The 55,486-nt window shown below is 63.3% G+C and carries 57 protein-coding genes (1 of these 57 cut by a window edge); 30 read left to right on the forward strand and 27 right to left on the reverse strand.

Annotated elements, in window-relative coordinates:
• Positions 1-381 precede the first annotated feature (381 nt).
• Positions 382-1,506, reverse strand: coding sequence for an IS110 family RNA-guided transposase (locus UP10_RS07330; RefSeq protein ID WP_044586661.1), 1,125 nt, complete (start codon positions 1,504-1,506; stop codon positions 382-384).
• Positions 1,507-1,670: 164 nt separating this feature from the next.
• Here UP10_RS07330 and UP10_RS07335 point away from each other — a divergent pair, with 164 nt between their 5' ends.
• Positions 1,671-2,642 carry a helix-turn-helix domain-containing protein gene (locus UP10_RS07335; RefSeq protein WP_050043582.1) on the forward strand — a complete coding sequence of 324 codons (972 nt, stop codon included), beginning with the start codon at positions 1,671-1,673 and terminating at the stop codon, positions 2,640-2,642.
• Between the two features lie 258 nt (positions 2,643-2,900).
• On the opposite strand, the gene mtaB is transcribed toward UP10_RS07335, so the two are convergent.
• Together mtaB and dapF are read right to left on the reverse strand one after the other, a co-directional pair.
• Positions 2,901-4,184 carry a tRNA (N(6)-L-threonylcarbamoyladenosine(37)-C(2))-methylthiotransferase MtaB gene (mtaB, locus tag UP10_RS07340; RefSeq protein ID WP_044586711.1) on the reverse strand — a complete coding sequence of 428 codons (1,284 nt, stop codon included), beginning with the start codon at positions 4,182-4,184 and terminating at the stop codon, positions 2,901-2,903.
• 17 nt (positions 4,185-4,201) lie between these two features.
• On the reverse strand, positions 4,202-5,074 hold the full coding sequence (gene dapF / locus UP10_RS07345; protein ID WP_044586712.1) for a diaminopimelate epimerase: 873 nt from the start codon (positions 5,072-5,074) through the stop codon (positions 4,202-4,204).
• A gap of 183 nt (positions 5,075-5,257) precedes the next feature.
• On the opposite strand from dapF, the gene UP10_RS07350 reads away from it, so the two are divergent.
• Both UP10_RS07350 and UP10_RS07355 read left to right on the forward strand, forming a co-directional pair.
• Positions 5,258-5,956 (forward strand): GyrI-like domain-containing protein, encoded by a 699-nt coding sequence (locus UP10_RS07350; protein ID WP_044586713.1) that lies wholly within the window; start codon positions 5,258-5,260, stop codon positions 5,954-5,956.
• A gap of 5 nt (positions 5,957-5,961) precedes the next feature.
• Positions 5,962-6,678: an SIMPL domain-containing protein gene (locus UP10_RS07355; protein WP_044586800.1), complete on the forward strand. Its 717-nt coding sequence runs from the start codon at positions 5,962-5,964 to the stop codon at positions 6,676-6,678.
• A 126-nt stretch (positions 6,679-6,804) separates the two neighbouring features.
• On the opposite strand, the gene UP10_RS07360 is transcribed toward UP10_RS07355, so the two are convergent.
• Complete coding sequence (locus UP10_RS07360) at positions 6,805-7,869, reverse strand: MBL fold metallo-hydrolase (protein ID WP_044586714.1); 1,065 nt, start codon at positions 7,867-7,869, stop codon at positions 6,805-6,807.
• A gap of 456 nt (positions 7,870-8,325) precedes the next feature.
• On the opposite strand from UP10_RS07360, the gene ffh reads away from it, so the two are divergent.
• The 3 genes from ffh to rimM all read left to right on the forward strand — a co-directional run bounded on the left by ffh (position 8,326) and on the right by rimM (position 10,827).
• Positions 8,326-9,870 carry a signal recognition particle protein gene (gene ffh / locus UP10_RS07365; protein ID WP_044586715.1) on the forward strand — a complete coding sequence of 515 codons (1,545 nt, stop codon included), beginning with the start codon at positions 8,326-8,328 and terminating at the stop codon, positions 9,868-9,870.
• 85 nt (positions 9,871-9,955) lie between these two features.
• Positions 9,956-10,288 (forward strand): 30S ribosomal protein S16, encoded by a 333-nt coding sequence (gene rpsP / locus UP10_RS07370; protein WP_044586716.1) that lies wholly within the window; start codon positions 9,956-9,958, stop codon positions 10,286-10,288.
• 17 nt (positions 10,289-10,305) lie between these two features.
• Complete coding sequence (gene rimM / locus UP10_RS07375; RefSeq protein WP_044586717.1) at positions 10,306-10,827, forward strand: ribosome maturation factor RimM; 522 nt, start codon at positions 10,306-10,308, stop codon at positions 10,825-10,827.
• Between the two features lie 15 nt (positions 10,828-10,842).
• Here the strand turns inward: rimM and UP10_RS07380 are convergent, their stop codons facing one another.
• Complete coding sequence (locus UP10_RS07380; protein ID WP_044586718.1) at positions 10,843-11,754, reverse strand: LysR substrate-binding domain-containing protein; 912 nt, start codon at positions 11,752-11,754, stop codon at positions 10,843-10,845.
• Between the two features lie 169 nt (positions 11,755-11,923).
• Between UP10_RS07380 and UP10_RS07385 the strand changes: the two genes are divergently transcribed.
• The 4 genes from UP10_RS07385 (at position 11,924) to rplS (ending at position 15,583) form a co-directional block, all read left to right on the forward strand.
• The gene (locus tag UP10_RS07385; RefSeq protein WP_044586719.1) at positions 11,924-13,138 is read left to right on the forward strand and encodes an MFS transporter; all 1,215 of its coding nucleotides are present in this window, start codon (positions 11,924-11,926) and stop codon (positions 13,136-13,138) included.
• Between the two features lie 124 nt (positions 13,139-13,262).
• Entirely contained in the window at positions 13,263-14,345 is a 1,083-nt protein-coding gene (locus UP10_RS07390) for a zinc-binding dehydrogenase (protein WP_044586720.1), read from the forward strand.
• Positions 14,346-14,354: 9 nt separating this feature from the next.
• Entirely contained in the window at positions 14,355-15,089 is a 735-nt protein-coding gene (trmD, locus tag UP10_RS07395) for a tRNA (guanosine(37)-N1)-methyltransferase TrmD (protein WP_044586721.1), read from the forward strand.
• Positions 15,090-15,199: 110 nt separating this feature from the next.
• Positions 15,200-15,583, forward strand: coding sequence for a 50S ribosomal protein L19 (gene rplS, locus UP10_RS07400; protein WP_044539666.1), 384 nt, complete (start codon positions 15,200-15,202; stop codon positions 15,581-15,583).
• A 142-nt stretch (positions 15,584-15,725) separates the two neighbouring features.
• Here the strand turns inward: rplS and UP10_RS45155 are convergent, their stop codons facing one another.
• Complete coding sequence (locus tag UP10_RS45155; protein WP_197082692.1) at positions 15,726-15,890, reverse strand: hypothetical protein; 165 nt, start codon at positions 15,888-15,890, stop codon at positions 15,726-15,728.
• Positions 15,891-15,922: 32 nt separating this feature from the next.
• Here UP10_RS45155 and leuC point away from each other — a divergent pair, with 32 nt between their 5' ends.
• From leuC to UP10_RS07415, 3 genes are all read left to right on the forward strand, one after another.
• Positions 15,923-17,329: a 3-isopropylmalate dehydratase large subunit gene (leuC, locus tag UP10_RS07405; RefSeq protein WP_044586722.1), complete on the forward strand. Its 1,407-nt coding sequence runs from the start codon at positions 15,923-15,925 to the stop codon at positions 17,327-17,329.
• Positions 17,330-17,433: 104 nt separating this feature from the next.
• Entirely contained in the window at positions 17,434-17,643 is a 210-nt protein-coding gene (locus UP10_RS07410; RefSeq protein ID WP_044539636.1) for a hypothetical protein, read from the forward strand.
• 274 nt (positions 17,644-17,917) lie between these two features.
• Positions 17,918-19,615 carry a methyl-accepting chemotaxis protein gene (locus UP10_RS07415; RefSeq protein WP_044586723.1) on the forward strand — a complete coding sequence of 566 codons (1,698 nt, stop codon included), beginning with the start codon at positions 17,918-17,920 and terminating at the stop codon, positions 19,613-19,615.
• A 109-nt stretch (positions 19,616-19,724) separates the two neighbouring features.
• Here the strand turns inward: UP10_RS07415 and UP10_RS07420 are convergent, their stop codons facing one another.
• Both UP10_RS07420 and UP10_RS07425 read right to left on the reverse strand, forming a co-directional pair.
• On the reverse strand, positions 19,725-20,057 hold the full coding sequence (locus tag UP10_RS07420) for a hypothetical protein (RefSeq protein WP_044586801.1): 333 nt from the start codon (positions 20,055-20,057) through the stop codon (positions 19,725-19,727).
• A 231-nt stretch (positions 20,058-20,288) separates the two neighbouring features.
• Positions 20,289-20,498, reverse strand: coding sequence for a hypothetical protein (locus tag UP10_RS07425; protein ID WP_044586724.1), 210 nt, complete (start codon positions 20,496-20,498; stop codon positions 20,289-20,291).
• A gap of 254 nt (positions 20,499-20,752) precedes the next feature.
• Between UP10_RS07425 and UP10_RS07430 the strand changes: the two genes are divergently transcribed.
• Positions 20,753-20,965: a hypothetical protein gene (locus UP10_RS07430; RefSeq protein WP_044586802.1), complete on the forward strand. Its 213-nt coding sequence runs from the start codon at positions 20,753-20,755 to the stop codon at positions 20,963-20,965.
• A 115-nt stretch (positions 20,966-21,080) separates the two neighbouring features.
• Here UP10_RS07430 and UP10_RS07435 read toward each other — a convergent pair whose 3' ends face one another.
• Positions 21,081-21,410 carry a hypothetical protein gene (locus tag UP10_RS07435; RefSeq protein ID WP_044586725.1) on the reverse strand — a complete coding sequence of 110 codons (330 nt, stop codon included), beginning with the start codon at positions 21,408-21,410 and terminating at the stop codon, positions 21,081-21,083.
• 101 nt (positions 21,411-21,511) lie between these two features.
• Between UP10_RS07435 and UP10_RS07440 the strand changes: the two genes are divergently transcribed.
• The 3 genes from UP10_RS07440 to UP10_RS07450 all read left to right on the forward strand — a co-directional run bounded on the left by UP10_RS07440 (position 21,512) and on the right by UP10_RS07450 (position 23,519).
• Complete coding sequence (locus tag UP10_RS07440; protein ID WP_044586726.1) at positions 21,512-21,913, forward strand: metallopeptidase family protein; 402 nt, start codon at positions 21,512-21,514, stop codon at positions 21,911-21,913.
• Between the two features lie 106 nt (positions 21,914-22,019).
• Positions 22,020-22,622: a 3-isopropylmalate dehydratase small subunit gene (gene leuD, locus UP10_RS07445; RefSeq protein ID WP_044539642.1), complete on the forward strand. Its 603-nt coding sequence runs from the start codon at positions 22,020-22,022 to the stop codon at positions 22,620-22,622.
• A gap of 93 nt (positions 22,623-22,715) precedes the next feature.
• Positions 22,716-23,519: a hypothetical protein gene (locus tag UP10_RS07450; RefSeq protein ID WP_044586727.1), complete on the forward strand. Its 804-nt coding sequence runs from the start codon at positions 22,716-22,718 to the stop codon at positions 23,517-23,519.
• A 166-nt stretch (positions 23,520-23,685) separates the two neighbouring features.
• Here UP10_RS07450 and UP10_RS07455 read toward each other — a convergent pair whose 3' ends face one another.
• On the reverse strand, positions 23,686-24,564 hold the full coding sequence (locus UP10_RS07455; protein WP_044586803.1) for an HpcH/HpaI aldolase/citrate lyase family protein: 879 nt from the start codon (positions 24,562-24,564) through the stop codon (positions 23,686-23,688).
• Positions 24,565-24,708: 144 nt separating this feature from the next.
• Here UP10_RS07455 and UP10_RS07460 point away from each other — a divergent pair, with 144 nt between their 5' ends.
• On the forward strand, positions 24,709-25,353 hold the full coding sequence (locus UP10_RS07460) for a carbonic anhydrase (RefSeq protein WP_044539644.1): 645 nt from the start codon (positions 24,709-24,711) through the stop codon (positions 25,351-25,353).
• Between the two features lie 12 nt (positions 25,354-25,365).
• Here UP10_RS07460 and UP10_RS07465 read toward each other — a convergent pair whose 3' ends face one another.
• A complete protein-coding gene (locus UP10_RS07465; protein ID WP_044586728.1) occupies positions 25,366-25,917 on the reverse strand; it encodes a TIGR00645 family protein in 552 nt (183 codons plus the stop codon).
• 37 nt (positions 25,918-25,954) lie between these two features.
• On the reverse strand, positions 25,955-26,989 hold the full coding sequence (locus UP10_RS07470) for an aspartate-semialdehyde dehydrogenase (protein ID WP_044586729.1): 1,035 nt from the start codon (positions 26,987-26,989) through the stop codon (positions 25,955-25,957).
• A gap of 117 nt (positions 26,990-27,106) precedes the next feature.
• On the opposite strand from UP10_RS07470, the gene UP10_RS07475 reads away from it, so the two are divergent.
• Together UP10_RS07475 and UP10_RS07480 are read left to right on the forward strand one after the other, a co-directional pair.
• Positions 27,107-27,898, forward strand: a complete 792-nt coding sequence (locus UP10_RS07475; RefSeq protein WP_044586730.1) for a hypothetical protein — start codon at positions 27,107-27,109, stop codon at positions 27,896-27,898.
• A 172-nt stretch (positions 27,899-28,070) separates the two neighbouring features.
• A complete protein-coding gene (locus tag UP10_RS07480; protein ID WP_044540746.1) occupies positions 28,071-28,472 on the forward strand; it encodes a hypothetical protein in 402 nt (133 codons plus the stop codon).
• 151 nt (positions 28,473-28,623) lie between these two features.
• On the opposite strand, the gene leuB is transcribed toward UP10_RS07480, so the two are convergent.
• A complete protein-coding gene (gene leuB / locus UP10_RS07485; RefSeq protein ID WP_044586731.1) occupies positions 28,624-29,736 on the reverse strand; it encodes a 3-isopropylmalate dehydrogenase in 1,113 nt (370 codons plus the stop codon).
• A 327-nt stretch (positions 29,737-30,063) separates the two neighbouring features.
• Here leuB and UP10_RS07490 point away from each other — a divergent pair, with 327 nt between their 5' ends.
• Positions 30,064-31,242, forward strand: a complete 1,179-nt coding sequence (locus UP10_RS07490; protein ID WP_044586732.1) for a YbfB/YjiJ family MFS transporter — start codon at positions 30,064-30,066, stop codon at positions 31,240-31,242.
• 98 nt (positions 31,243-31,340) lie between these two features.
• Here UP10_RS07490 and UP10_RS07495 read toward each other — a convergent pair whose 3' ends face one another.
• From UP10_RS07495 to UP10_RS07505, 3 genes are all read right to left on the reverse strand, one after another.
• A complete protein-coding gene (locus UP10_RS07495; RefSeq protein ID WP_044586733.1) occupies positions 31,341-32,126 on the reverse strand; it encodes a molybdopterin-dependent oxidoreductase in 786 nt (261 codons plus the stop codon).
• A 9-nt stretch (positions 32,127-32,135) separates the two neighbouring features.
• A complete protein-coding gene (locus UP10_RS07500; RefSeq protein WP_044586734.1) occupies positions 32,136-32,768 on the reverse strand; it encodes a cytochrome b/b6 domain-containing protein in 633 nt (210 codons plus the stop codon).
• A gap of 192 nt (positions 32,769-32,960) precedes the next feature.
• Complete coding sequence (locus UP10_RS07505; protein ID WP_044586735.1) at positions 32,961-33,515, reverse strand: fasciclin domain-containing protein; 555 nt, start codon at positions 33,513-33,515, stop codon at positions 32,961-32,963.
• A 307-nt stretch (positions 33,516-33,822) separates the two neighbouring features.
• On the opposite strand from UP10_RS07505, the gene UP10_RS07510 reads away from it, so the two are divergent.
• Positions 33,823-35,223 carry an MFS transporter gene (locus UP10_RS07510; RefSeq protein WP_044586736.1) on the forward strand — a complete coding sequence of 467 codons (1,401 nt, stop codon included), beginning with the start codon at positions 33,823-33,825 and terminating at the stop codon, positions 35,221-35,223.
• A 107-nt stretch (positions 35,224-35,330) separates the two neighbouring features.
• Here the strand turns inward: UP10_RS07510 and UP10_RS07515 are convergent, their stop codons facing one another.
• Positions 35,331-36,092: an SDR family oxidoreductase gene (locus UP10_RS07515; RefSeq protein WP_044586737.1), complete on the reverse strand. Its 762-nt coding sequence runs from the start codon at positions 36,090-36,092 to the stop codon at positions 35,331-35,333.
• An 86-nt stretch (positions 36,093-36,178) separates the two neighbouring features.
• Between UP10_RS07515 and UP10_RS07520 the strand changes: the two genes are divergently transcribed.
• Together UP10_RS07520 and UP10_RS07525 are read left to right on the forward strand one after the other, a co-directional pair.
• A complete protein-coding gene (locus UP10_RS07520) occupies positions 36,179-37,708 on the forward strand; it encodes a malonate--CoA ligase (protein WP_044586738.1) in 1,530 nt (509 codons plus the stop codon).
• 24 nt (positions 37,709-37,732) lie between these two features.
• The gene (locus UP10_RS07525; RefSeq protein ID WP_044586739.1) at positions 37,733-38,230 is read left to right on the forward strand and encodes a hypothetical protein; all 498 of its coding nucleotides are present in this window, start codon (positions 37,733-37,735) and stop codon (positions 38,228-38,230) included.
• Positions 38,231-38,234: 4 nt separating this feature from the next.
• Here UP10_RS07525 and UP10_RS07530 read toward each other — a convergent pair whose 3' ends face one another.
• Positions 38,235-39,095: a sulfite exporter TauE/SafE family protein gene (locus UP10_RS07530; RefSeq protein WP_044586740.1), complete on the reverse strand. Its 861-nt coding sequence runs from the start codon at positions 39,093-39,095 to the stop codon at positions 38,235-38,237.
• Between the two features lie 103 nt (positions 39,096-39,198).
• On the opposite strand from UP10_RS07530, the gene UP10_RS07535 reads away from it, so the two are divergent.
• The 5 genes from UP10_RS07535 to UP10_RS07555 all read left to right on the forward strand — a co-directional run bounded on the left by UP10_RS07535 (position 39,199) and on the right by UP10_RS07555 (position 43,144).
• A complete protein-coding gene (locus tag UP10_RS07535; RefSeq protein WP_283807643.1) occupies positions 39,199-39,435 on the forward strand; it encodes a LysR substrate-binding domain-containing protein in 237 nt (78 codons plus the stop codon).
• A 259-nt stretch (positions 39,436-39,694) separates the two neighbouring features.
• The gene (gene sdhC / locus UP10_RS07540; RefSeq protein WP_044586742.1) at positions 39,695-40,093 is read left to right on the forward strand and encodes a succinate dehydrogenase, cytochrome b556 subunit; all 399 of its coding nucleotides are present in this window, start codon (positions 39,695-39,697) and stop codon (positions 40,091-40,093) included.
• 14 nt (positions 40,094-40,107) lie between these two features.
• Positions 40,108-40,482, forward strand: coding sequence for a succinate dehydrogenase, hydrophobic membrane anchor protein (sdhD, locus tag UP10_RS07545; protein ID WP_082077015.1), 375 nt, complete (start codon positions 40,108-40,110; stop codon positions 40,480-40,482).
• A 3-nt stretch (positions 40,483-40,485) separates the two neighbouring features.
• Complete coding sequence (gene sdhA, locus UP10_RS07550; protein ID WP_044540761.1) at positions 40,486-42,327, forward strand: succinate dehydrogenase flavoprotein subunit; 1,842 nt, start codon at positions 40,486-40,488, stop codon at positions 42,325-42,327.
• A gap of 31 nt (positions 42,328-42,358) precedes the next feature.
• Positions 42,359-43,144: a succinate dehydrogenase iron-sulfur subunit gene (locus UP10_RS07555; RefSeq protein ID WP_044586744.1), complete on the forward strand. Its 786-nt coding sequence runs from the start codon at positions 42,359-42,361 to the stop codon at positions 43,142-43,144.
• Positions 43,145-43,366: 222 nt separating this feature from the next.
• Here the strand turns inward: UP10_RS07555 and UP10_RS43985 are convergent, their stop codons facing one another.
• The 9 genes from UP10_RS43985 to UP10_RS07600 form a co-directional block, all read right to left on the reverse strand.
• Positions 43,367-44,164 carry a coniferyl-alcohol dehydrogenase gene (locus tag UP10_RS43985; protein ID WP_044586745.1) on the reverse strand — a complete coding sequence of 266 codons (798 nt, stop codon included), beginning with the start codon at positions 44,162-44,164 and terminating at the stop codon, positions 43,367-43,369.
• Between the two features lie 21 nt (positions 44,165-44,185).
• The gene (locus tag UP10_RS43990; RefSeq protein WP_044586746.1) at positions 44,186-45,682 is read right to left on the reverse strand and encodes an aldehyde dehydrogenase family protein; all 1,497 of its coding nucleotides are present in this window, start codon (positions 45,680-45,682) and stop codon (positions 44,186-44,188) included.
• A 62-nt stretch (positions 45,683-45,744) separates the two neighbouring features.
• On the reverse strand, positions 45,745-46,740 hold the full coding sequence (locus tag UP10_RS07570; RefSeq protein WP_156179694.1) for an ABC transporter permease: 996 nt from the start codon (positions 46,738-46,740) through the stop codon (positions 45,745-45,747).
• Positions 46,737-47,732, reverse strand: coding sequence for an ABC transporter permease (locus UP10_RS07575; RefSeq protein ID WP_044586747.1), 996 nt, complete (start codon positions 47,730-47,732; stop codon positions 46,737-46,739). Before UP10_RS07575 ends, UP10_RS07570 begins: the two co-directional genes overlap by 4 nt.
• The gene (locus UP10_RS07580; protein ID WP_044586748.1) at positions 47,729-49,285 is read right to left on the reverse strand and encodes a sugar ABC transporter ATP-binding protein; all 1,557 of its coding nucleotides are present in this window, start codon (positions 49,283-49,285) and stop codon (positions 47,729-47,731) included. The genes UP10_RS07575 and UP10_RS07580 overlap by 4 nt, the downstream gene beginning before the upstream one ends.
• 55 nt (positions 49,286-49,340) lie before the next feature.
• Entirely contained in the window at positions 49,341-50,405 is a 1,065-nt protein-coding gene (gene torT, locus UP10_RS07585; protein WP_044586749.1) for a TMAO reductase system periplasmic protein TorT, read from the reverse strand.
• Positions 50,406-50,632: 227 nt separating this feature from the next.
• Positions 50,633-51,619: a helix-turn-helix domain-containing protein gene (locus UP10_RS07590; RefSeq protein WP_044586750.1), complete on the reverse strand. Its 987-nt coding sequence runs from the start codon at positions 51,617-51,619 to the stop codon at positions 50,633-50,635.
• A 292-nt stretch (positions 51,620-51,911) separates the two neighbouring features.
• On the reverse strand, positions 51,912-53,789 hold the full coding sequence (feoB, locus tag UP10_RS07595) for a ferrous iron transporter B (RefSeq protein ID WP_044586751.1): 1,878 nt from the start codon (positions 53,787-53,789) through the stop codon (positions 51,912-51,914).
• Positions 53,790-53,802: 13 nt separating this feature from the next.
• Positions 53,803-54,078, reverse strand: coding sequence for a FeoA family protein (locus UP10_RS07600; protein ID WP_044586752.1), 276 nt, complete (start codon positions 54,076-54,078; stop codon positions 53,803-53,805).
• Positions 54,079-54,304: 226 nt separating this feature from the next.
• On the opposite strand from UP10_RS07600, the gene UP10_RS07605 reads away from it, so the two are divergent.
• Positions 54,305-55,486 carry the 5' portion of a hybrid sensor histidine kinase/response regulator family protein gene (locus UP10_RS07605; protein ID WP_044586753.1) on the forward strand. 963 nt of this gene lie beyond the right edge of the window, so only the first 1,182 of its 2,145 coding nucleotides appear in the window; it begins with the start codon at positions 54,305-54,307; its stop codon lies off the right edge, out of view.

Raw genomic sequence — 55,486 nt, forward strand, 5'->3', positions numbered from 1 at the left:
GGACTCTGATGTCCCTAGTCAAGCGCTGAGGGCGCAATTGGTCGCCCTCTTGCTGCCATTCTGGCTTGAGGGTCTGGGCGATAGATCGTGCAGGGGTGAGGGCGGGGACCTGAAGACGTCGGTGATCAAACTCTGATTCGCGGGTTGGGTACCGCATTTCCGTTTGTTCGTCCGGGGCTGTCCCTGTCTAAACGCGGGCATCGATCTTGCGATCGGCCACATAGTCCAAGCGGGAGTTCCCCTGCCGTGGCCCCGCCCTCGCTGCTGCACGATTGATGTTCGATGATGCTCCGCTGTTATTGGGCCGTTGCTACGTGTCAGGGCGGAGGGGTTGTGGGCCGGTCGAGCCCTCATAGCTCGAGCGGTCCATGACCCTGGTCTTTAGTTCGCCGTTGCATGAGATCCCGCGACTTCGCGGTTGATCGCCCAGATGAAGGCCGACAGCTCGCGGGCGATCGCAGTTACCACGATCGTCGGCCGCTTGCCCTTCCGCGTCATTGTCCGGAAGCGGCCACAAAGCCGTATCTGCGCCTTCCAGGCAATCTCGCGGGCCGTTCGTGGTGCGGCCCCGATCCTGGTCTGCATGTCCTTGCTGACGCGGGGTGGGAAACGGTAACTCCACGCAGCCTCGATGAGCAGCCGTCGTGCTCGCGCGTTGCCGGCCTTGGTGATGCCACCCCGCTTGACGTTCTCTCCGGTAGATCTCTCTGACGGGGTAAGGCCAAGATAGGCCATCAACTGGCGGGGGTTCTCGAAGCGCGACAGATCGCCAAGCTCGGCCAGGAACGCGACCGCACCGACCATGTCGACGCCACGCATGGCCTGCACTGCCTCGATGACCGGCGCCAGAGTCCAGTCCGCGACGGCCTCGCGCATGGCCTGCTCCAACCGCTCGATCCGTTCCCGGACCTGTCGTACAGCCAACAACATTTCCTCGAAGGCGATGCGCTGCTCGCGATGCTCAAGCTTGAGGCCGGTGAGCCAGTTGAGGTGCGTCCGCCCCCAGGTTTTCTTGCCCGGATAGTGACGGCCGAGACGCAGCAGTAGCGAGGAGACGTTCTGGCGCTTGACTCTGTAGTCCTTGACCGCGGCGTCGCGAGCCCGCACGAGGTCCCGCATCGCCTCGTGACGCTCATCAGGCACCCAGACCGCCGTCAGCTCACCGGCCCTGAGCAGCTTCACGAGATTGACGGCATCGCGCCGATTGGTTTTGACCCGATCACCTGGCTTGGATGGGATCAGCGACGGTGCCACCACAATGCAGTCATGGCCGATGCTCTTGATCAAGCGGTAGAGACCGTAACCTGTCGGGCCAGCCTCGTAGCAGAACGTCAATCGAGCATGTTTGCTCGCAAGTTTTGCGACGAGCTTGCGTGTCTCGGCTTCAGTATTGTCGATCTCGCCGAGATATCGAATCTCACCGGCTCGACCGGCATCGGCAATCGCCACCGCATTGCGCAATTTCGCAGTGTCCAACGCCACGAATGCTTCGCTATGATGCTCCATGACTCGCCCCTTTGTGTGAGGCTCTACCCGGCCTATCCGGGCAGCCCTCGTCATCACATCGAGGGTGAGTCGCCTTCACATGGAAAGGGACATACGGTCTAAACTGCCCAAGGCTTCGACGAATTGGATTGAAGGGTCCGCGTCGTCCCGTTGGGAAATGTTGAATGATGGTGACGCCCGGCTATACGGTCGCTCGCTTTTCCAGTCGCGATTTGCCGAAGGACGGGCGCGGCAGGGCGATCGAAGAGCTGCATGAACGCGGTCTTCTGGGTTTCAGGTTTTCGCCCTATGGCGAGGCCCTCTCGACGGTTGATTTCGCCAACCGCAGCATGCCCGGGCTTCGTATTGTTACGGGCGCCTACGCTGGCGTCAGCCGCGCGCCCGTGCCGGACCAAGAAAGCCATCTCTACCTTACCCTGACTGTCAGCGGAACGAGCCTGGTTCGTCGGCGCGACCGGGAGGTCGTCCTCAGCGGCGGCGATGCGGTGCTGATGAGCGCTCGGGATGCGCCCTTCACACTCACCTCGCGCGACCGCGTCCGAATCGCGGGAATACGCGTGCCGCGCTCCGCGCTGGCGTCGCTTTTGCCCGGCATCGATGACGCCGTGATGCGCCGGATACCTGGGGACGCAACGGCGCTTAGATTGCTGCGGAAGTATCTCGGAGTTGTAGTCGATGACGACATCTTATCGGACCCCGTCTCGCAGCGCGTCGTCGCCGGTCACCTGTACGATCTGATCGCGATGGCGCTTGGAAGCGAGGACGCAAGCCGGAAGCTTGCCGAAACGACGACCGTCCGCGCGGTCAGGCTGGCAGCGGTCAAGGCCTACGTGCTTGCCAATCTTCACGATGCCGAACTCGGCGTCGCCAAGGTCGCGGCATGCAATTCGATGTCCGAGCGCTATTTGCACAAGCTGTTCCAGAGTGAGCACCTCACCTACTCGGAATTCGTGCTCGGCCAGCGCCTGGCGCGCGCCCACGGCATTTTGAGAAGCCCGCTCTATGATCACTGCAAGATCAGCGTGATCGCGTTCGAACTCGGCTTCAATGACCTGTCCTATTTCAACAGGACATTTCGCCGGCGTTACGGCGCAACCCCGTCCGACGTGAGGGCGAGAGGATACGCCAGCCATTAGCCTGATTATCGGCCGGACCCGACTCCCATAGCTTGGCGGACGTAGAGGCGGCCTTAGTCGTGGCTGCCGATCCGAAGCCGACCAGGAAGAAACGAAGGTGCCGTCCGCGAGGGCTGTGTCCCTTGGGGAAGTGGCGAGAATGCGTCAATGGTCAATGGTTTTCGTGAGTGCGATAAAATCGCGAATCATTTCAATGGAAATTCCGAACGAGGCGTCCGCCTGGGCCGTTCAAGGGCAGAGGGAGCCCGAGAGGGGTGCTCACCTCACTTCGTCGACCGATCCGACGAGACGCGCACCGTCATGACCGGTCACGGTCAGCCACCGTACCATGCCCGGCAGATCATCCGCGATCGCGACGGGCAGGAAATGCTCGGTACGGCCCTGCCTGTTGCTCTCGATCAGCACCTCTCTGACGGCGCCGACCTCCGCCGCAAGCCGCCGCAGCAGCGCGGCTTCGCCTGCCGTGCGCAGACGCTTCGCCCGTTCCTTGATCGCACCGCCCGCAATCTGCGGCATCCGCGCGGCCGGCGTTCCCGGCCGCTTCGAATAGGGAAACACATGCAGGAACGTCAGATCGCATTCCTCAACCAGATCGAGCGAGCGCGAGAACATCTCTTCCGTCTCGGTCGGAAAGCCCGCGATGATGTCGGCGCCGAAGGCGATGTCCGGCCGCAGCCGCCGTAGCTGCGCGCAGAAATCGATCGAATCCTTACGCGAATGCCGGCGTTTCATCCGCTTGAGGATCATGTCGTCGCCGGACTGCAGCGACAGATGCAAATGCGGCATCAGCCGCGAGTCATCGGCGATGACATCGAGCAGATCGCGGTCGGCCTCGATCGAATCGATCGATGAGATGCGCAGTCGCTTCAGCTCGGGCACGTGCCGCAGGATCTGCCTGGTCAACTGGCCGAGCTTCGGCGCACCGGGCAGGTCGGCGCCGTAGCTCGTGAGATCGACGCCGGTCAACACGATCTCGGCATGGCCGCGTTCGACCAGCGTACGGATCTGATCGACCACCGCCCCCATCGGCACCGAGCGCGAATTGCCGCGGCCATACGGGATGATGCAGAAGGTGCAGCGATGATCGCAACCGTTCTGCACCTGCACGAACACCCGCGGCAGGCCGCGCGCGAATCCGTCGAGCAGATGCGGCGCCATCTCGGTCACCGCCATGATGTCGGCGACCGCGACTTTCTCGCTGTTGCCGATGCCGAAGGGTACATCAAACGCAGCACGCGTTGCGCGCCAGGCGTCGCCGCGCATTTTTTCATCGTTGCCGAGAACGCGATCGATCTCGGGCATCCCGGCGAACATCCCGGTCTGCGTCTGCGCCGCACAGCCGGTGACGACGATGCGCGCGGCGGGACGCTCGCGCTTCAGCTGGCGGATCGACTGCCGGGCCTGCGCCACCGCCTCGTTGGTGACGGCGCAACTGTTGATGACGATGGTGTCCACAAGGCCGGCCTGCTCGGCCTCGCGGCGAATCACCTCGGATTCGAATGCGTTGAGGCGGCAGCCAAAGGTCACGATGTCGACAGCCATAACCGATCCCGCGCCCGTTAGGCGACGCTGGCGAACAGCGCCGGGTCGAAGCGGCCTTCATATTCGAATTCGGCGGTGCCGGTCATCAGCACGTGATCGTCGCGCTCGCGCCATTCGAGGTCGAGCTTGCCGCCGGGCAGCGTGATCTCGACGATGCGGTTGGTGCGCTTCAGCCGTGCGGCGGCGACCGCGGTCGCACAGGCCGCCGATCCGCAGGCCCTGGTCAGCCCAGCGCCGCGCTCCCAGGTGCGCATCGTGATGTGGTCGCGATCGACGATATGGGCGAGCGTGATGTTGGCACGTTCCGGGAAGATCGGATGATTTTCCAGAAGCGGCCCGAAGCGCTCGAGGTCGTAGGCATTGATGTCGTCGACCCAGAAGATCGCGTGCGGATTGCCCATGCTGACCACCGACGGCGAGTGTAGCACCGGGTTGTCGATCGGCCCGACCTGCAGCTCAATATAGCGGGTATCGCGAAATTCCTCGGCCAGCGGGATGTCCTGCCAGCCGAACTTCGGCGCCCCCATGTCGACCGTGTAGAGACCCGGCGCCGGCCCCTGCCAGCAATTGAGCAGGCCGGCGCGGGTCTCGAAGGTCGCCGTGGTCTGGCCGGTGCGCTCGAACAGGCGCCGCACCACGCAGCGCATACCGTTGCCGCAGGCGCCAGCTTCCGAGCCGTCATTGTTGTAGATCTTGATGAAGGCCTCGGTGCCCTCGAGCCGCGGCGGCTGCAGCACCATGAGCTGGTCGTAGGGCACGCCGGCGGGCGAGGCCACCGCGCGCGCCTCCTCCGCCGAAACCTGCGCTTTGGAATCGCGCAGATCGACAACGACGATCTCGTTGCCGATGCCGTTCATCTTGGCAAAGGCGTGATTGGCGAGCGTGCTCATGGAATTTCCCAATTTCCGCCCGGTTATATGGCGAGTGATGTCTAATTGGCCAGCCTGCAGGTCGCCATGACGCATCTGTCATGGGACGAAAGCGGAACTTGCGTGTTAGGAATATCGCACCTTGCGGACCGTATGCCGGGACAGATCAAGCGGCCGCACGGCGATGGGGATGGAGAATACCGAATGAACCGAATCAGCACGTTCCGCGCGGCCATGGTCGCGCTGCTCCCTTTGGCCGCGATCGCGCTGACCAGCCCGGCCGCCGCCCAGTCGCCGACCGCCTCGCCGGCGCCCGCAGCTAGCCCGGCGCCGACCCCTGTGCCATCGGCAACCCCGGTCCCGCCGCCGGCCGAGACCAAGTCACCGGCCGACAGCCCCGCCGCGTCGCAGACCCCACCGCCGGCCGCGCCGGTGCAGACCGCTGACCCCTTCGGCGAGCCCATCACGCTGGAGCCGAAAAAGGTCGTCATGCTGAAGGGCAATGCCAATTGGGATGCGGCGTTCGATGCCCTGATCGAGGCGTTCAAGCAACTCACCGCGCAGCTCGGCAAGGAGAGCGTCAAGCCATCAGGCAATCCGATGATCGTCTATACTTCGACCGACGACACCGGCTTCACCTTCATTGCCGAATATCCGGTCGACCAGGACGTGAAGAACCTGGGCAAGGGCATGAGCATGGGTAACTCGCCGGATGGCAAGGCGTTGAAGTTCGTCCATCGCGGCTCCTACGACAACATGGACAACACCTATGAGGCGATCACCAATCACCTCGACGACAAGAAGCTCGAAGCCAAGGACACCTTCATCGAGGAATACATCACCGACCCCCTGAAGACTGCCGAGGACAAGCTTGTGATCAACGTCTACGTCCCCTTGAAGTGAGCCAGATGACCTATCGCGTCCCCTTCGCCGCCGCCCTCATTGTAACCACCCTGCTGGGCGCGCCCGCGCTCGCCGAAAGCGACTTTCCCCCGGCGATTTCGGTCACCGGCGAAGCCAGCGTCTCTGCGCCGCCCGACGAGGCGCAGCTCGATGCTGGCGTCACCACGGACGCCAAGACCGCGCGCGAAGCAGCCGACGCCAACAATGTGACGATGGGCAAGGTGCTGGCCGCGCTGAAGGGCGCGGGGCTCGCGGAGAAGGACTATCAGACCTCGCGGCTGTCATTGCAGCCGCAATTCGCCAACCGCCTCCCATCGTCCCCGAATGCACCGCCCAGCATTGTCGGCTATCACGCGAGCAACCGCGTCACGATCAAGCTGCACGACGTTACCAAGGTTGGGGCTGTTATCGATGTGCTGGTCGGCGCCGGCGCCAATGATATCGGCGGGATCAATTTCTTGGTGTCGCAGGCCTCGAAGCTGCTCGACGACGCACGTGAGAAGGCGATCGCCGACGCCCGCCGCAAGGCTGAGATCTATGCCAAGGCCGCGGGCGTCACGCTCGGAGCGCCCTTGAGCATTTCGGAGGTCGGTTCGGCCCCGATGCCGATGTTCCGCGCCAAGATGGCCACGGCCACATTTGCCGCGCCGACGCCGGTCGCGCAGGGCGAAGAGACGCTCTCGGTGACGGTGAACGTGTCCTGGGCGATCAAGGAGAAATAGCAATCGTCGTCCCGGCGAAGGCCGGGACCCATTACCACCGCTGTCAATTGTTTTGAGGAGCTGAGGCCACAGCGAATTCGAACGTCGCAATCCTGTGGTTGGGTCCCGGCCTTCGCCGGGACGACGCTAAATCTCGAACACCTGGCCCGGCTTCAACGTCGCAAATCTTTCGCGTGGCAGTTTTGCCGCGTCCAGCGCTTCGCCAAGTGCAATCACCGGCGCGTCGATCGCCTCATCGGTCAGTTGAAACGTGCCGTGATGATGCGCCAGCGCCTGCTGCGCCCCGCAATCAGCGAGCGCCTTCACGGCGTCCTCCGGATCCATGTGCTGGTCGCGCATGAACCAGCGCGGCTCGTAGGCACCGATCGGCAGGATCGCGAGCCGCAGCGGGCCGTGCGCGTCGGCGACGCGGCGAAAATGCCCGCCGTCGCCATAGCCGGAATCGCAGACGATGTAGAGCTTGCCGGCCGGCGTCTCGAGCACGAAGCTCGCCCACAGCGCCTTGTTGCGGTCGTACAGGCCGCGCGCCGACCAGTGCCGCGTCGGCACCAGCGTCACCGCAAGCGCGTTGCCGAGCTCGACGCGCTGATGCCAGTCGAACGCCTCGGCTTTGATCGCGGCATCCGCCGCGCTCATCGTGATGTCGTTGCCGAGTGGCGTAATCACACGCGGCGCGAACGCGGCGGTGAGCTTCGAGAGCGTCGCGACGTCGAGATGGTCGTAATGGCCGTGCGACACCAGCACGACATCGATCTTGGGCAATTCCTCAAAGGCAATGCCGGGATCGTTGTGCCGCTTCGGCCCGGCAAAGCTGAACGGCGAGGCGCGCATCGACCACACGGGATCGACCAGGATATTGAGGCCGGCGGTTTGAATCAGCCAGCTGGCGTGCCCGACGAAGGAAAACCGTACCTTGGCGCCGTCGACGCGCGGCGGTGGCGTGTCGGCATAGGGGCTCGGCACCCAATCTGGCCAGGTCGCGCGCTTGCGGCCGCCGCCGAACTGCCAGCGCAGCACCTCGCCGAGCGACTTCGGCGGCGCACCGTCGGGATCGAAGAAGCGCAGGCCATCGAAATGGTCGGAGACGGGGCCGTCATAGGTTTTCATTGATGACATCCAGATCGACGGAACGCCGATCGCCGCGGCGGCTCCGGTTAGCAAAGCGAGAATGTGGCGGCGGGTGATCGGCAAGCGGGTTCCGAGATGACGAGCGGAAGGCCTCGTCTATATGGGTGGCTAGGGTGAATTCGGAACCTGCGCAAGGAAACGCTGTATTTTCAGTGCTTTACCGCCCGATACGAACCGGGCGTGGCCAAACTTTCCTTGACTTTGCCCGCTCGGCGGCGTTTAACCCCGCCACTTCCTCGGAAAGATCCGTCTTTTCGACCCGCCGCCCGGTCCTGGAGACCGGAGGCCAACGCCCGACAGCGCGATGCGCCCTCGGGCGCGAAAGTGTTTGGACCATCGTCTTGGCACAGCGCTGAGGCAACTTATCTGGTCATCACCCGCGAATGCGGGTGATCCAGCATTCCAGAGGCAGCTCGGTTTGAACCGAGGAGCCGCGGCGTACTGGATACCCCGCTTTCGCGGGGTATGACGACAAGTGACTGAAGCGAGCGCTTACGGGCGCAACGAAGGACAACGGCATTGTTCGACAATCTGTCGGAACGGCTTGGTGGCATTCTCGATCGTCTGACGGGGCGCGGTGCGCTGACCGAAAAGGACGTCGATGCCGCGATGCGCGAGGTGCGCCGCGCGCTGCTCGAAGCCGACGTTGCGCTCGAGGTGGTCCAGAGTTTCATCGACCGGGTCCGCGAGCAGGCGATCGGCGCCACCGTCGTCAAGTCGGTCACGCCGGGCCAGATGGTGGTCAAGATCGTCCATGACGAGCTTGTCGCCACGCTCGGCTCGGACGGCCAGACCATCGATATCAATTCGGTGCCGCCGGTTCCGATCATGATGGTCGGTCTGCAAGGCTCCGGCAAAACCACCACCACCGCGAAGCTCGCCCGGCGCATGGTCCAGCGTGACAAGCGCAAGGTGCTGATGGCCTCGCTCGACGTCTATCGCCCGGCGGCGATGGAACAGCTCGCAGTCCTTGGCCGCGACCTCGGCATTCCGACGCTGCCGATCGTTGCCGGCCAGATGCCGCCGCAGATCGCCCGGCGGGCGATCGAGGCCGGCAAGCTCGGCGGCTACGACGTCGTGCTGCTCGACACCGCCGGCCGCACCACGCTCGACGAAGAGATGATGAAGGAGGCGGCCGAGATCAAAGCCGCCGCCAATCCATACGAAGTGCTGCTGGTCGCAGACTCCCTCACCGGCCAGGACGCGGTCAATCTCGCGCGCGCGTTCGATGAGCGCGTCGGACTGACCGGCATCGTGCTGACACGCGTGGACGGCGACGGCCGCGGCGGCGCCGCACTGTCGATGCGCGCAGTCACCGGCAAGCCGATCAAGCTGCTCGGCACCGGCGAAAAGACCGATGCGCTGGAAGATTTCCATCCGAGTCGCATCGCCGGCCGCATCCTCGGCATGGGCGACGTCGTGTCGCTGGTCGAACGCGCGGCAGCGAACATCGACGCCGAAAAGGCCGCGCGCACCGCCGAGCGGATGCGCAAGGGTCAGTTCGACCTCAACGACATGCGCGAACAGCTGCAGCAGATGGCCAATATGGGCGGCATCGGCGGGCTGATGGGCATGATGCCCGGCATCGCCAAGATGAAGAACCAGATCGCGGCGGCCGGCATCGACGACAAGATCATCAAGCGCCAGGTCGCGGTCATTGATTCGATGACGCGACAGGAGCGCAAGAATCCTGACGTCCTGAAGGCCAGCCGCAAGAAGCGCATCGCGGCGGGTGCCGGCCAGAGCGTCGAGCAGGTCAACAAACTCCTGAAGATGCACCGGAACATGGCCGACATGATGAAAGCCATGGGCTCCGGCAAGCGCGGCCCGCTCGCCGGCATCGCGCAGGCGATGGGCTTTGGCGGCGGCATGAAGCCGCCCTCGGCCGACGAGATGAAAGCTCTCGCCGACAAGATGCAGGGTGGCGGCGGCGGATTGCCGAACCTGCCGAAGGATCTTCCCGCCGGCCTGCGCGGCGGCTTGCCGAACGTGCCGGGGCTCACAGGCCTCAGCGGCAAGCCGATGCTGCCGGGCCTCGGTGGCTTCCCGGGCAAGAAGAAATGAGGAATTCGCCGCAACGGATCACAAGCATTCCGCGCGGCGCGGAATACCAGTCAACCGAACAAACCGTACTTTGAAGGAGAACTCAATGTCAGTCGTTATCCGCCTCGCGCGCGCAGGCACCAAGAAGCGTCCGGTCTATCACGTCGTCGTCGCCGACTCGCGTTTTCCGCGCGATGGCCGCTTCATCGAGCGTCTCGGCCACTTCAATCCGCTGTTGCCGAAGGACAATGACGCGCGCCTGAAGCTCGACATGGACAAGGTGAAGGCCTGGCTCGCCAAGGGCGCGCAGCCGTCGGATCGCGTGACCCGTTTCCTCGACGCCGCCGGTGTCGTGAAGCGCCCCGCGCGTAACAACCCGGAAAAGGCCGTGCCGCGCAAGGAGCGCAAGGCCAACGCCGAAGCCGCCGCCAAGGCGTAAGCTGAACGGCTGTTGCGGTGACCACACCGATTTGTGTCGCCCGTATCGGCGCTGCGCATGGCGTGCGCGGCGCCGTCAGGCTTTGGACCTTCACCGAAGATCCGCTGGCCGTGAAGGACTACGGCCCGCTGACGACCAAGGACGGCGCGCGGCAGTTCGAAGTGACGCATGCGCGCCAAGCCAAGGATCACCTGGTGGCAACGCTGAAGGGCGTTGCCACGCGCGAAGATGCCGAACGGCTCAATGGCATCGAACTCTATATCCCGCGCGATCGGCTGCCACAGACCGACGACGACGAATATTATCATGCTGACCTGATCGGACTCGCCGCGGTGACGACGACGGATCAGCCGCTCGGCAAGGTGATCGCGATCCACAATTTCGGCGCCGGCAACATCATCGAGATCGCCCCGCCGCAAGGCGCGACGATGCTGCTGCCATTCACCAATGCCGTGGTGCCATCAGTCGATCTCGCCGGCGGCCGCGTGGTGATTGAGTTGCCGCAGGAAGTTGACGGCGACAACCCGTCCGCGGCCTGATCGAAGCACCGGCCTTCATGCCATCATCCGGCCCTGCTGCTCGAGCCAGTCGCAGAACACCGCGCTATGCAGATCGCCGCTGCGGCCTGCCGGAAAATAAGCGAAGTAGCTCCGTGCCGGCAGGCTAACGTTCGGAAACGGCGTTACCAGGCGCCCGGCCGCGAGATCGTCTGATATCAACGCCGTCGGCCCCATCGCGACGCCGAGACCGTCGAGCGCGGCCTGAATGGTCAGATAGAAATGATCGAACGTCAGCGACGCCGCCGGCTCCAATGCGGATTGTCCGGCCTCCGCGAGCCAGTCGCGCCACAGCCGCGGCATCGACGTGACGTGCAGCAGCGTATGCCTGGAGAGGTCTGCGACCTCGGCCAGCCGCAGTTGCGCTGATAGCGACGGGCTGCAGACCGGCAGCCGGCGCTCCGAGACCAGGAAGCGCGATGAGAAGCCGTGAAAGGTGTCGGGGCCGCCGCGGATCACCACATCGAACGGATCAGGCAGCGCATCGACCGGATCGTTCGATGTGCTCAGGCGCACCTCGATATCCGGATGTTCGACGCGAAACCGGCTCATCCGCGGCAGCAGCCAGCGCAGGCTGAATGTCGCGAGCGCATTGACGCGCAACACGGCGACCGGCGCGTCGCCGCGCCGCTCGCGGTGCTGCTGCACGGCAGCCGAGATCCGATCGAGTGCCGGACCGAACTCCGCCAGCAACGCCGCGCCCGCCGGCGTCAGCATCACGCGCCGGACCGATCGCCGAAACAGCGATGGCGCCCCCAGCCACTCCTCCAGCAGGCGGATCTGCTGACTGACGGCACCATGGGTCACGCTGAGTTCGGCCGCGGCTTCTTTGAAGCTGCCGAGGCGCGCGGCGGCTTCAAAGGTACGGACCGCATTGAGCGGCGGCAGGCTGCGGCGCGGGACGAACATGACCCAATATGCCAGATTTTCTAACGCATGATCCGATTATTACTGATTTGTGACAGGAATATCCAGGGAACATAATGGCTCCAAGGCATTCACTCTGCTTCCCTTTTCAAGGATCGAGGCCGATGCACCGCAATCCCATCTTCAGATTTACTACCTCCGGGCGGCAGCAATGAGCGAGTCTGCAGTAGCCGACGCGCCCCAGTCGGACCGCACCCGGGCGGCGCGCACGCTTACGGTTACCGGCCTGAACCACGCGCTCCACGACGGCTATACCGATCTGGTCTACGTGCTGCTGCCGATCTGGCAGACCGATTTCGCCCTGAGTTATGGGCTGCTCGCCCTGCTGCGCGGGCTGTATGCCGGCACCATGGCCGGGCTGCAGATCCCGGTCGGGCGCGTCGCCGAGCGGATCGACGGTAAGATCATCCTGATCGCAGGCACGGCGCTCTCGGCACTCGGCTATTTCTTTGCCGGGCTATCGGGCGGCGTCATCGGATTGGGCCTGGCGCTCGCGTTGTCGGGCGCCGGCTCGAGCACCCAGCACCCGATCGCATCCGCCGCCGTGTCGCGCGCCTATGGCAACGCGGCACGGGGGCCGCTCGGCATCTACAATTTCACCGGCGATCTCGGAAAGGCCGCGATCCCTGCACTGACCTCGGTCCTGCTGGTGATCATGTCATGGCGGCACACGCTGCTTTTGCTGGCCGTCGCGGGCTTGCTTGTCGCGATCTGCATTGCGCTGTGGATGCCGTCGGTCGGCAAGGGAAACACGCGCAAGACGACCGCTGCATCGCGCGGTGCGGGAGCCGGCGGGCGCGGCTTTCATTGGCTGCTTGCGATCGGAATCCTCGACACCGCGGTCAGGATGGGCTTCCTCACCTTCCTGCCGTTCCTGCTGCGCGACAAAGGCGCATCGCTGCCAACCAACGGCTTCGCGCTGGCGCTCGTCTTCATCGGCGGCGCGGCCGGCAAGTTCAGCTGCGGCTGGCTCGGCGAACGGGTCGGCACCCTGCGCACAGTACTCATCACCGAAGGCGGAACGGCGGCGCTGATTCTCAGCGTGCTCGCACTGCCGCTCATCCCCGCGATCGTCCTGCTGCCGTTGCTCGGGGTGATGCTCAACGGCACATCCTCCGTGCTCTATGGGACGGTGCCCGAGCTCACGCCGCCTCACCAGACTGAACGTGCCTTCGCGCTGTTCTACACCGGCACCATCGGATCGGGTGCGATCGCGCCGGTGATCTATGGCCTGCTCGGCGACACGCTCGGCCCGACGCTCGCGACCGCCGCGACGGCGATCACGGCGCTTGCGATTTGCCCGCTTGCCATCGCGCTGGCGCGGCATCTCGCCGCTGAAGCTAGCCCCGGTCGCGCCGGCGCCTGACGGCCATCGTACAAAATTGCACCGGCAGGCTGGCGTGGTCCCGGCTTCGGAATACATAGATCCGCAACGAAAAAGTCCCGGGTCACATTTCCCTTGCCGGGACGACCAACGCGAAAGCAAGACGATGACAAGCACCCACAAGGCCTGGCGACTGCACGCGCATAACGATCTCCGCTTCGACGATGTCGAAACGCCCAGGCCTGCGCCCGATGGCGTCGTGGTCAGGATCGAAGCCGGCATGGTGCTGTCCTACACCGGAAAGGTGCTGTCGGGATTGGTGCCCTACAGCCTGCCGCCGATGCCGTTCGTACCGGGCACCAACGCGATCGCGCGTGTCGTCGCTGCGGGCGAGAACGTCACGCATGTCCGGAACGGCGACCGTGTCTTCCTCAGCCCGCATCTGCGCGGCGACGTGCCGGATCGCGATCCGCCGCAAATCCTGATCGGGCTCACGGCAACAGTGACGACACCGGAAGCCCTGGCACTGCAAACGCGATGGCGCGACGGCGTGTTCGCGGAGATCGCGCATTGGCCAGCCGCCTGCGTCACCCCGCTTGCCAATCTCGACGACAAGCCGGCCACCGAACTGATCGGACTGGCAAAGCTGATCGTGCCGTTCGGCGGACTGCAGCGCACCGGCCTGCGCGGCGGCCACACCATCATCATCAATGGCGCGACCGGCTATTTCGGCTCGGGCGCGGTGATGCTCGCGGTCGCTATGGGCGCCGGCCGCGTCGTTGCGGTCGGACGCAATCAGGCAGCGCTCGAGCATTTGCGCGATGCCTTCGGCCCGCGCGTCATTCCTGCTGTCGTCACCGGCGATGCGGCGAGCGATCTGCCGATCATCCGCCGCGCCGCCGGCGGAGCTGCGGATGTCGCGCTCGATCTGCTCGGCGCTGCGAAGAGCACATCGACGACGTTATCGAGCCTGCGCGCGCTCCGGCGCGGCGGCCGGATGGTGCTGATGGGCAGCGCCGAGGCGCCGCTCGAACTCTCCTTCCGCGAGATGCTCGCGAATGACTGGGAAGTGGTCGGCCAGTTCATGTACGACCGAACGGCGCCGGGCCAGCTTGCGGCACTGGCCGCCGAAGGCCTGCTGGATTTGCGCAAGATCAACGTTGCGACGTTCAAGCTCGCCGACTTCCGCCGTGCGGTCGACGCCGCCGCCATGATGCAGAGCCTCGACCTGACGGCCGTGGTGCCGTAACCAGAGGCCATGACATCTGAGCCGACACCATGGCGCGCGACCGTGCTGACCCTATTCCCGGATATGTTTCCGGGGCCGCTTGGGGTGAGCCTGGCCGGCAAGGCGCTGGCGGGCGGCCTTTGGGCGCTGGAAGCGCGTGACATCAGGGCTTCCGCGATCGACAGACATCGTAGCGTCGACGACACGCCGGCCGGTGGCGGTCCCGGGATGGTGCTGCGCGCCGATGTCCTGGCTGCGGCGATTGATGAGGCGGCCATCGCGTCCGATCGCCCGCGCCTCCTGATGAGCCCCCGCGGTCGGCCATTGACCCAATCGCAGGTCGTGGACCTCGCGGCAGGACCCGGCCCCCTGATCGTCTGCGGCCGCTTCGAGGGCATCGACCAGCGGGTCATCGAGGCCCGCGGCCTCGAGGAGGTCTCGATCGGCGACTACGTGCTGTCCGGCGGCGAAATCGCCGCGATGGCCCTGATCGACGCCTGCGTCCGGCTTTTGCCGGGGGTGATGGGCAAACAGGCCTCGGGAACCGAGGAAAGCTTCTCCGAAGGACTACTGGAATACCCCCAATACACCCGTCCACAGGAGTTTGAGGGCCGTCAGATCCCTGAAATCCTCATTTCCGGCGATCATGCCAAGGTCGCGGCCTGGCGGTTGGCCCAATCCGAGGCCCTGACCCAGACCCGCAGGCCGGACCTCTGGGCCAGAAAAGCGGTCCAGCGAGGGACAAAAAGCACGACAGACGGGTGACAAACCCTGCGCTTTGCCTTATACGACCGCCAAATCCGCACAATACGCGCAGGATAGATGGACGTTTGCGCAGCCCGCGCAGGCTGGGCGCGCCGCCGATGGAGATTTCGATGAACCTCATTCAGCAGCTCGAAAAAGAGCAGTTCGACAAGCTCGCCGCCACCAAGGACATCCCGGAGTTCGGGCCCGGCGATACCGTGATCGTCAACGTCAAGGTGGTCGAAGGCGAACGGACCCGCGTGCAGGCCTATGAAGGCGTCTGCATCGGCCGCTCCGGCCAGGGCCTCAACGAGAGCTTCACCGTGCGCAAGATCTCCTATGGCGAAGGCGTCGAGCGCGTCTTCCCGGTGATGTCGCCGATGATCGACTCGATCAAGGTTGTGCGCCGCGGCAAGGTCCGTCGCGCCAAGCTCTATTACCTCCGCAATCTGCGCGGCAAGTCGGCCCGCATCGTCGAGAAGAAGCAGGACCGCCCGACGGCCGTCGGCGAGTAATTCGTCCCTTTCAGGATGAGACCAAAAGCGCGGGCCTGCCCGCGCTTTTTTGTTGCGGCATACCTATCTGCCGTAGAGCCCCGCAGATCGATTGATTGTCGCGGGCATCAGCCCTGTGTTAGAAATTTAGAATGGTTCCGGATCAAGCAAGCCAGCCCTGCCAGCGCGTCGTGATCGACGATCGCTCGCGGTTGCCTGGCCGGTTCTTCGGACGCTTTGCGACGTCGGCGACGTCGGAGCTTACGCCCGCAGCGTGAAGCTGCCCGGACGCTTTCGCCTGCTCGCGCATCATCGCGCTCAAAGCCATCAACCACTGAATTTCTTCTGGAGCCGACGCTCATGTCCAACCCGACCACACTGTACGACAAGATCTGGAACGACCATCTGGTGCACGAAGCCGAGGACGGCACCTGCCTCCTGTATATCGACCGCCATCTGGTGCACGAGGTGACCTCGCCGCAGGCGTTCGAAGGCCTGCGCGCCACCGGCCGCAAGGTGCACGCGCCGGAGAAGACGCTGGCCGTCGTCGACCACAACATCCCGACCACCGACCGTTCGAAGCCGAACCCCGATCCTGAAAGCATCGAGCAGATGCGGGTGATGGCTGACAATGCCAAGGAATTCGGCATCGAGTATTTCAACGAGTTCGACAAGCGCCAGGGCATCGTCCACGTCATCGGCCCGGAGCAGGGCTTTACGCTGCCCGGCACCACCATCGTCTGCGGTGACAGCCACACCTCGACGCATGGCGCGTTCGGCGCGCTCGCCCACGGCATCGGCACATCTGAGGTCGAGCACGTGCTCGCGACGCAGACGCTGATCCAGAAGAAGGCCAAGAACATGCGCGCGGTCGTCGACGGCAAATTGCCCGACGGCGTCACCGGCAAGGATATCATCCTGGCGATCATCGGCGAGATCGGCACCGCCGGCGGCACCGGCTACGTGCTGGAATATGCCGGCGAGGCGATCCGCGCGCTCTCGATGGAAGGCCGCATGACGGTCTGCAACATGTCGATCGAAGGCGGCGCCCGTGCCGGCCTGATCGCGCCGGACGAAAAGGCATTCGAGTTTTTGAAGGGCCGCCCGAAGTCGCCGAAGGGCGAAGCGTGGGACGCCGCGATGCGCTATTGGGACACGCTGCGTTCCGATCAGGGCGCGCATTTCGATCACGAGCTGCGGCTGGATGCGGCAAAGCTGCCGCCGATCGTGACCTGGGGCACCTCGCCCGAGGACGTGGTGTCGATCGCAGGCTTCGTGCCGGATCCCGACAAGATTGCGGACGAGGCCAAGCGGCTCTCCAAGCATCGCGCGCTGAAATATATGGGGCTGACCGCGGGCACGAAGATCACCGACATCAAGCTCGATCGCGTCTTCATCGGCTCCTGCACCAACGGCCGCATCGAGGATCTGCGCGCCGCCGCCAAGATCGCCGAGGGCAAGACCGTCAACGCTCACGTCAATGCGATGATCGTGCCGGGTTCGGGCATCGTGAAGGAACAGGCGGAAGCCGAAGGCCTCGACAAGATCTTCATCAAGGCCGGCTTCGAATGGCGCGAGCCGGGTTGCTCGATGTGCCTCGCGATGAACCCGGACAAGCTGGCGCCGGAAGAGCGTTGCGCTTCGACCTCGAACCGCAACTTCGAAGGCCGGCAGGGCTTCAAGGGCCGCACCCACCTGGTATCGCCCGCAATGGCCGCAGCCGCCGCGATCGCCGGACACTTCGTCGACGTCCGGGAGTGGCGATAAGCGATCGCTCTTGTCTCAAGCTCGAGCCGTTCCGGAAACGGCTCGTTAAGGGCTGGCACGCACACTGGCTCCTGGCGGAAACGAGCTTTCGCGAGGAGCCGGACGTGGCCGATAAACCCGAATTCGTCGACATGATCCGCGAGGCGACGCAGCAGAAGCGCCGCCGCGCCGGACCGCGCATCATCGATCCGCTCCCCGACGTGAAAGAAACCTCGCGCCTCAGCCATTGGCCGCCGGACCGCTGGACGCAATGGCGAATGGAAAACCTGACGCCGTGGAAGCTGAAGCCATGGCGGGTCAAGGACTGGGACTAAATCAACGCGGCTTGACCTAACGAAACGGGCGCCGAATGGCGCCCGTCGTCGTACGACACCCGCGTCAGGTCGACGCGCCCAGAGCCATCGGCTCTGGCGTGAACCCTTTGCTAAGGGTTGGTCCGTAAGGTTAACCGATAATCAATCAGAAAATTCAGGACCTTCTTCCGTTTCCATGGCGCGGCCAGCAGACCAAGCCGTGGCATCGCGTCCTCGCGCATGGCTGTTCGCCCGGGTGGGCGATGGAACGAGCACCATTATCGTGGGACCAGAAATGACCCTTAAGTTTCGTAATCTGCCAATCATCGCCAAGATCGCCGTGCCCGCAGCCATTATCGCGCTGGTCGCGATCGGCATCGTCGTCCAGGCTTCGCTGGCCCTGAGCCATCTGTCGGCGACCGCGTCCGACCTCGTGGATGGCAACGCCCGCCGCGTCGAGTACAGCCTGGAGGCCGAGAGCAATTTCAACAGCGCGGCGGTCAGCGAGAAGAACGTCATCCTCAGCGCCGCCGACACCAAGGCGATCGCGTCCAATATCGAGAGCTACAACAAGGCGACGGAAGCGACGCTTGCGGCCGTGGACCGCCTGGCGGCCATCACCACCGATGCCGGACAGCACCAGCTCATCGACACGCTGCGCAACGCCGTGAAGGACCGTCGCGACGCGAGCGCGAAGGTGTTCGAGCTAGTAAACGCGGGCAAGCTCGATGAGGCTTTCGCCTATTCGCGCAATGTCGCAGCCAAGCACCGCCAGATCGCGATGGAAGCGGGCGCCAGCCTGATCGCCACCAATGTGAAGGGCATGCAGGCCGCCCGCGACCAGGGTGTCGCCACCGCCGACCAGACCCGCCTGGTGCTGCTGTTCGGCGCCGCCGCAGGCCTGCTTTGCGCGTTCAATATCCTGGCCTGGATCGCGTTCAGCCAGATCGCGCGGCCGCTGTCGCGCATGACCGAGGAAATGACCAAGCTCGCCGCCGGCAATCTCGACATCGCTGTTGTCGGCGACGATCGCGCCGACGAGGTCGGCGGCCTCGCCAAGTCGCTGCTCGTGTTCAAGCAGAACGCGATCACGACCCGCCGCCTCGAGGCGGAGCAGCGCGAGGAGCAATTGCGCAAGGAAGCCCGGCAGCGCACCGTCGAGACGCATATATCGACGTTCGACAGCCAGGTGTCGGAGGCGTTGAACGCCCTGACTGCGGCATCGACCGAGATGCATGCGACCGCCGGCAGCATGACGGCGACCGCCGAGGAGACCAGCCGGCAGGCGACCTTCGTTGCCAGCGCGTCCAACGAGGCCTCGGCGAACGTCCAGACAGTGGCGGTCGCGACCGAGGAATTGCATGCCTCGATCAGCGAGATCACGCGCCAGGTGACGCAAGCCGCCGAGACCGCAAGAGCGGCGGTGGATGAAACCAATCGCACCAATACGACGGTCGCGAGCCTTGCCGCGGCGGCGCAGCGCATCGGCGAAGTGGTCTCGCTGATCCAGAACATCGCCTCGCAGACCAACCTGCTGGCGCTGAACGCCACGATCGAGGCGGCGCGCGCCGGCGAGTCCGGCAAGGGCTTTGCGGTCGTCGCCAATGAAGTGAAGACGCTTGCCACCCAGACCGCCAAGGCGACCGAGGAGATATCCTCGCAGATCGCCGCCATCCAGCAGGAAACCAGAGATGCGGTCGACGCCATCAAGACAATCGGCGGGACCATCGGACGAATGAGCGAAATCGCGGCGGCGATATCTGCCGCTGTCGAGCAGCAGAGCGCCGCGACACGCGATATCTCGAAGAACATCCAGGAGGTTTCGCGCGGCACCAGTGAGGTCTCGGCCAATGTCGGTAGCGTCAACGAAGCGGCCAACGAAACCGGCAGCGCGGCGACGCAAGTGCTGTCGGCCGCCGACGATCTCAGCCATCAGTCGGCCAAACTACGTACCGACGTCAGTTCATTCCTGGAAAAAATCCGCGCGGCCTGACCGCACGTCAGATACATCAGCTGCAGATACACCGCTGAAAGAGCGGTTCCGGTTGATCGGAACCGCTCTTTGCTTTGTCACATGACGCCGCTACGTGAACGCGCGCCTGTCACCAGAACGGACCGAACCCGAAGCCGAAGCTGAAGGGTGCCGGCGAAACATACGGATAAGGCCGGTAGTAGGAGGGCCGCCCATAATAATAGGGATCGTACGACCGATAATAGGGCCGGTAGGTGGGTCGGTCATACGGCCGGTAGCCGTAATGATAGTGGTGACGATAGTAATGACGATAACGGCGCTGCGCGCTCAAGTCCGTCACCTTGCCCAGATGCCGTTGTTGTGCAGCCGCCTGCGGCCTGGTTGGCGCCGCAGTAGTTGCCGATGCCGGTGCTGCCAATGCAAACACGCCGGCGACAGTGGCAACGCCGATCCATCTCATCATGATCAACTCCTGCAGATTTCGATGAACGTCATATCGGCCGCGCGAATCTGCCGGTTTCGTGGCTGAAAACGGCAACAGGCCCGCTGCTCACGGGCCTGTGTCCAATCTGCGCTGAAACGACGCGTCAACCAGAGCGTTTTCAAGCGAAGTGGCTACCGGTTCGCGTGAAGAAAACGCGTCAAAACAAAATTCTAGAGCCCCGTTCCGATTCCATCGGAACGGATAAAGGCTCTAACGGCGCCAGTGGCGACGATGCCAGCGATGATGATGATGCCGATGCCGCCACCAGCGTACTTCGGTCGTCGCCGGCTTGGCGTCCTGCTGCACCGCAGCCGCGGCGCCGGGACTGGCAAGTGATACCGCGTATGCGCGCTCGGTCGGCGCCGCCAATGCGAGCACGGCGCCAACTGCCGCCAGCCCCAGAACGTACGTCATCTTCATGAGTCGTCTCCTTGATTCCCGGATGTCACGTCTAGCAACGACGATTCGGATAGAATCGACCCCCGTTGCCGCAACGCAGATCGCAATCAGAGGACGGACGAGGTGAATGCGGAATGAATGACTGCGCCACGTTGATGAATACCGCGCGAGCCATCGGGTTCCAGCGCGGCACCCGAGATTTTCACGTCAGCGCGCAAAACCGGCGTAGACTATCGTCGTATCTTGCGAAGTGCCTTCTGCCGAAGGAGATCGCCATGACACAATCTGATAAGCGCAAATGGCTGACGCGCGCCGCGCTGAGCCCTGCAATATTGCTGCTGGCCGGTGTTGCCCATGCCTCGCAGGGACCGGGCGGCGGCATGGGAACGGCGAGTCAGCTCACGCAGCTGCTGATGGCCGTGATCGTCTATGGAACGTCGGGAATGATCATCGCAGCCGGATTGATCGGAGCGGCACGCGGCCGCTAGAGCGTTTTCGAGCGAAGTGGATACCGGTTCGCGTGAAGAAAACGCGTCAAAACAAGAATCTAGAGCTCCGTTCCGATTCCATCGGAACGGAAATCGCTCTTGCCCGCCAGCACAACTAGCCGCGCCGCCAATAGCAGTTCATGCGCGGCGTGATCACCGTGCCGCTCGGCCGGTATTCCTGCACATAGGTCGCGGTGCAGCTACGCACTGCATTGGGACCGGGATTGTAGTGTGGAACGACATCCGGCTCCCAATGATCGGGCGCGGACCGGTAGATCGGCACGCGCCGCAGCCGGCGGCGCTGCGGAGCCGTGTCGCTCGCGGCCGGTTGCGCCGCCTGGTCCAAGCGCGCTTCTGCTTTCGCAGACTGCGCCAGCGCTTCCGCTGCCGAAAGCGAGACCCCGACTGATGCTGCCAACAGCGCTGCTGCCACGATCCGTTTCATCACGCCACCCAAGCCCCTTTATCGGGGCTCACGGTCTCCTATCGCGCCGCCAAAATCAACTGCGCTGGCGCAGCCGGCGGCACTCGCGCTAAAGGAGTGTCATGTGGACCACAGCCAAAGCCCCCTCGCTCGCCGAAATGGAGGTCATGGCGCACGAGATTTTCGAGCGCCTGCCGAAGGCGTTCCGGACCCTCTGCGAGGGCCTGATCATACGTGTCGACGATTTCCCGACCGACGAGGTGCTCGAAGACATGCAGGCCGAAAGCGAATTCGACCTGCTCGGCCTGTTCCATGGGATCGGGTTGCCGCACCAGGGCCATGGCGACGTGGCCCGGCTGCCCAATTTGATCTGGCTCTACCGGCGGCCGATCCTGGATTACTGGGCGGAGCACGACGAGACCCTCGGTCATATCGTCCGCCACGTCCTGATCCACGAAATCGGCCACCATTTCGGCCTGTCCGACGCCGATATGGAGGCGATTGAGGCCAACGCGGGTAACTAGAGCGTTTTCCAGCTCCAGCCCTGCAGAAATCACCCTTTTACCGCTGTCATATTCGCGATAAATATCCCGCCCTTATCCCTCATTTTTTCGACCGGGAAGTGCATCGATGGACAAGTTCACCACGCTGGAAGGCGTCGCGGCGCCGCTGAAGATCATCAATGTCGACACCGACATGATCATTCCGAAGCAGTACCTCAAGACCATCAAGCGCACCGGCCTTGGGAAGGGGCTGTTCTCGGAACAGCGTTACAAGGATGACGGCAGCGAGAACCCCGATTTCGTTCTCAACCAGCCGGCCTATCGCAATACCAAGGTGCTGGTCGCCGGCGACAATTTCGGTTGTGGTTCGAGCCGCGAGCATGCCCCCTGGGCACTGCTCGACTTCGGCATCCGCTGCGTGATCTCGACCTCGTTCGGCGACATCTTCTACAACAATTGCTTCAAGAACGGCATCCTGCCGATCCGCGTGTCGCAGGAAGACCTCGACAAGCTGTTCGACGATGCCGAACGCGGCGCCAACGCGACGCTGACCATTGATCTGCCCAACCAGGAGATCCGCGGTCCTGATGGCGGCAAGGTGAAGTTCGAGATCGATCAGTTCCGCAAGCATTGCCTGATCAACGGCCTCGACGACATCGGGCTAACCATGGAAAAGAAGACGTCCATCGACGCCTATGAGGCCAAGTTGAAGGAACGTGCCTGGGCCTGAGACCTTCTCTCCATCAACACCCCGGTGCCATCGGCGCCGGGGCTTTTCTTTGCCGATTTGTCTTCACTGCAAAACCGCTTATAGCTCACGCGCATGCTGCCCGACATCGTCACCTTCTGGCACGGCCCGATGGATGCGTTGCGCCAGACTTGCCTGCGCTCGCAGGTGGCTGTCGGCCACAAGGTCACGGTCTACAGCTTCGATCCGATTCCCGGCCTCCCCGACGGCGTCGGCAATGCCGAGGCCGAGGCCGTGCTGCCGCATTCATTCTCCGAGAAGCTGCGCCCGCCGCAGCCCGACGGCTCATGGCGCGACTGGACCATTCTGCAATTCAGCGACTTCTTCCGCATGAAGCTGATGGCGCAGCGCGCCGGCCCAAATGATGCGCGCCTCTGGCTCGACGCCGACGTGCTGCTGCTGAAGCCGGTCGAGATCGATCCCGCAAAACCCTATTTCGCCTGGGAGCGGCCACGGCAGCTCGGCAATTCCGCGCTGTATTTGCCGCCGAATGATCCGATCGTGCGTGCCTTCGAAGAGCTGATGGCACAGGACGACCTCACCCCGAACTGGCTGGCACTGCGCCACCGCCTGACCTTTGCGATGCGCCGGCTACGCGGCAAATCAAATCGCTTGTCCGACATCCGCATCGCGATCTATGGCCCCGCCTCGCTGACAGCCTTGGCGCGCCGCGAAGACGAATTGCAGCACGCGCTGCCGAAGCAATCATTCTATGCGGTGCACGCCGAACCAAAGCTGTTCTTCGAGCCGTCGGATTTTTCGAGGTACCTGAACGATCCCGAAATCATCGGCCTGCACATCTCGCCGAAAGGACGCGGCAAGGACGCGCCGATACCGGGCAGCCTGTATGCATGGGCAACGGAGAAGTTCGGAATGTAGCCACGGCACTCCTTCCCCTCTCCCCTTGTGGGAGAGGGTGCGCTCGCAAAGCGAGCGCGGGTGAGGAGTTCTCTCCCCACGGTGAAATCTCGCGAGTGGAAAGAACCCCTCATCCGGCGCTTCGCGCCACCTTCTCCCACAAAGGGAGAAGGGAAGACAGACCGCGCTATTGCCCCATCGCGGCGATCGCATCTGCGATCGCAATTGTCCGGCGCGCGATCTCGGCATGCAGGCGTTCCACCATGCGGCCGTCGAGCTGGATCGCGCCGCGCGACGCATTCTCCGGCTTCGCGAACGCCGCGATGATCTTGCGCGCTTCGGTCACTTCGGCTTCGGGCGGCGTGAAGATGGCGTTGCAGGCATCGATGTGGCTCGGATGGATCAGCGTCTTGCCGTCGAAGCCGAGATCGCGGCCCTGCGCACATTCCTCGGCGAAGCCGTCGACATTGCCGATGTCGCCATAGGGGCCGTCGAGGATCTCCAGCCCGTGGGCGCGGGTCGCGAGAATGCAATGCGTGATCATCGGGATCATCGCCGCGCGGCCCGGCTTCATCCGGATCCGGGTTTCACGCGCGATGTCGTTTGGACCGAACACGAAGCCGGCCAGCCGCAGCTCTGAATCCTCCGATGCCGCGGCGAGCTTGTCGGCGTCGAGCACCGCGCGCGCGGTTTCGATCATGGCCCAGACCTTGATCGAGGCAGGGGCATTGACGTCGCTGAGGCGATTGGCGACGGCGTTGAGATCGGCGACGGTGGAGATCTTGGGAACCAGGATGCCGTCGGGCTGCGCCTTGCCGGCCATGCCGATGTCGTCGACCCACCAGGGCGAGTCGAGGGCATTGATGCGGATCAGCACCTCGCGCTTGCCGAACCCCTTGGCGGCGACCGCCTTGGCGATCTGGTCGCGCGCCACGGCCTTGGCGTCCGGCGCAACGGAATCCTCAAGGTCCAGGATAATGCCGTCCGCCGCCAGCGTCCGGGCCTTTTCCAGCGCCCGTGCATTCGATCCTGGCATGAACAACAGGCTGCGGCGCGGACGGGTCATCGGCATCTCCTCACGGAATTGGAACGGCGGACGTCCATTGTTTAGGCACTGATCAGGCACCGCTCTTCAACCCCTGCCCCTATCATCTCAGCCCCGATGTCGAAAGTCTTGTTCCGGTCACGAGCATGTGGTTAGCAAATGCCCATGCAGGCCTTTCCGAAGCAATTGATCGACGGCTACCGGACCTTCGCCACGCAGCGGCTGCCGACCGAGCAGTCGCGCTACCGCGAGCTGTCCGAACGTGGCCAGTCGCCGGAAACCATGCTGATCGGCTGCAGCGATTCCCGCGTCTCCCCGGAAGTGATCTTCGATGCCGGCCCCGGCGAACTGTTCGTGGTCCGCAACGTCGCCAATCTGGTTCCGGTCTATCAACCTGATAGCGGTACCCACGGCGTCTCGGCCGCGCTGGAATATGCCGTCAACGTGCTGAAGGTGAAGCATATCGTCGTGCTCGGGCACGCCCAGTGCGGCGGCATCCGCGCCTTCGTCGACAAGATCCAACCGCTGTCACCGGGTGACTTCATCGGCAAATGGATGCAGATGTTCGTCAAGCCGGGCGAAGTCGTCGAGCAGCGCGAGCATGAGAGCATGCAGGACTTCGTCGTCCGCATCGAGAAGGCCGCGGTGTTCCGCTCGCTGGAGAACCTAATGACGTTTCCGTTCGTGCGCGATGCCGTCGAGCGCGGCGAGATGCAGCTGCACGGCGCCTATTTCGGCGTCGCCAAGGGCTCGCTGTTCGTGCTCGATCCGGTCGCGAAGGAATTTCTCCCGGCGGAAGTCAGCGAATAGATTTTCCATTCGCTATTCGCCGCCGTGATCCCCGCTCCAGCGGTCGGACAGCGCGAGCATGAAGGCCGAGACCACGAACACCAGGTGCACGCCGACCAGCCAGCCGAGCTTGTTCGGATCGAACGCCGTATCCAGGTTCATGAAGGCTTTCAACACCTGAATGGCTGATATCGCGACGATCGAAGCCAGCAGCTTCTGCTTCAAGCCGCCGAAATCAACCTTGGTCATCCAGTCCGGCCAATCCGGGTGCCCTGCCGGATCGATCTTCGAGACGAAATTCTCGTAACCGGAAAATACCACGATCAGGATCAGATTGCCGGTCAGCGAGATGTCGATCAGCGAGAGCACGCCGAGGATAATGTCGGATTCCTTCGCCGCCGGCACATGCAGGATGAAATGCCACAGCTCCATGCAGAACTTGAGCAGCAACGCCGCAAGGCTGACGACAAGACCGAAATAAAACGGCGCCATCAGCCATCGGCTGTTGAACAGCAGGGCTTCGAAGCTGCGCTCGATACGTTTCAGCGTCGGATTCTGGCGATAGGGCGTGGGCTGTTCGGTCATTACACGGAGGTCCTCACGCCGCGATATCAGCTCGCTGTCAGGCCGCCTTCTTCTTCGCGCTGATCAGCTTGCGGTTGATCAGCACTTCGGCGATCTGGATCGCGTTCAGCGCGGCACCCTTGCGCAGATTGTCCGACACGCACCACAGCACGAGACCGTTCTCGACCGTCGCGTCCTCGCGGATACGGCTGATATAGGTGGCGTCCTCTCCCGCCGCCTCGTAAGGCGTGACGTAGCCGCCCGGCTCGCGCTTGTCGATCACGAGACATCCGGGTGCGTTGCGCAGGATATCGCGGGCTTCATCGGCCGAGATCGGATTCTCGAACTCGATGTTGACAGCTTCCGAATGGCCGACGAACACCGGCACCCGCACGCAGGTGGCGGTCAGCTTGATTTTGGGATCAAGAATCTTCTTGGTCTCCATCATCATCTTCCACTCTTCCTTGGTGTAGCCGTCCTCCATGAACACGTCGATCTCGGGGATCACGTTGAAGGCGATACGCTTGGGGAATTTCTTGTTGACGAGATCGCTGTTGGTGTAGACCGCCTTGGTCTGCGAGAATAGCTCGTCCATGGCATCCTTGCCGGCGCCCGACACCGATTGATAGGTCGAGACCACCACGCGCTTGATCACCGCTCTGTCGTGCAGCGGCTTCAACGCGACCACGAGCTGCGCGGTCGAGCAGTTCGGATTGGCGATGATGTTCTTTTTGGTGAAGCCGACAACCGCGTCCGCATTCACCTCCGGCACGATCAGCGGCACATCCGGGTCCATCCGCCAGACCGACGAATTGTCGATCACGACCGCGCCGGCGGCGCCGATCTTCGGCGACCACTCCTTGGAGACCGCACCGCCAGCCGACATCAGACAGATGTCGACGTCGGAGAAGTCGTAGTGCTCGAGCGCCTTGACCTTCAGGGTGCGGTCGCCATAGGAGACCTCGACGCCCATGCTGCGGCGTGACGCCAGCGCAACGACCTCGTCGGCGGGAAATTTGCGCTCGTCGAGAATGTTGAGCATTTCGCGCCCGACATTGCCGGTCGCGCCGACCACTGCGACTTTGTAACCCATCGTTCACTCTCCGACGAAAAATGCCCGTTCCCTTGCTAACAGCGGAAAGGGAAGAGGCAGCGCTTCTATGCGAGAAAGCCCATCAAGACAACGTTAGCGTTACCGTCGAGCGTTTTGATGCGTCTGTTTCGGGCCGATCGGGCCGCTCCCCACCATACGAGAATTCCCTCGGCGCTGACGAGCTTCGTCGACGAGGTCTACGCCACGCTGTCCCGGCTGTTCGCCTACGGCGCCGCGCTGGCGCTGTTCGGTGGTCTAGGCGTCTATCTATGGCAGCAGCTGCCGGACGCAACTGCGATGGAGCCCTCGGCCGCGAACTGGAGCCTGGCCAGCCGCTCGGCGCCGGCCTTTGCCGTGAGTCAGCTCGATCTACGCGATAAACCAGTGGCTTACGAGATTTTTCGGCATCCCGAGGGCGGCCGCAAGGACGTTTTCAGCTGGACCGATGCCGAGCATAGGCCGGCCGCCGAGTTGGACATCTACCGCCCTGGCGGCGAGACCGTGGAACCTGCGACCGCCTCGATTGCGGCGCAGCTCGATCCAGGCGGCGCGCATGCGCTCGAAGCGGCCGGGATCATCGACAGCAAGTTCGGCAGCGTCGCGCTGCTGCGCCCCGTGGCGCGGGATGGCGGCCGCTCCTGTCTCGGCTTTCTCAAGCAGGTCGACGCGCCGAATGTCCGGATTTCCGGCTGGACTTGCCAGGGCGCCGGCCTGCCGGCGCAGCGCGCGGCGATCAGCTGCATGCTCAACCGGCTGACCCTGCTGACCGCGGGCAATGACCCGAAGCTGGCCGAGATGTTTGCGCATGCCGAGCTGAGGCGCACGGACTGCGCATCCTCCGGCCCGCCCACGCTGTCATCGGACTGGGTCATGGGCAGCGAAAACCCGCAGATGCGTGGTGCGCTTTGATGGCGATACCGTGGCAAGACACTGGTTTTCATGAAACTTTTGCGCTTCTGGCCGCATTATGTCAGGCGGTGTGGCGCAATTGACCTAGTGACGAGCCGCCCGCCGCGGCTACAATGTGTTTAACTGATTTTGGCGACGCGCCAGCCCAACGGGCCGTACTGACGAGGACACGATGACCTTCAATTTTCCTGCCGCGAACAAGCTCGTGGTGTTGCTTGCTGCGGCTGCCGTCACCGCAACCGCGTTCGGCATGACCTCGGCCAGCGCCCAGACCCCAACCAAGCGCGACCAACAGCAATATGACCGCGACGGTCGCCGCTACTACGGCGCGCAGGGTCCGAACCGCGTCTACCAGCAGGGCCCCCGGACTCGCGTCTACGTCACCACCCGCTCGTGGCTCGATGCCGGCGTCGAAGTGCAGCCCGGCGACCGCAAGTTCAGCGACTATGCGTTCCCACCGGAGGTGGGCTATCCGTCGTTCGCGCGCGAAAACAACAACCGGCCGATCGATCGCCAGCCGCTCAGCCCGCCGTCTGATCTCGGCGGCTATCCGCGGACGTTCCCCCTGTATTGAGAATTTCAGCCATCAGCTGATGTGAAAATGGCCGGGGCAAAACCCGGCCATTTTGTTTGCTGTCATTCCGGGATGGTCCGAAGGACCAGACCCGGAATCTCGAGATTCCGGGTTCGATGCTTCGCATCGCCCCGGAATGACGACAAAAAACTTACGCGTGCAGCTTCTGCAATTCCTTCAGGATCGCGTCGCCCATCTGAGTGGTGCTGGCCGCCGTCGTTCCCTCCGACTTGATATCGGCCGTGCGCAATCCGCTGGCGAGCACCGCTGCAATCGCGGCATCGACCTTGTCGGCGAGATCGCCCATGTCGAACGAATAGCGCAGCGCCATGCCGAACGATGAAATCATCGCGATCGGGTTGGCGAGGCCCTTGCCGGCGATGTCGGGCGCCGAGCCGTGCACTGGCTCAAACAGCGAGCGGCGCTTCTTGGTCTTGGCGTCGACTTTGCCGAGCGAGGCCGACGGCAGCATGCCGAGCGAGCCGGTCAGCATCGCCGCGATATCGGACAGCATGTCGCCGAACAGATTGTCTGTGACGATGACGTCGAACTGCTTGGGCGCCTTCACCAGGTTCATGCCGCCGGAATCCGCGAGCTGATGCTCCAACGTGACATCCTGGTATTCGCGCGCATGGACCTGGGTCATGACCTCGTTCCAGAGCACGCCCGACTTCATGACGTTGCGCTTTTCCATCGACGTCACCTTGTTGCGGCGCTTGCGCGCGAGCTCGAAGGCGACGCGGCCGATACGCTCGATCTCGTAGGTATCGTAGACTTGGGTGTCGATCGCGCGCTTCTGACCGTTGCCGATATCGGTGATGGTCTTCGGCTCGCCGAAATAGACGCCGCCGGTGAGTTCGCGCACGATCATGATATCGAGGCCTTCGACCGCCTCGCGCTTCAGGCTGGAAGCATCGGCCAGCGCCGGATAACACACCGCCGGGCGCAGATTGGCGAACAGCTCAAGATCCTTGCGCAGCCGCAGCAGACCGGCCTCGGGACGCACCTCGTAGGGAACGCTGTCCCATTTGGGACCGCCGACCGCGCCGAAGATCACGGCGTCGGCCGCGACAGCCTTGGCCATGTCGCCTTCGGAGATCGCCACCTTGTGCGCGTCATAGGCCGAGCCGCCGACCAGCCCCTGCTCGGTCTCGAATGACGCGATTCCCTGCGCATTCAGCCAGTCGATCACGCGCTGCACCTCGGCCATCACTTCGGGGCCGATACCGTCGCCGGGGAGAAGCAGCAGTTTATGGGTCGCCATGGGTCTATCACCTTGTCCAACTCGTCATACCCGGCCTCGTGACGGGCATCCACGTCTTCTGCCTCAACCGGGGCCAAGCGTGGATGGCCGGGACAAGCCCGGCCATGACGACCAATTTCGTTGCGGGCGGAGTGCTAAAACGCCCGGGGCGGATTGGCAAGGCACCCCCGACGCGCCCCAGATGTCAGGAAATACCAAGTCAGATGCCAAGCGGCACCCGCGCCCTGATCGGGTCTGATTGCCCGTTTCGCAAGACAGTGTTGCCGCCCAAGGCGCTGGGCAGGACCGCTACGCCCTGCCACAATACCGGCGTTGCCGGAGTGATTTGTGAGAGCCCCCTCCCCGTCTTACGCGCATCCCGCGCGGCTGATCCTGATTCTGTCACTGGCGCCGACCGTAGGCCTCGGCATCGGCCGCTTTGCCTATGCGCTCGTGCTGCCCGACATGCGCGACACGCTGGCCTGGTCCTATTCGGCGGCCGGCTTCATGAACACGATCAATGCCGCCGGCTATCTGATCGGTGCGCTGGTCGCCTCTCGCCTGATCCAGCGTTTTGGGCTCGCGACATCGGTACGCTGGTCGACGCTGGTCTGCGTCGCGTCGCTGGCGCTCTCGGCCGTTTCGGGCAATTTCGTCGTGCTGAGCTTTGCCCGCCTGCTGATCGGCTTCGCCGCCGCGCTCGGGTTTGTCGGCGGCGGCGCGCTTGCGGCGACCATCGCCCAGTCACGGCCCGAGCGCGCGAACTTCCTGCTCAGCCTGTTCTATGCCGGGCCAGGTATCGGCATCCTGTCGTCGGGCCTGATCGCGCCGTTTGTCCTGCAGAGCTTCGGCGCGGGATCGTGGTGGATGGTGTGGTGGGCGATGACGCTGCTCTCGGTCATCATGACCGTGCCGCTGCTGCTCGCACCGTTCCATGCCGACGCCGTCACCGGCGGCTTCGTGCGAACGAAGTTCGCCGTCATGCCGGTCCTGATCTATCTCACCGGCTATTTTCTGTTCGGCGCGGGCTACATTGCCTACATGACCTTCATGATCGCCTATGTCCGCGACAGCGGCGGCGGCGCGGCGGCGCAGAGCGCGTTCTGGAGCCTGATCGGCGTCAGCGCCTTCGTGACGCCCTGGGTCTGGCGGCGCGTGCTGGCGCTCGACCGCGGCGGGCTCGCAACCACCATCATCCTCGGCGTCAATGCGTTCGGCGCCAGCCTGCCGATCTTCGGCCATTCGCCGCTGTTGCTCGCGGTCTCCGCGCTGGTGTTCGGTGTCGCCTTCTTCGCGGTGGTCGGCTCGACCACTGCCTTCGTCCGCTTCAACTACCCGCCGGAGTCCTGGCCGACCGCAATCGCCGCGATGACCATCGCCTTCGGCATCGGCCAGACGCTCGGCCCGATCGTGGTGGGCGCCATCACCGACGCGGTGGGCAATTTGTCGGTCGCGCTGAATGTTTCAGCCGCGATGCTGGCGCTGGGCGCGGTGCTGTCGCTGTTTCAGAGGAAGGTGGGGCCGTAGCAAAAACCGTCATTCCGGGATGGTCCGAAGGACCAGACCCGGAATCTCGAGATTCCGGGTTCGATGCTTGCGCATCGCCCCGGAATGACGTCGCGGGGTCAGCTTCCGCTGAACGAATTATACCCCTGGTCTTCCCAGTAGCCGCCCTTGTAGTCGTTGGTGACTTCCATCGAGAGCACGTATTTCGGATTCTTGAAGCCGAGTTTCGTGGGCACGCGGATCTTCATCGGGAAGCCGTAGGCGCGCGGCAGGATCTCGTCGGCGAATTTGAACGTCATCTGGGTTTGCGGATGCAGCGCGGTACGCATGTCCAGGGGCGAATTGTAGCCATCCTTGTCGGCGCACTGGAACCAGACGTATTTGGCGCTTGTGTCGGCTCCGACAATCTTGAGGAAATCGCGCAGCGGCGTGCCGGTCCAGCTGCCGATCGCGCTCCACCCCTCGACGCAGATGTGGCGCGTGACCTGCTTCACCTGCGGCAGCTTGTAGAGCTCATTCAGCGTCCAGGGCTTCTTGTTCTCGACCAGACCGCGCACGTCCAGCTTCCAGTCCGCGCCCGCGATCTCGGGCGCGTCGTCGAGATCGTAATAGGCGTTGAATGGAAACGGCTTGGTGATCATGCTCTCGGGGAAGGTCGGCGCCAGGGCATCGGGATTGAACATCCAGGCCTGCACGGCGTCGTTGAACTTCGAGACCTTCTTCAGCAGTTCCTCGGCCGACGAGCTGTCGATCACATCGCAGCCGGCGAGCAGCGTCAGCGCACCGAGGCTTGCCCCTGTCGTGATAAAACGGCGACGCGTCGGATCCGGCATCGCCTTCACGGCGTCGCGGACGAGCAGCGTCTTGTCGACACCGGGGATCAGGAGTTTGCGAAGACGTCCCATGATGGCCTCCTAGCGTCCGATGATCATGGCGCGCAGGCTCTTCGGCACCAAAACCGCAAGCGCGACATGAATCACCAGGAAGGCGACGATCAGCGCCATGCAGGTGAAGTGAACGTAGCGCGCGATATCATAGCCGCCGAAAAGCGCACTCAGCCAGTACAGTTGCACCGGCTTCCACATCGACAGGCCCGACAGCACGATGACTAGGCCGACGACGATGATGCCGGCATAGAGCAGCTTCTGCACGGAGTTGTATTTGCTGAGGTCGCCATGCGACAGCTTGAAGGTCAGCGCCGCCTTGGCATCCGAGATCACGCCATCAGGCGTGATCGGCAATAGCTTGCGGCGGAAGCGGCCGGTGACAAAGCCAAGGATCAAATAGACGAGTCCGTTGACCATCACCAGCCACATCGCGGCGAAGTGCCACAGCAGTCCGCCACCGAGCCAGCCGCCCAGCGTAAGGCTCGGGGAGAAGGTAAAATTGAACAGCGGCGAGGCGTTGTAGATCTGCCAGCCCGACATGATCATCAGGACCATTGCGACCGCATTGGTCCAGTGCAGCGCGCGCACCCAGGCCGGCTGGATCACCTTCGCTGGCGGCGAGGTGTCTGCATGGTCGTCACTGACGGCAAGGCTCGACATGGCGCTCTCTCGGGCTTTCTCTGATCGAGGTCGTTACCGGATTATACGCCGGGAACCGGGAGTCCGTTACAGGATCGCAGGCTATCAGTTCGAGGTACGCCACCTTTCGCGGTCACAAAAATGCGAGCCGGGAGGGGTCCCCGGCTCGCCGTTTCGCATGTCCTGTTGGGGACTAAACAGGGCTCTCAGGTGTTACGTCGCCGGCATCAGCACGGTGTCGATCACATGGATGACGCCGTTCGACTGGTTGACGTTCGAGATCGTCACCATTGCGGTGCCGCCCTTGGCATCGACGATCCAGACCTTGCCGTCCTGCTTCTTCACGGTGAGTTCCTCGCCCTCGACCGTCTTCAGCTTCTTGCCGTCGGAGAGGTCGGATGCCTCGAGCTTGCCGGGCACCACATGGTAGGTGAGGATCTTGGTCAATGTCGCCTTGTTCTCCGGCTTCACGAGCGTGTCGACGGTCCCGGCCGGCAGCTTGCCGAATGCCGCATTGGTCGGCGCGAACACCGTGAACGGGCCTTTGCTCTCCAGCGTATCGACCAGGCCTGCGGCCTTCACCGCGGCGACGAGGGTGGTGTGATCCTTCGAATTGACGGCGTTCTGGACAATGTTCTTGGACGGGAACATCGCGGCGCCGCCGACCATCACGGTCTTTTCCTCGGCGCGCGCGGGCGCGACGACGGTGGCTGTGATCGCGAGCGCGCTGAAGGCGGCGGCGGCGAGATAGGCAATACGCTTCGACATAGTTTCATCTCCCGGATGAGTGAGCTGCCGGCGAGACTTTGCCGGCGATGATGGGGCAACGACACGATGTGATCGGTGAGTGCGTCGTTGGCCCCAATTACGGGAGGTTCTTCGCGCAGTTTCGCCGGATAATTTATCGTGATGGCTGAAACTAATGTCAGGCGCGAACGTGGGACGATTGCGGCCCATCAACTCCACTCGATGGAATGGACAGTGCGCCGCCGCGAGCAATTTGCTTGCCGACGTTCCTTGATTGGTTCAGCCTGAGTTCAACTTCGCGACGAAAAGCGGAGACGGGAGGACGATCATGAGCAGCATCACGGCGGATGGACATTCCACGCCTGCGGTCGACCAGGCAGGCGGCAACGTCGGCCCGCTCGAGCAACAACATTTGCGACATGCCAATTACCGTGCGGTGGCTAGTGGCGCTGAGGTGACGAAAACGCATTGGCATATTGCCATCGCCAATGCGCTCGGCTGGGGCTTTGACGGCATGGACGGCGTGATCTTCGCGCTGGTGGCCCCGATGGTGATCAAGGAATTTGCGCTGACCCTGCCGGAATTTCGCTCGGGCATGCAGATCGCGCTGTTCATCGGCATCGCCGGCCTCTATTTCTGGCCGTGGCTGGCGGATCGCTTCGGCCGGCGCACGCTGCTTGCCGTCAACATCGCGCTGTTCTCGCTGCTGATGCCGGTTGCGGCGCTGTCGCCGACATTTGCGATTTTCGTGATGGCGCGTTCGCTGCTGTTCTTCGCACTCAATGGCGAATGGTCGCTCGGCTCGATGCTGGTGGCCGAGACCTGGCCGGCACGGTTGCGCGGGCGGGTGATCAGCATCACGCGATCGGCCTGGTGCCTCGGTGCCACGCTCGCGGGCGCCATCGCGGGGTTGGTCGCCGCCAATTTCGGCTGGCGTGCTGCGGTGATGGTGCCCGGCGTGATCGCGCTGCTCGCGATCTATATCCGTTCGACCTGTCCGGAATCGCCCCATTGGGTGCGCGCACAGGACCGCAAGCGACGCATCTCGGAGACGCTGGCGCGTGGCGGCTCGGTCAGCGCCGACGACAGCGCCTGGTTCGGCAAGGCCAAATCGGTCGGCATCCGCCAAGTGTTCATGCCCGACGTGCTGCCCGCAACGCTGGTCGCGCTGTTCGTGGCCTGCGCCAGCACCTGCATTTACGGCACGGTCGGCGCCTGGATGCCGCTCTATCTGTCGACCGAGAAGCACTGGTCGACCACGGAATACAGCCTGTTCTACGTGTTCTATGGCCTTTGCGGCTTCCTCGGATTGTGCACGGTCGGTTGGCTGATCGACAAGATCGGCCGCCGACGCACCTTCATCATCACGCTGATCGAGGGCGCCGTCTTCATGACGCTCTGGGTCTATTCCGAGAGCCACATCTGGCTCTGGACGTTCGGACTTGCCTGGTGTCTCGGCTTTCTCGGCTTCTGGGGCCCGAGCACGACGCTCACGGCCGAAGTATTCCCGACCCGCATCCGCGGCGCCGCCAACGGCGTAGTCTGGGCGATCGCCTACTTCGTCGGTTTCGTGCTGTTCCCCTTCGTCAGCATCGCGCTGCAGCAGCACACCGGCTCGTTCGCACTGTCGTTCCTCTGCATCCCCGTGCTGATGATCGCGATGGCGATCGGTGTCTTCCTGTGGGTGCCCGAGCATTCGGGGAAGGAGTTGAACGAGATCATCGAGTGATCCGGCCATAGATTGTAGCCCAGATGAAGCGCAGCGAAATCCGGGAGCAGTCTCTCCGCGGAAAGACCGCCCCCCGGATTGCGCTTCGCTCCATCCGGGCTACGCAGCTAATCCCTGTTATGCGGCGTCTGAATGAACCCGCGGTTATGCGTCGGGCTGATCAGGATCTCGTTCATGCAGACCCGCGCCGGCATGCCGGCGACGAAGGCGATGGTGCGGCCGCAATCTTCGGGCTGCAGCATTTTTGCCTGCTCGGCTTCGGTCGGCACCACCGGCCGCAGCTTCAGGATCGGGGTTGCGACCTCGCCGGGCGACAGGCAGCAGGCGCGCAGGCCGTTGACGCATTCGTCCATGTTGAAGGAATGGGTCAGCGCCAACACCGCGTGCTTGGTCGTGGTGTAAGCCGGCCCGGGCATTTTGGAGACGTGGCGGCCCGCCCAGGAGGCGACATTGATAATGCAGCCGTCCTGCTGCTTGCGCATCGTCGGCAGCACGGCACGCATGCAATAGAGCACGCCGTTGAGGTTGACCTCGACCAGCTTGTCCCAGCCCTCCAGCTCCATGTCGGCCCAGCTTCGCTTCGGCACATTGATGCCGGCGCTGTTGACCAGGAGATCGATGCGGCCGTGTTTGGCGATGATCGCCTCCGCCGCCTTGTTGACGTCGGCCTTGTGGCTGACGTCGAGCGGGATGGCCTCCGCCTTGCCGCCCTTTTTCGTGATGTTGGCCACCACGCGATCCAGCTCTTCCTTGCGGCGGCCGGAGACCACCACCGTCCAGCCGTCCACTGCCAGGAATTCCGCCCCGGATTCGCCGATTCCGGTACCGCCACCGGTGACCCAGGCCACGCGTTTCCCATGATTTGTCATGCAAACTGTCTCCGTTGCTTTCCGAAGGGCGTTTTTGCTAATCCAACCGGAGTTTTCCGGCTCTTTCGCCCCTCTCGGGATGTTGCATGAACATGACTGCTAACGCCAACCTGTTTTCCCGCCTGTTCGACGGCCTCGACAACCCCTCGCGGCTCGCGATCGAACAACTCGACGGCAGCCACATTTCCTATGGCGACCTGATCGCGCGCGCCGGCCAGATGGCGAACGTGCTGGTCAACAGGGGCGTCAAGCCGGGCGATCGCGTCGCGGCGCAGACCGAGAAATCGGTCTCCGGCCTCGTGCTCTATCTCGCGACCGTGCGGGCCGGCGGCGTCTATTTGCCGCTCAATACCGCCTATACGCTGAATGAGCTCGAATACTTCATCACCGACGCCGAGCCGGCGCTGGTGGTGTGCGATCCCTCGAAATTCGAAGGCATCACCGTGATTGCCGCCAAGGTGAATGCGAAGGTCGAGACGCTCGATGCCACGGGCAAGGGCTCGCTGACGGACGCGGCCGACACCGCGAACAAGGACTTCGCGACCGTCGTGCGCGGCAATGATGACCTCGCCGCGATCCTCTATACGTCAGGCACCACCGGGCGCTCCAAGGGCGCGATGCTGTCGCACGACAATCTCGCGTCGAACTCGTACTCGCTGGTCGATTACTGGCACTTCACCGACAAGGACGTGCTGATCCACGCGCTGCCGATCTACCATACCCACGGCCTGTTCGTGGCGAGCAACGTCACGCTGTTCGCGCGGGCATCGATGATCTTCCTGCCGAAGTTCGATCCGGACCTGATCGTGAAGCTGATGGCACGCGCGACCGTGATGATGGGCGTGCCGACCTTCTACACCCGTCTCTTGCAGAATCCCGCGTTGAACAAGGATTCGACGAAGCACATGCGGCTGTTCATCTCGGGTTCCGCGCCGCTGCTCGCCGATACCCACCGCGAATGGTCTGCCCGCACCGGCCACGCCGTGCTCGAGCGCTACGGCATGACCGAAACCAACATGAACACCTCCAACCCCTATGACGGCGAGCGCGTACCCGGCGCGGTCGGCCGCGCGCTGCCCGGCGTCTCCGTGCGGGTCACCGATCCGGAGACGGGCAAAGAGCTGGCGCCGGAAACCATCGGCATGATCGAGGTCAAGGGCCCGAACGTCTTCCAGGGCTACTGGCGGATGCCGGAAAAGACAAAGGCCGAGTTCCGCGGCGACGGCTTCTTCATTACCGGCGACCTCGGCAAGATCGACGGCAAGGGCTATGTCCACATCCTCGGCCGCGGCAAGGATCTGGTGATCTCCGGCGGCTTCAACGTCTATCCGAAGGAAATCGAGAGCGAGATCGACGCCATGCCCGGCGTGGTCGAGTGCGCCGTGATCGGCGTGCCGCATGCCGATTTCGGCGAAGGCGTTACCGCGGTCGTGGTCTGCAGTAAGGGCGCCGATGTCAGCGAAGCCTCGGTGCTGAAGGCACTGGACGGACAACTCGCAAAATTCAAGATGCCCAAACGTGTCTTCGTCGTCGACGAATTGCCGCGCAACGCAATGGGCAAGGTGCAGAAGAATATTTTGCGGGATACGTATAGGGATATTTATACGAAGGTTTGAGGAAGCGGGAGCATCGCGAGGGCAATGAAACGGGAGCAGGCTGACCGGATTTGCGATCACCTAATCGATGCCTTCGAAGCAATGGGCAAGGCGGATATGGCCATTGCGGGACTTGGGAAGGAGGAGCGGCATAGGTTCGACCACCTGCTTCACGAGGTCGTCCGGGACTTAGAAGACAAGCTCCTCCTTCCGATTTGCGAACAATATCCGGACTTGCTGCCACCCGAAGAGGAGTGGGAGCGGCCTGAAATCTGTAGCGAGCTCACATGGAGCGAGGTGAAACTTCCATCGTTCGTCACCGAAAATCAGCTCGACGAGATGATCTTCTCACTCTTGAAACCTCAATGGCGAAAGACGGCGATGTTCCTGATCTATGCCGAAAAACGCTGCAAGGAGCTTGGTTGGCTTATCGGCGATGAAGCGATCGCGGCCCGATTGCAGGTGCTCTCCGATTCCAATCGTATCGAAGGCATCGGCGATCTGCGAATTTGGCGTGGGAGCGAAGTACGGTTGAAGGATTAGGCGGCTACTGCCCTGACAAAAGACTGGTCACAAACCGTCCGCCGACGATGAAGAGATACGCGCCAAACGCCATCTCAAGTGCCCGCTTCGACAGCGCGTGCGCGACCTTCACGCCGAGCCGCGCCGTCATAAGTGTCGTCGGCATCACCAAGAGCGCCCCGATCAGCGAGACGTAGCCGAGCGCGAACGGCAATTGCAGTGCGGCGACGTCGGGAAAGCGCGCGGCCGTTGGCCAGCCGGCATAGACATAGCCGAGCGCGCCGGGGATCGAGATCAGCACCGCAAGCGCGGATGAGGTCGCGACCGCCTGGTGGATCGGCCGGCCGTAGAAGGTCATCAGCAAGTTGGCGAACAGCCCGCCGCCGATGCCCATCAGCGTCGACAGCAGGCCGACGAAGAAGCCGTAGACGCGCATCAAAAGGCCCTTCGGCACGTCGTCGCCGAGCTTCCATGTGTCGCGCGCCAGCAGCAATCGTGCTGCTGCCGACCACGCCACCAGCACGAACACGATCTTGAACAGCCGCTCCGGCGCGAAACGCGCCGTGACGCTTCCGACAGCGACACCGAGCATGATCGGCAGCCACCATCTCTTGAGGATCTCCATGTCGACTGCGCCTCGGCGGTAATGGGCGCGGAACGAGCTCAGCGAGGTCGGGATGATAATGGCGAGTGAGGTGCCGATGCAAAGCGGCATCCGTACCTCGAGTGGCACCCCGGCGAGCCGGAAGCACTCGTAGAACACCGGCACTAGGATCGCGCCACCGCCGATTCCGAACACGCCGGCGAGAAAGCCGGACAGCGCCCCGACCGCGATCAGCAACAACGCAAGTTCAGCAAGTTCTTTGGGGTCGAGGCCGGCCATCATGTCCTTGGGAGAAACGTTTGGTGTTTATGGCCGCCAAGACGCAAGCCCGGCGTTGGCCTTTTGCGACCACGAGCAATAACCCCTTCCGGGTCGTAGATTCCGCATATCCGCTCGGCTCTGGATGAATGGCCTCGACACGCCGGTTGGTGCAGTGCGGTATGGCGCAGGCGTTGTGGGTGGAGCGTCATGGCAAGTGGTGAAGGATCTCACCGCTGGCGGGTTGCAGCGTCTGCTCATCGACCACAAGCCGGCGCCGACACCGCTGCACCCGGCCTTCGAACCGTCGCGGCGCGTATCACCTAAGGTCAGGGCATTCGTCGATTATCTGGCCAGGCGGTGACGCGGCAGCGACGGGTACGAGGCCGCTCCACTGAATCGATTCCGAAATAGAGAATTTTAGTTCATTCCTTTGTTCAGATAGCGCCGGGTCTGGTATACCAGCCTGCGGATCAACCTGATTTCGGCTGCGCTAACAATGAACTTCGGTTCGACCGAAGGCTATTTGGCCGTTGCGCGGACTGGTTCGACTCCGTAAATAGAATTTATCTACCGCGTTCCCCGATGGGCCGGCCGCGGCCCCACAAAACACAAAGCCGCCGATGACCGCCAGGATCGAACGACCGCTTTCGCCTCACTTGCAGACCTATCGCTGGACCCTGACGATGGCGCTGTCCATCGTCCACCGCGCCACCGGCGTGGCGCTCTATTTCGGCACCCTGCTGCTGGCCTGGTGGCTGATTGCAGCCGCCTCCGGCCCCACCGCCTACGCCCATGTCCAGGCCTTCACCGGCAGCGTGATCGGCAAGCTGATCGTGTTCGGCTACACTTGGGCGCTGATGCATCACCTCTGCAGCGGTATCCGGCATTTCGTCTGGGATCTCGGCTACGGCTTCAAGGCCAATGAGCGCGAAGCGCTGACCTGGGGCGCGCTGGTCGCCGGCATCGCGCTGACCGTGCTGGTCTGGATCATTGCCTACGCTGTCGGAGGTGGACGATGAGCGGCCCCTCCTCGATGCGCACGCCGCTGGCGCGCGTCCGCAATCTCGGGTCGTCGCATACCGGCACCGGCGACTTCTGGCGCCAACGCCTCACGGCGGTCGGCATGACGTTGCTGATCGTGCCCGTGATCGTAGTCGTTATCATGCTGCTCGGCCGCAACCAGGCCGGTGCGGCGCAAATCCTCGGCTCGCTGCCGATCGCCATCATCCTGCTGCTCTTCATCATCGCCAGCGCCTGGCACATGAAGATCGGCATGCAGGTCGTGATCGAAGACTACGTGATTAACGAGAAGCTGAAGATTGCGAGCGTGATGGCCAATAATTTCTTCTGCTTCGTGGTCGCGATGACCTCGATCTACGCAATCCTCAAATTGTCGTCGGGAGTATAATCGATGGCCGGTGAAGGAAACGGCAAGGCCACCAACGGCAGTGGTCCGGCCACGAACGGCAAAGCCTACCCGATCCAGGATCACACCTACGACGTCGTCGTGGTCGGCGCCGGCGGCGCGGGCCTGCGCGCCGTGGTCGGCTGCTCCGAAGCCGGCTTGCGCACTGCCTGCATCACCAAGGTGTTCCCGACCCGCTCGCACACCGTCGCGGCGCAAGGCGGCATCTCGGCCTCGCTCGGCAACATGCATCCGGACGACTGGCGCTGGCACATGTACGACACCGTGAAGGGGTCGGACTGGCTCGGCGACCAGGACGCGATCGAATACATGGTGCGCAATGCGCCCGACGCCGTCTACGAGCTCGAGCATTGGGGCGTGCCGTTCTCGCGCACCGAGGATGGCAAGATCTATCAGCGCCCGTTCGGCGGCATGACGCTGGACTACGGCAAGGGCCAGGCACAGCGCACCTGCGCCGCCGCCGACCGCACCGGCCACGCGATGCTGCACACGATGTACGGCCAGTCGCTGCGCCATGCGGCCGAGTTCTTCATCGAGTTCTTCGCCATCGACCTGATCATGGACGATCAGGGCACCTGCCGCGGCGTCATCGCGCTCAAGCTCGACGACGGCACGCTGCATCGCTTCCGTGCCCAGACCACGATTCTCGCGACCGGCGGCTATGGCCGCGCCTACGCCTCCTGCACCTCGGCGCACACCTGCACCGGCGACGGCGGCGGCATGGTGCTGCGCGCCGGCCTGCCGATGCAGGACATGGAGTTCGTCCAGTTCCATCCGACCGGCATCTACGGCTCGGGCTGTCTCGTCACCGAAGGCGCGCGCGGCGAAGGCGGCTATCTCGTCAATTCCGAGGGTGAGCGCTTCATGGAGCGCTATGCGCCATCGGCCAAGGATCTCGCCTCGCGCGACGTCGTTTCGCGCGCGATGACGATCGAGATCCGCGAGGGCCGCGGCGTCGGCAAGAAGAAGGATCACATCTTCCTGCACCTCGATCACCTCGATCCGAAGGTGCTACATGAGCGGCTGCCGGGCATCTCCGAATCGGCGAAGATCTTCGCCAATGTCGACGTCACCCGCGAACCGATCCCGATCGTGCCGACCGTGCACTACAACATGGGCGGCATCGCCACCAACTACCACGCCGAAGTCCTGACCAAGCGCAACGGCGACGACAATTCGGTGGTGCCGGGCCTGATGGCGATCGGCGAAGCGGCCTGCGTCTCAGTGCATGGCGCCAACCGCCTCGGCTCCAACTCGCTGATCGACCTCGTCGTGTTCGGCCGCGCGGCGGCGCTGCGGCTGGCCGACAAGCTGACCGCGAACGCCAAGCAGCCGGAACTGCCGCAGGATTCCGCCGACCTCGCGCTCGGCCGGCTCGATCACTTCCGCCATGCCTCCGGCGGCACGCCGACCGCGAAGCTGCGCGACAGCATGCAGCACGTGATGCAGAACAATTGCGCGGTGTTCCGCACCGGCGATTTGCTGCAGGAAGGCCAGAACCTGATCCACAAGGTCTATGGCGGCATCGGTGACGTCTCGGTCTCCGACCGCTCGCTGGTGTGGAACTCGGATCTGGTCGAGACCCTCGAATTCGACAATCTGATCGTGCAGGCGGTCGTGACGATGGATTCGGCGGCCAACCGCACCGAAAGCCGCGGCGCGCATGCCCGCGAGGACTTCGCCGCGCGCGACGACAAGAACTGGATGAAGCACACGCTGGCGTGGATCGATGCCGGCGGCAAGACCGCGATCGACTACCGTCCGGTGCACGATTACACGATGACCAACGACGTGCAGTACATCCCGCCGAAGGCGCGGGTCTACTGAGCGGGTCTACTAAGAACGAAGGCTAGCAAGCATGGTTGAATTCGCACTTCCGAAGAATTCGAGGATTTCCGGCGGCAAGACCTGGCCGAAGCCTTCCGGCGCGACCGAGACGCGCGAATTCAGGGTCTATCGCTGGAATCCGGACGACGGCAAGAATCCGAGCGTCGACACCTATCAGGTCGACGTCCACGATTGCGGCCCGATGGTGCTGGACGGCCTGATCTGGATCAAGAACCACATCGATCCGACCCTGACCTTCCGCCGCTCCTGCCGCGAGGGTGTCTGCGGCTCCTGCGCGATGAACATCGACGGCCAGAACACGCTGGCCTGCACCAAGTCGATGCACGACGTGGCTTCCGGCGGTGCGGTGAAGGTCAATCCGCTGCCGCATCAGCCGGTGGTCAAGGACCTCGTCCCCGACCTCACCAATTTCTACGCCCAATACGCCTCGATCGAACCGTGGCTGAAGACGGTGACGCCGACGCCGCAGAAGGAGTGGAGGCAGAGCCACGAGGACCGCGAGAAGCTGGACGGCCTCTATGAATGCATCCTGTGCGCGTGCTGCTCGACCTCGTGCCCGAGCTATTGGTGGAACAGCGAGCGCTTCCTCGGTCCCGCCGCGCTGCTGCAGGCGAACCGCTGGGTCACCGATAGCCGCGACGAGGCGACCGGCGAGCGGCTCGACAATCTCGAGGACCCGTTCCGCCTCTATCGCTGCCACACAATCATGAACTGCGCCAAGGCGTGCCCGAAGGGCCTCAACCCCTCGGAAGCGATCGCCGAGCTCAAGCTCAAGCTGGTCGAACGCCAGATTTGATCTGGCGCAACGCGGTCAGGCGCTGCGGGTAGTAGGACCGACCATGGCCTCCGGCAACCGTCGAGCTCAGGGGCCATTGCGGAATCGTCAGGCTGCGCGCCGACGATACGGCGTCGCCATTTCCACCTGACCGTGCGACCAGCCGAGTCGGCAAGAAATTGTGAGAGCTCATTTCGGCGCAAGTCGCTGCGGGCGGACACTGGCGACGGTCCCGACCAAGATCTAGGCGGCAGCAACCGGCAGGCCGAGCCCCTCGACGGTGTGTTTTGCGTCCAGACCACCGTCAACTGGAATATTGACGCCGTTGACCCAGCGGGCGGCGTCGGTTGTCAGAAACAGAACGAGGGGGGCGATGTCATCGGGTGTACCTGCGCGACCGACAGCCGCAATATTCTTTGATACTTCGGCTTCACCCAACGTCGCCCAGAATTCCTTCAGGATCGGAGTTTCCACCGGACCGGGGCTAATGGCGTTTACTCGAACGCTGCGCGTTAAAAGGCGTTGCGAGACTTGCAGTGTCCAGAGTACGACCATCTCCTTTGACAGTGGATAAGCTAAGGCATCATCGATTGTGTGCTGCTGGCAGAGGCTTTCAACATCGGGCATGCCCTCGACGGCGATCAGCTTGCTTGCAAGCGTCACATTGTCGCGCCAGTCGCGCGAGGCGATGGAGGCGATGTTCACGACGGAGCCACCCCGCGGCATACGGGACGACACCTGCTCCGTTAGGTGCCTCAGACCATAGAAATTGATGCCTAGTGTCATGGCCGCACCCACCACACTGGACACGCCGGCGACGTTAAGTAGGGCATCGACAGAACCGGGAAGCTGCTGGATCGCATTGTCGATCGATGCCGCCGAGGACAGGTCCACCTGAACGAAGGCCGACTGAGTGTGAGCGGGAGCGACGAGGTCCATTCCATAGACACTGGCGCCGCAATAGGACGCGAGCTGCGCAACCCTGGCACCGATGCCCGAACTGATGCCGGTGATAACGATTGTCTTTCCTAGCAAATTCATCTCATGCGTCTCGCGTCTGAATCAGTTAAGCGGTGCCAGAACGGCTTTGACCGACGAGTAGAGTTCGACGGCATGGAAACCGGACTCGCGCCCCCACCCGGATTGCTTCATGCCGCCAAACGCCAATGCCGGATCGAAGTGGTTGTGCGTATTGATCCACACGGTCCCGGCATCGATCCGCGCCGCCATGCGGTGGGCGGTCGAGAGATCCCGTGTCCAGAGGCTGGCGGCAAGACCGAACTCGGTCGCATTCGCCTTCATCGCAATCGCGTCCAGCTCGTCGTCGTCGAATGCCGTTACGCAGAGAACCGGTCCAAAAATCTCCTCGCGTGACACCCGCATATCGGGCGCAGCTCCGACGATGATTGTCGGATTGACGAAATAGCCGCCACGCGGCCGCGGCAGCGTGCCCGACACGATGGTTGCGCCCTCCCGCCGCCCGATCTCGATATATCCGTTCACGCGGTCCAGATGTTCCGCGGAAATCAGCGGGCCCAACGTGGTCCCGGCTTCCAGACCAGGCCCCATCACCATCTTGCCGATTTCGCTGTGGATACCCTCCACGAGCTTTTCATAGACCGTGCGATGCGCGAACAGCCGCGACCCTGCCGTGCAGGTCTGCCCCTGGTTGAAGAAGATGGCCGCGGCCGCGCCCGGAATCGCCCGGTCGAGATCGGCATCCGGGAAAACGATCACAGGCGACTTACCGCCCAGTTCGAGTGACACCTGCTTCAGATTTTGGGTCGCCGCCCGTGCGATTGCTTTTCCCACCTCCGTCGACCCCGTGAAGGCGATCTTGTCGACATCCCCATGCGCCGCGAGTGCCGCACCCGCTGTCTCGCCGTAACCTGTGACGATGTTAAGAACCCCGTCCGGAAATCCGACTTCAGCCATGAGATGGCCAAGACGCAGTGCCGTCATCGGAGTCTGCTCGGCCGGCTTCAGAATGATTGTGCAACCAGCTGCGAGCGCAGGCGCCAGCTTGTAGGCGGCCATGACCAGGGGAAAATTCCAGGGAATGATTTGTCCCACCACGCCAATTGGCCGACGAAGCGTATAGGCGTGGTATTCGCCGCGCTGGGATAGACCGACCGTTTCGCCGTTGATCTTGCCGGCCCATCCGGCCATATAGCGGAAACGCGCCACGGCTTCCGGAACATCGACGGCCTTGGCTTGCTGCACGGGCTTGCCGTTATCCAGCGACTCGAGTTGCGCGAACTCATCCACCAACTCCTCGATTCGATCAGCCAGCTGCCAGATCAGCCGGCCGCGTTCGGCGGCCGGCATCGTGGCCCACGGCCCGTCCGCGAAGGCCCGCCGGGCCGCTCGAACGGCCAGATCGACGTCGGCCGCGTCTCCCGCTGGGACTTCAGTGAATTTCCGACCTGTCGCGGGATCGAACACGTCGATGGTCTTGCTCGATTGCGCTGATTGCCACCGTCCGCCGATCAGCATGCCATGCGCACCGAATGCGAAGGAGGCCACCTGTGGCGAAAGTAACGTGTCATAGCAACCCATTGCAGCAGTCCCTCCAGATCAATACGCCGGTAGTCGCCGCATCCGCAGGTGCGGCGGTGTCGTCAGCGGCCTTTGCGATCGAGCGAAACGGCCACAATGATCACGAGACCCAAGGCGATCTGCTGCAGGTAGCCATTGATCTGCAGAAAGTTCATTCCGTTCGACAACACCGTAATGAACAGCGAACCGGACAAGACCGCGACAACGCCGCCAACTCCTCCTCTCAGGCTCACGCCGCCGATCACCGCGGCCGCGGCGCTTCGAAGCGTGAGGTCGCCGCCGAGATTGGGCTCTCCGGAGCCGGTTCGCGCCGTAATCATCAACGCACAGATTGCAGCAAGGAACGAACACGTCAGGAACGCCCAGAACGTCAATCGCCGCACCGGGATTCCGGCAAGTACGGAGGCTTGAGGATTGTCGCCGAGAAGAAACCAGGCGCGCCCAACGACCGTATGGTTGAGCACAAGATGCAGCAGCAAGAGAATCGACCCCGCCCAGAGGATCGGCGCCGGAAGGCCGAACACGCGGCCGCTGTACAAGATGTGGACAAAGCCGGCCGGGATGCCTCCGACCGGATAACCCTTCGACAGCATCGACGCGAGACCGAGGCAGACGTTCAAACTGCCAAGTGTCACCACGAACGTGTTGACGCCGAGATAGGCCACCACAAATCCGTTGAAGGACCCCACCAGCAGCGCGGCCCCGATACTGACGACGACGGCCACGACCGCGAACGCCGGTTCCGGAACACCCTGCATCGCGCCGGTTGCCACCAGAGCGAAAGTCACGCTGACGACCGAAACCGTGTTGCCGATCGAAAGATCGAAGCCGCGCACCAGCAGAACGATGGTCTGGGCACTCGCAAGCACGGCCAGATAGCTTGCCTGCTCAGCGATATTGGCGATGTTGCTCCAGGAGCGGACTCGCTCGTTCCCGATCCCCAACACCACGAATGTGACGAGCACGAGTGCCGGCAGCACGAGCCGCGGGCTCACATTGCGCACACGATGCAAAAGACCGCGCTGTGTCGGGGTGGGTCGAGTCATCGTGTCGGTCATGACCCTTCCCTTCTCGACGACTGATCGAGGAGAACCGCGAGCACAACGACTAGGCCCATCACGATAGTCTGCGCCTTGCTGTCAATGCGGAGCAAATTCATGCTGTTGTTGATGACGGACAGGAACAGGGCGCCAAGCACGACCCGCTCGATCCGTCCGACGCCTCCGCGCAGGCTGACACCCGCAACCATCGTCGCCGCGATGCTTTGCAGCATGAGATCGGAGCCCAGCGTCGCTTGTCCGGATCCTATCCGCGACGTCAGCAACAGACCGGCGACAGACGCCGATATCCCGCTGATCGCGTAAACGGCGACGATGTTGCGCCCGACGGCTATTCCGGAAACGACGGCCGCCTTCGGATTCCCGCCGATCGCGTACCAATGGCGTCCCACGGCCGTCCAGTTCTGAACGAACCAGACTGCCGCCGCGATCCCGACCGCGAAAAATACCGGCAGCGGAATGCCGAGCCACACGGCGCGACCAAAGTCGCGCGTGAAGGCGTCCGGAAGGCCGTAGATCGGGGTCCCGGCGGTCAGAAAAAAAGCCAATCCCGATAGAGCGGACAAACTGCCAAGCGTCACCATGAAAGGCGACGCCTTGAGAAGCGTTACGCACACCCCGTTGAATACGCCCGCTGCAATCCCTGTCGCCAGGCCGGCCGCAACTCCTCCCGCGATCGCAAGCGCAGGCCAGTCCGGCCAGACAACATAGAGGCTGGCCATCACCAGCGCCGACACGACGCTCGACAGCGCGACAACAGAGCCGATCGCAAGATCGAAGCCCCCGGTCACGAGCACCAGCATCTGTCCGGTCGCCACCAGGGTCAAATAAGCCGTGTTGCGCGCCACGTTAGCGATATTCAGCGGGTTAAGGAATCGAGGTTCGGCTGCCGCCGTCCCGGCGATAAGGAGCAACAGCAGCACCGGCAGCAGGCCAATCGGACCGCGTAGCAGGTGGCGCCGAAGTCTGGATTCCGCTGCAAGCGCCGTCATCGCGCACCACCCGCATTATCGAGCACCGGAGCGGTCCGATTCTCGCCATCAGTGGTGAAGAAGTGCCGCAAAAGGGCGGTTTCGCTGAAGGCGGCACGCGGCAGATGGGCGACGACGCGCGACTGGCACATGACGTAGGCGCGATGCGTCACATGAAGGATTTCCGGAAGGTCGGAAGACACCAGCAACACCGCCGCACCGGCTTCGGTGATCTCGCGGATGAAGGCGTAGACCTCGAGCTTCGCTCCGACATCGATGCCGACCGTCGGTTCGTCAAACACGAAGACGCCGACATCCCGCGTCAGCCCGCGTGCAAGCAGGACCTTCTGTCTGTTGCCACCCGACAAGCGACCTGCCGGCGCTTGGACGTCGAGCGGGCGGATGTTCAAGCGCGTGGCAATCGCCTGCGCACGTTGGCGTTCCGCCCTGCGGTCCAGAAGGCCGAAACGTGACCAAGGCCTGGTTCCGAAGGAAGCCATGGCGATATTCTCGCGGATCGGACGATTGAGCGACAAGCCTTCCTTGACCCGATCCGATGTGAAGTAACACAGACCACGATCGAGCATCGTGGCGGGACTCGGGCGCGCGATCACTCCGCCGTCCATGGACAGACTGCCGCTGGAGACCGCTTCGAGGCCGAAGACAGCCCTTGCCAGTTCGGACTTGCCGCACCCTGCCAGTCCTGCGATCCCCACCACCTCGCCTGCCCGGACCTCGATGCTGGCCTGCTCGACTGCGCCGCCATGAAGGGACAAGGACGCCGTTGCGAGCCGTAGATGTTGCGGGTTGTGAGCTATGGATGGGTAGAACAGCGCGACCGGCCTGCCGGTCATGAGTTCGATCAGTTCTTCATCGGTCTTGGCGCCGGCCGGAATCGTGGCCACTCTCCGGCCATCCCGCAACACCGTCACCCGATCCGCAAGCCGCTGGATCTCCGGCATACGATGCGTGACGTAGATGATGCCAACGCCTTTGTCTCTCAGACGCTCGATGATCCCGAACAATTTCTCGGCTTCAGCATTGGTCAGAGACGCGGTCGGCTCATCGAGGATCAGCAGGGACACTTCGTTCAAGAGGGCCTTGGCAATCTCCACCATCTGTTGTTCGGCACGGGACAGCAGCTCGACAGACCGGTCCACGGGACGATCGAATCCGAGATCGTCGAGCACGCGCCGCGCCCTGTCGCGCATCGCGGATTTCGACAGGCGGCCGTAGGCGGTGCGCTCCTGCCCCAAAAACAGATTCTCCTCGATCTTCATGCCGGGAACGAGGCTGAATTCCTGGAACACCGCGCTGATCCCCATCTGTCTGATACGATGGGGCGACAGACCGAGAAGGCTTCGACCGTGAGCGATCACCTCGCCCTGGTCGGCCCGCACCAACCCGGTCACGATGTTGATGATGGTCGATTTACCGGCCCCGTTTTCGCCGAGCAGGACATGGACCTCTCCGGTTCGAAGCTCGAAGTCCATGTCGACGAGAGCGGTGGTCCGGCCGAATGTCTTGCAGAGCCGGGCAATGCTGAGGAGAACCGAACCGGGCGGAGCAATCATGATCGCTCCTCGCGCTGCGCTGCATTGCCGGATTTGGGCCCCGCAGCAGCCCGGATCATTGTCCGGCCTTGACGCTGTAGACGGGCTTCCAGCTCGGCGGCGCCAGCACCAGATCGAGATTGATCTTTCCGAGCGAAGCCTTGGTGACGAATTGCGGGATCGAAGTCGCCGTCGTGATCGCCTTCTTGCCTTCGAGGACACGAACGGCCATGTCCACGCCGATGCGGCCGGACAGCACCGGATAATTGGTGGCAAAACCGAGAATGTCTCCCTTCTTGACGGCGTCGAGCATCGCCTGGTTTTCATAGGAGGCCAGAATGGCGATGCCGGGACGGCCAGCTTCCACGACCGCGCCGATGGCGGCTTCGGCAGTCGGTGCGGTGCCCCAAATCACGTTCAGGTCCGGGTAGGTTTGAAGCGCATCTTCCACCAGCTTCAGCTGGACACCGACACCCGTATCGCCAAACTTCTGATCGAGAACCTTGATCTGCGTCCCCTTGATCTTGTTGAGGAAGCCGTCGTTCAGCGCCTCTGCCCATCCCGATCCCTGAGGTCCGGGAAACGTCACGACTTGCGCCGGCTTTCCCGCGAGGGACGTGAGGAGTTCAGTCCCTGTCAGGCCGCCGGTGGCTGTGAACTCGCCGTAGATTTTCCCAGCCGCGGGTGCGTCGCCGACGGGATTCGCGATCGCGATGACGGGCTTCCCCGCAGCCGCGGTCTCACTCAGCTTTTGCTTAAGCCCAGCCTCCGAGATGGCGCCGAGTACGATCGCATCGGAGCCGGAAGCGATGCAATCATCGAATTGCGATAGTTGCTTCGGCAATTGATCATAGCCGCCGGCTTCATAGATCGCGACGCTGACACCTTCCCGTCGCGCCTCTTCGACCACGCCGTAATCAACAGCGTTCCAGAAGCTATCCTTCATGTGCGGAAACAGCACACAAATCTTCCACACCTTGCTGGCTTTGGCCAATGGCGTGTAGTCGCTAATCTTCGCCGGCGCTGTTGTCGCGTCGTTTAGCGAAATCGGCCACCAGGGCTTTTCCTGTGCCACGGCCGCGGAGGCAACCCCCGCAAACGTTGAAATGCATACCGCAATCGGAATCAAATCTCTGCGCATCGCTTGTGCCCACCTTCACGAGGTTCAGCCGAGGCGTCGGACGTGGCAGCATCGTCGTATCGGACGAACCTTGTGCGTCGCCGCATCCGAACCCGACGACGACTATATCGGCTCCGCCACCCTCGGTCTTGCAGACGCGCGCTCTTCCTTTTGCGTCTGAGTGCTGAACGGCCCTGACAATCTGCGCTGCAGCACGGCTTCATCGTCTGCCGCAACAGTCTCTGAGGTCAATTGGTCATCGAGCGGTCGCGCTGGCCAGCGGTTGAAGCTGCAATAGCGCGCGCTCGCGCGTCCCTCGGTGTGAGCCCGAATCGAGCGCGGAAATGTCGGCTGAACTGCGCCTGATCGCTGTAGCCCCAGCGATAGCATATCTGGGCGAGGCTCTCATTACGGAGAGGATCGCTCAATTGGGCCTTGCAGGCCTCAAGCCGCAGTTCTCGAATTCGATCGCCAATCGATACGCCGCTCTCCTTGCAGAGATTGTGCAGATAGCGCACCGATATTCCGCAAGCCTGCGCAACAAGACGAGGCGCCAGTGCCGGGTTGGCCAGGTTCTCGCGCAGATAGCGCTCGATCCGGACAAGGTGAGCTTGATGGACGGCGGTCATCCGGCTTGAAACAACGCGGTCGTCCCCTTCGATCGCAAGGGTCAACAGCTCCATGATAGTTTGGCCGACGCTACCCCACAGCGGAGCCGGCACATCTTTGAGCCGTACTGGGGCAAGCCGGATCATGTCGAGGAGCAGGCCACCGACACCTTGGGCGCTATCGAAATTGCGTCCAAAGAAGCGATCGAGAGGTCCTGCATGCGCGGACAGCGTGCGCAATTTGAGCTTCAGAACCCAAGTCTCATTGTGTTTCGGCTGGACGTAATCATAAGGCACACCACTGCGCTCGGCAAAGAACTGCCCCTGTGCGCACGACAGGCTCACGCCGCCCTGCGAGAATTCCACCTCAGACAATATCGGAAACGAGACAAGCACCATTTCCTCATCGCCTGCGGCACACCGGCCCGCCTGCCTCGAGTACTGCACCCCAGTACAATCGAACCATGCCAGTGAAATATTCCCGAAATCCCAGCTTTTGAGCTGCCCGTGGAACGGATTGGCCGATGGAAATCTGCATCGCAACGGAAACAGGGCGCCTCCTACCGCTTCGTCCCACTTCTCGGCTCGGTGTGCGTCGGGGGAAAGGTCCGTCGAATAATACAACATCGCACCACCTCCAGACTCTCAAATCATCTACCGGCTAGACGCAAAAACTATTCCAACCGAAGCGGCTTCCCGGGGCAATGGACGCAATTTTGGGCTCCGTTTGCCCGGCAAGGCTCTGATTTCAAATCGACCGACATCATTTTTAGGCTGTGCCCCGTCGAAAATCAAAATACCCGCTCCAGCCCAAACGTCGACATTGCGTGGTCTCGCAGCCGAGCGCCTGGCTCGCGCCCTCGGAAGAATTCTACCGCCTCATTCGGCCAGTTTCATCCACCGACGCCGGGCCTCGGAACTAATGCACGCCCAGCGCCCGCGCCAAATTGAAGGTCAGGAAGCTCGCGGCATAGGCCAGCACGAGCATGTAGACGAACGTCACCACCATCCAGATTGAGCTGCCGGTCTCGCGCCGGATCACCGCCAGCGTCGAGGCGCATTGCGGCGCGAAGATGTACCAGGCCAGCAGCGACAGCGCGGTCGCCAGCGTCCATTTCTGCGCCAGCACCTGGCCGATCGCATCCGCGGCCTCCTTGCCGCCCTCGATCGAATAGACGGTGCCAAGCGCCGCGACCGCGACCTCGCGCGCCGCCATGCCCGGGATCAGCGCCACCGCGATCTGCCAGTTGAAGCCGATCGGTGCGAGAAGCGGCTCGATCGCATGACCGATCATCGCCGCGAAGCTGTAATTGATCGCCGGCCCCGCCGCACCGACGGGCGCGGTCGGGAACGATGCCAGGAACCAGATCAGCACCATCATCGACAGGATGGTGGTGCCGGCGCGATACAGGAACATCTTGGCGCGGGTATAGACGCCGATCGCGATGCTGTTCAGCCGCGGCACCTTGTAGTCGGGCAATTCCAGCATGAACGGCGCCGGTGCGTGGTCGCGCCACAGCAAGAACTTTGCGATCGCCGAGACGCTCAGCGCGCTGATGATGCCGGCCGCGTAGAGGCCGAACATGACGAGCCCCTGCAAATTGATCCAGCCCCAGACGCTGGTCGCCGGAACGAACGCCGAGATGATCAGCGTATACACGGGAATCCGCGCCGAGCAGGTCATCAGCGGTGCGATCAGGATAGTCGTCAACCGGTCACGGCGATTGTCGATCACCCGCGTCGCCATGATGCCCGGGATGGCGCAGGCAAAGCTCGACAGCAGCGGAATGAAGGCGCGGCCATGCAGCCCGGCGCCGCCCATGATGCGATCCATCAGGAACGCCGCACGCGCCATGTAACCGAAATCTTCCAGCAGCAGGATGAACAGGAAGATCATTATGATCTGCGGCAGGAACACGATCACGCTGCCGACGCCCGAGATCAAGCCGTTCTGCAGGAAACTCTGCAGCAGGCCCCAGCCTTCGGGCATCACGTCGTGGATCAATTGGCCGAGCGCGGAGAAGCTGTCCGACAGCAAGTCCATGGCCGGCTGCGCCCAGCTGAACACCGCCTGGAACATCACGAACAGGATCAAGGCGAGGATCACCAGCCCCGCGACCGGATGCAGCACCACGGCATCGATCCGGGTGGTCAGCGTGTCCGGCTTGGCCGGCAGTGTCACGCTCGCGGCGATAATGCGATCCGCCTCGCGCTGCGCCGCCTTGAGATCGGCAACCGTCGGCGTCGCCCATTGACTGGCCGGCGGCGTCTCATGCGACCGGGCCATGAATTCATCGGTCCGCTTGAGCAGCTCGTCGACGCCGCCCTTGCGGACGGCGACCGAGGTCACGATCGGCAGGCCGAGTTCCTGCGACATGCGGTCGAGGTCGATGTCGACACCACGGCGCTTCGCGATGTCGATCATGTTGAGCACGAGCATCATCGGGCGGCCGACGCGCTTCAGCTCGAGGACAAGGCGCAGCGTCAGCCGCAGATTGGTCGCATCCGCGATACAGAGCACCAGATCCGGCATCGCCTCGCCGGCAAAGCGCCCGAGCACGATGTCGCGCGTGATCTCCTCGTCCGGGCTGCGGCCGCGCAGCGAATAGGTGCCGGGCAGGTCGAGCACGGTCACGCTGCGGCCCTCCGGCGTGGAGAAGCTACCGGATTTGCGCTCGACGGTGACGCCGGGATAGTTGGCGACCTTCTGGGTGCTGCCGGTCAGCCTGTTGAACAGCGAGGTCTTGCCGGTGTTCGGCGCGCCGACCAGGGCCAGGCGCAGGGACGCGGTTGTCATTCGACGATCACTGTCATTCTACGATCACTGCCATGGCTTCACTCCGGCGCAGCGCTATCGTGATGTTGGCGACGCGCACCGCGATCGGATCACGACGGATCGCGCCCTCATGCAGGATTTCCACGCGCGCCCCCTCGACAAAGCCCATCTCGACCAGCCGCTGCTCCAGTTCCTCCGGAGAGAGCGACGAACCCGTCACCTGCGTATCGAGCTTGAGAATTTTTCCGGAAAAACCGCGATCCGCAAGGCCGAGCCGGATATCCCCTGAGCTTTTTTGATCGCCTGTCATGCGGCCTCTTTTCCAGCAGGTAATCATGCGGTCAAGCGTTTGCCCGTAGCGGGTTTTAGAACCCTTAAAAATAGCAAGTTTCGCGGGATTTTCCGCCTGACTGGCGCGCGCGGCCGACGCGGTCGTAAAACGGCCGACCGCGCCCGCCAGCCTGACCCGGAGGCGGGGTTTCGCTTTCTCCCGCGCGATGGTTTGCGTTAAGGTCCGCCCCGGAGCCGGAGCGCCCGTGCAGACCGCACAACGGAATTCGCTGAGACTGCTGCGATGGATGATGGCCGCCTCGCTGGCCTTCCCGCTGGCGCTGTTCGTTTTTGCCTCCGCGATGGCCTGGGTTTCGACCAACGAGGCCGCCGACCGGGAGATCGCCCGCACGCTCGACGTCACCCACGAGCACGCGCTCAAGGTGTTCGAGACCATCGACGGCAGCCTGTCGGAGATCGCCGAGATGATCCGCGGTCTCCCCGATGCCGAGATCGCTGCGCGCCAGGAGAGCCTGCATCAGCGCCTCAGCCAGTTCGCGGCGTCGCTGCCGCAAATGAAATCGGCCTGGATCTTCGACGCCAGGGGCCATGCGCTCGTCAACAGCCTGACGGTGCCCGCCCCTGCCATCGATTTCTCGGATCGCGACTACTTCAGGTCGCATGTCGACCAGGACGTCGGCACCTTCATCGGCGAAGCCTTGACGCCACGGGCGCCCTATCAGGGATCGCCGTTCTTCGGCGTCAGCCGCCGGCGGACCAATGAGGACGGCAGCTTCGGCGGCGTTGTCCAGGCATCCGTGATCCCCGACTATTTCGAGAATTTCTATGCGCGGATCGGCTATGAACGCGGCAGCTTCTTTGCGCTGATCCGGGCTGACGGCGCCGTGCTGGCCCATTTCCCGGCCATCGCCCGCGCGTTCCGGTTCGAGCCGGGCGGAGCGCTCGGGCAACAGCTCGTCGCCAACCCGCAGGCCGGTCTTGTCACGATCAACTTGCCGGGCGACGGCATCGAACGGCGTCTGCGCTATCAGCGACTCGCGGAATACCCGATCTATGTCACCGCCGGGCTGGAAACCTCAGCGATCCGGGCGCGCTGGATTGCGACCATGGCCCAGCACCTGATCTTCGGGGTCCCGGCCACCCTGCTGCTGTTTGGCCTGCTTGCGCTGGCGTTCCGCAGAACGCAGCGCCTGTACGAGGAAGCCGGCAAGCGCGCGGAGGCCGAGGAGGCGCTGCGGCACAGCCAGCGGCTGGAGGCGCTCGGACAACTCACCGGCGGTGTCGCGCACGACTTCAACAATCTCCTGACGGTGATCCGCGCATCGGCCGATATGTTGCGGCGGCCGGACCTGCCGGAGCCGCGGCGGCAGCGCTACATCGACGCGATCTCCAACACCGTGAACCGCGCCGCCAGGCTGACCGGCCAG

Source organism: Bradyrhizobium sp. LTSPM299, assembly GCF_000938235.1.
In the GTDB taxonomy this organism is placed as follows: Bacteria; Pseudomonadota; Alphaproteobacteria; order Rhizobiales; family Xanthobacteraceae; genus Bradyrhizobium.

Bases quoted from the DNA above. Each gene is read 5' to 3' on its own strand.
- UP10_RS07600 (WP_044586752.1), bottom strand. From the start codon at position 54,078: ATGACAGGCGATCAAAAAAGCTCAGGGGATATCCGGCTCGGCCTTGCG.
- UP10_RS07590 (WP_044586750.1), bottom strand. From the start codon at position 51,619: ATGTTGTATTATTCGACGGACCTTTCCCCCGACGCACACCGAGCCGAG.
- UP10_RS07530 (WP_044586740.1), bottom strand. From the start codon at position 39,095: ATGATGGCCGGCCTCGACCCCAAAGAACTTGCTGAACTTGCGTTGTTG.
- UP10_RS07335 (WP_050043582.1), top strand. From the start codon at position 1,671: ATGATGGTGACGCCCGGCTATACGGTCGCTCGCTTTTCCAGTCGCGAT.
- feoB (WP_044586751.1), bottom strand. From the start codon at position 53,789: ATGACAACCGCGTCCCTGCGCCTGGCCCTGGTCGGCGCGCCGAACACC.
- leuD (WP_044539642.1), top strand. From the start codon at position 22,020: ATGGACAAGTTCACCACGCTGGAAGGCGTCGCGGCGCCGCTGAAGATC.
- sdhC (WP_044586742.1), top strand. From the start codon at position 39,695: ATGACCGCCAGGATCGAACGACCGCTTTCGCCTCACTTGCAGACCTAT.
- UP10_RS07470 (WP_044586729.1), bottom strand. From the start codon at position 26,989: ATGGGTTACAAAGTCGCAGTGGTCGGCGCGACCGGCAATGTCGGGCGC.
- leuC (WP_044586722.1), top strand. From the start codon at position 15,923: ATGTCCAACCCGACCACACTGTACGACAAGATCTGGAACGACCATCTG.
- UP10_RS07480 (WP_044540746.1), top strand. From the start codon at position 28,071: ATGACCTTCAATTTTCCTGCCGCGAACAAGCTCGTGGTGTTGCTTGCT.
- UP10_RS07580 (WP_044586748.1), bottom strand. From the start codon at position 49,285: ATGATTGCTCCGCCCGGTTCGGTTCTCCTCAGCATTGCCCGGCTCTGC.
- UP10_RS07460 (WP_044539644.1), top strand. From the start codon at position 24,709: ATGCAGGCCTTTCCGAAGCAATTGATCGACGGCTACCGGACCTTCGCC.
- UP10_RS07500 (WP_044586734.1), bottom strand. From the start codon at position 32,768: ATGTCGAGCCTTGCCGTCAGTGACGACCATGCAGACACCTCGCCGCCA.
- UP10_RS07330 (WP_044586661.1), bottom strand. From the start codon at position 1,506: ATGGAGCATCATAGCGAAGCATTCGTGGCGTTGGACACTGCGAAATTG.
- UP10_RS07350 (WP_044586713.1), top strand. From the start codon at position 5,258: ATGAACCGAATCAGCACGTTCCGCGCGGCCATGGTCGCGCTGCTCCCT.
- UP10_RS07520 (WP_044586738.1), top strand. From the start codon at position 36,179: ATGAACATGACTGCTAACGCCAACCTGTTTTCCCGCCTGTTCGACGGC.
- UP10_RS07390 (WP_044586720.1), top strand. From the start codon at position 13,263: ATGACAAGCACCCACAAGGCCTGGCGACTGCACGCGCATAACGATCTC.
- torT (WP_044586749.1), bottom strand. From the start codon at position 50,405: ATGCGCAGAGATTTGATTCCGATTGCGGTATGCATTTCAACGTTTGCG.
- UP10_RS07575 (WP_044586747.1), bottom strand. From the start codon at position 47,732: ATGACGGCGCTTGCAGCGGAATCCAGACTTCGGCGCCACCTGCTACGC.
- UP10_RS07420 (WP_044586801.1), bottom strand. From the start codon at position 20,057: ATGATGAGATGGATCGGCGTTGCCACTGTCGCCGGCGTGTTTGCATTG.
- UP10_RS07465 (WP_044586728.1), bottom strand. From the start codon at position 25,917: ATGACCGAACAGCCCACGCCCTATCGCCAGAATCCGACGCTGAAACGT.
- UP10_RS43985 (WP_044586745.1), bottom strand. From the start codon at position 44,164: ATGAATTTGCTAGGAAAGACAATCGTTATCACCGGCATCAGTTCGGGC.
- sdhD (WP_082077015.1), top strand. From the start codon at position 40,108: ATGCGCACGCCGCTGGCGCGCGTCCGCAATCTCGGGTCGTCGCATACC.
- trmD (WP_044586721.1), top strand. From the start codon at position 14,355: ATGACATCTGAGCCGACACCATGGCGCGCGACCGTGCTGACCCTATTC.
- UP10_RS07555 (WP_044586744.1), top strand. From the start codon at position 42,359: ATGGTTGAATTCGCACTTCCGAAGAATTCGAGGATTTCCGGCGGCAAG.
- UP10_RS07380 (WP_044586718.1), bottom strand. From the start codon at position 11,754: ATGTTCGTCCCGCGCCGCAGCCTGCCGCCGCTCAATGCGGTCCGTACC.
- UP10_RS07455 (WP_044586803.1), bottom strand. From the start codon at position 24,564: ATGACCCGTCCGCGCCGCAGCCTGTTGTTCATGCCAGGATCGAATGCA.
- UP10_RS07475 (WP_044586730.1), top strand. From the start codon at position 27,107: ATGCGTCTGTTTCGGGCCGATCGGGCCGCTCCCCACCATACGAGAATT.
- UP10_RS07430 (WP_044586802.1), top strand. From the start codon at position 20,753: ATGACACAATCTGATAAGCGCAAATGGCTGACGCGCGCCGCGCTGAGC.
- UP10_RS07510 (WP_044586736.1), top strand. From the start codon at position 33,823: ATGAGCAGCATCACGGCGGATGGACATTCCACGCCTGCGGTCGACCAG.
- rplS (WP_044539666.1), top strand. From the start codon at position 15,200: ATGAACCTCATTCAGCAGCTCGAAAAAGAGCAGTTCGACAAGCTCGCC.
- UP10_RS45155 (WP_197082692.1), bottom strand. From the start codon at position 15,890: ATGGCTTTGAGCGCGATGATGCGCGAGCAGGCGAAAGCGTCCGGGCAG.
- UP10_RS07450 (WP_044586727.1), top strand. From the start codon at position 22,716: ATGCTGCCCGACATCGTCACCTTCTGGCACGGCCCGATGGATGCGTTG.
- UP10_RS07505 (WP_044586735.1), bottom strand. From the start codon at position 33,515: ATGTCGAAGCGTATTGCCTATCTCGCCGCCGCCGCCTTCAGCGCGCTC.
- UP10_RS07425 (WP_044586724.1), bottom strand. From the start codon at position 20,498: ATGAAGATGACGTACGTTCTGGGGCTGGCGGCAGTTGGCGCCGTGCTC.
- UP10_RS07440 (WP_044586726.1), top strand. From the start codon at position 21,512: ATGTGGACCACAGCCAAAGCCCCCTCGCTCGCCGAAATGGAGGTCATG.
- dapF (WP_044586712.1), bottom strand. From the start codon at position 5,074: ATGAGCACGCTCGCCAATCACGCCTTTGCCAAGATGAACGGCATCGGC.
- UP10_RS07570 (WP_156179694.1), bottom strand. From the start codon at position 46,740: ATGACCGACACGATGACTCGACCCACCCCGACACAGCGCGGTCTTTTG.
- UP10_RS07415 (WP_044586723.1), top strand. From the start codon at position 17,918: ATGACCCTTAAGTTTCGTAATCTGCCAATCATCGCCAAGATCGCCGTG.
- UP10_RS43990 (WP_044586746.1), bottom strand. From the start codon at position 45,682: ATGGGTTGCTATGACACGTTACTTTCGCCACAGGTGGCCTCCTTCGCA.
- UP10_RS07525 (WP_044586739.1), top strand. From the start codon at position 37,733: ATGAAACGGGAGCAGGCTGACCGGATTTGCGATCACCTAATCGATGCC.
- UP10_RS07355 (WP_044586800.1), top strand. From the start codon at position 5,962: ATGACCTATCGCGTCCCCTTCGCCGCCGCCCTCATTGTAACCACCCTG.
- UP10_RS07515 (WP_044586737.1), bottom strand. From the start codon at position 36,092: ATGACAAATCATGGGAAACGCGTGGCCTGGGTCACCGGTGGCGGTACC.
- UP10_RS07385 (WP_044586719.1), top strand. From the start codon at position 11,924: ATGAGCGAGTCTGCAGTAGCCGACGCGCCCCAGTCGGACCGCACCCGG.
- mtaB (WP_044586711.1), bottom strand. From the start codon at position 4,184: ATGGCTGTCGACATCGTGACCTTTGGCTGCCGCCTCAACGCATTCGAA.
- leuB (WP_044586731.1), bottom strand. From the start codon at position 29,736: ATGGCGACCCATAAACTGCTGCTTCTCCCCGGCGACGGTATCGGCCCC.
- UP10_RS07495 (WP_044586733.1), bottom strand. From the start codon at position 32,126: ATGGGACGTCTTCGCAAACTCCTGATCCCCGGTGTCGACAAGACGCTG.
- sdhA (WP_044540761.1), top strand. From the start codon at position 40,486: ATGGCCGGTGAAGGAAACGGCAAGGCCACCAACGGCAGTGGTCCGGCC.
- rpsP (WP_044586716.1), top strand. From the start codon at position 9,956: ATGTCAGTCGTTATCCGCCTCGCGCGCGCAGGCACCAAGAAGCGTCCG.
- UP10_RS07435 (WP_044586725.1), bottom strand. From the start codon at position 21,410: ATGAAACGGATCGTGGCAGCAGCGCTGTTGGCAGCATCAGTCGGGGTC.